This is a genomic window from Streptomyces sp. NPDC008163 (assembly GCF_042956885.1).
In the GTDB taxonomy this organism is placed as follows: Bacteria; Actinomycetota; Actinomycetes; order Streptomycetales; family Streptomycetaceae; genus Streptomyces; species Streptomyces drozdowiczii_A.
Genome location: NZ_JBIBHG010000003.1, coordinates 462,989 through 520,659 on the forward strand (window position 1 = coordinate 462,989; position 57,671 = coordinate 520,659).

The 57,671-nt window shown below is 72.4% G+C and carries 44 protein-coding genes (1 of these 44 cut by a window edge); 18 read left to right on the forward strand and 26 right to left on the reverse strand.

Features of this window, described 5'->3' with window-relative positions; all coding sequences use genetic code 11:
- Positions 1-131: 131 nt before the first annotated feature.
- Positions 132-1,412 (reverse strand): extracellular solute-binding protein, encoded by a 1,281-nt coding sequence (locus tag ACFZAT_RS10000; RefSeq protein ID WP_391262553.1) that lies wholly within the window; start codon positions 1,410-1,412, stop codon positions 132-134.
- 314 nt (positions 1,413-1,726) lie between these two features.
- Here ACFZAT_RS10000 and ACFZAT_RS10005 point away from each other — a divergent pair, with 314 nt between their 5' ends.
- The 4 genes from ACFZAT_RS10005 to ACFZAT_RS10020 all read left to right on the forward strand — a co-directional run bounded on the left by ACFZAT_RS10005 (position 1,727) and on the right by ACFZAT_RS10020 (position 8,200).
- A complete protein-coding gene (locus tag ACFZAT_RS10005) occupies positions 1,727-3,352 on the forward strand; it encodes an endo-1,3-beta-xylanase (protein ID WP_391262555.1) in 1,626 nt (541 codons plus the stop codon).
- A 74-nt stretch (positions 3,353-3,426) separates the two neighbouring features.
- Positions 3,427-4,653 (forward strand): hypothetical protein, encoded by a 1,227-nt coding sequence (locus ACFZAT_RS10010; RefSeq protein ID WP_391262557.1) that lies wholly within the window; start codon positions 3,427-3,429, stop codon positions 4,651-4,653.
- 116 nt (positions 4,654-4,769) lie between these two features.
- Complete coding sequence (locus tag ACFZAT_RS10015; RefSeq protein WP_391262558.1) at positions 4,770-5,963, forward strand: RICIN domain-containing protein; 1,194 nt, start codon at positions 4,770-4,772, stop codon at positions 5,961-5,963.
- On the forward strand, positions 5,960-8,200 hold the full coding sequence (locus tag ACFZAT_RS10020) for a CBM35 domain-containing protein (RefSeq protein WP_391262560.1): 2,241 nt from the start codon (positions 5,960-5,962) through the stop codon (positions 8,198-8,200). Before ACFZAT_RS10015 ends, ACFZAT_RS10020 begins: the two co-directional genes overlap by 4 nt.
- A 57-nt stretch (positions 8,201-8,257) precedes the next feature.
- Here ACFZAT_RS10020 and ACFZAT_RS10025 read toward each other — a convergent pair whose 3' ends face one another.
- Complete coding sequence (locus ACFZAT_RS10025) at positions 8,258-9,601, reverse strand: cellulase family glycosylhydrolase (protein WP_391262562.1); 1,344 nt, start codon at positions 9,599-9,601, stop codon at positions 8,258-8,260.
- Between the two features lie 412 nt (positions 9,602-10,013).
- Between ACFZAT_RS10025 and ACFZAT_RS10030 the strand changes: the two genes are divergently transcribed.
- Both ACFZAT_RS10030 and ACFZAT_RS10035 read left to right on the forward strand, forming a co-directional pair.
- Positions 10,014-12,167 carry a glycosyl hydrolase family 65 protein gene (locus ACFZAT_RS10030; RefSeq protein WP_391262563.1) on the forward strand — a complete coding sequence of 718 codons (2,154 nt, stop codon included), beginning with the start codon at positions 10,014-10,016 and terminating at the stop codon, positions 12,165-12,167.
- A 219-nt stretch (positions 12,168-12,386) separates the two neighbouring features.
- The gene (locus tag ACFZAT_RS10035; RefSeq protein ID WP_391262565.1) at positions 12,387-14,744 is read left to right on the forward strand and encodes a discoidin domain-containing protein; all 2,358 of its coding nucleotides are present in this window, start codon (positions 12,387-12,389) and stop codon (positions 14,742-14,744) included.
- Between the two features lie 77 nt (positions 14,745-14,821).
- Here ACFZAT_RS10035 and ACFZAT_RS10040 read toward each other — a convergent pair whose 3' ends face one another.
- From ACFZAT_RS10040 to ACFZAT_RS10065, 6 genes are all read right to left on the reverse strand, one after another.
- A complete protein-coding gene (locus tag ACFZAT_RS10040; protein WP_391262567.1) occupies positions 14,822-16,072 on the reverse strand; it encodes an ABC transporter substrate-binding protein in 1,251 nt (416 codons plus the stop codon).
- Complete coding sequence (locus ACFZAT_RS10045; RefSeq protein ID WP_391262569.1) at positions 16,069-17,160, reverse strand: branched-chain amino acid ABC transporter permease; 1,092 nt, start codon at positions 17,158-17,160, stop codon at positions 16,069-16,071. The genes ACFZAT_RS10040 and ACFZAT_RS10045 overlap by 4 nt, the downstream gene beginning before the upstream one ends.
- Complete coding sequence (locus tag ACFZAT_RS10050; RefSeq protein ID WP_391262571.1) at positions 17,153-18,043, reverse strand: branched-chain amino acid ABC transporter permease; 891 nt, start codon at positions 18,041-18,043, stop codon at positions 17,153-17,155. Before ACFZAT_RS10050 ends, ACFZAT_RS10045 begins: the two co-directional genes overlap by 8 nt.
- A complete protein-coding gene (locus tag ACFZAT_RS10055; RefSeq protein WP_391262573.1) occupies positions 18,040-18,822 on the reverse strand; it encodes an ATP-binding cassette domain-containing protein in 783 nt (260 codons plus the stop codon). The genes ACFZAT_RS10050 and ACFZAT_RS10055 overlap by 4 nt, the downstream gene beginning before the upstream one ends.
- Complete coding sequence (locus ACFZAT_RS10060; protein ID WP_391262575.1) at positions 18,810-19,610, reverse strand: ATP-binding cassette domain-containing protein; 801 nt, start codon at positions 19,608-19,610, stop codon at positions 18,810-18,812. The genes ACFZAT_RS10055 and ACFZAT_RS10060 overlap by 13 nt, the downstream gene beginning before the upstream one ends.
- Positions 19,611-19,907: 297 nt before the next feature.
- Positions 19,908-21,023: a glycerate kinase gene (locus tag ACFZAT_RS10065; RefSeq protein ID WP_391262577.1), complete on the reverse strand. Its 1,116-nt coding sequence runs from the start codon at positions 21,021-21,023 to the stop codon at positions 19,908-19,910.
- A 125-nt stretch (positions 21,024-21,148) separates the two neighbouring features.
- Between ACFZAT_RS10065 and ACFZAT_RS10070 the strand changes: the two genes are divergently transcribed.
- On the forward strand, positions 21,149-21,640 hold the full coding sequence (locus tag ACFZAT_RS10070) for an NUDIX domain-containing protein (RefSeq protein ID WP_391262579.1): 492 nt from the start codon (positions 21,149-21,151) through the stop codon (positions 21,638-21,640).
- Between the two features lie 14 nt (positions 21,641-21,654).
- Here ACFZAT_RS10070 and ACFZAT_RS10075 read toward each other — a convergent pair whose 3' ends face one another.
- A complete protein-coding gene (locus tag ACFZAT_RS10075; RefSeq protein ID WP_391262581.1) occupies positions 21,655-21,855 on the reverse strand; it encodes a DUF2191 domain-containing protein in 201 nt (66 codons plus the stop codon).
- 39 nt (positions 21,856-21,894) lie between these two features.
- On the opposite strand from ACFZAT_RS10075, the gene ACFZAT_RS10080 reads away from it, so the two are divergent.
- Positions 21,895-22,536, forward strand: coding sequence for a methyltransferase domain-containing protein (locus tag ACFZAT_RS10080; protein ID WP_391262582.1), 642 nt, complete (start codon positions 21,895-21,897; stop codon positions 22,534-22,536).
- Positions 22,537-22,775: 239 nt separating this feature from the next.
- Positions 22,776-23,360 carry a TMEM165/GDT1 family protein gene (locus ACFZAT_RS10085; RefSeq protein ID WP_161210183.1) on the forward strand — a complete coding sequence of 195 codons (585 nt, stop codon included), beginning with the start codon at positions 22,776-22,778 and terminating at the stop codon, positions 23,358-23,360.
- Between the two features lie 67 nt (positions 23,361-23,427).
- On the opposite strand, the gene ACFZAT_RS10090 is transcribed toward ACFZAT_RS10085, so the two are convergent.
- The 7 genes from ACFZAT_RS10090 to ACFZAT_RS10120 all read right to left on the reverse strand — a co-directional run bounded on the left by ACFZAT_RS10090 (position 23,428) and on the right by ACFZAT_RS10120 (position 31,973).
- Positions 23,428-23,928, reverse strand: coding sequence for a methylated-DNA--[protein]-cysteine S-methyltransferase (locus ACFZAT_RS10090; RefSeq protein WP_391262584.1), 501 nt, complete (start codon positions 23,926-23,928; stop codon positions 23,428-23,430).
- On the reverse strand, positions 23,925-25,415 hold the full coding sequence (locus tag ACFZAT_RS10095; protein ID WP_391262585.1) for an AlkA N-terminal domain-containing protein: 1,491 nt from the start codon (positions 25,413-25,415) through the stop codon (positions 23,925-23,927). Before ACFZAT_RS10095 ends, ACFZAT_RS10090 begins: the two co-directional genes overlap by 4 nt.
- Positions 25,416-25,595: 180 nt before the next feature.
- On the reverse strand, positions 25,596-27,308 hold the full coding sequence (locus ACFZAT_RS10100; protein ID WP_391262586.1) for an aldehyde dehydrogenase family protein: 1,713 nt from the start codon (positions 27,306-27,308) through the stop codon (positions 25,596-25,598).
- Positions 27,309-27,345: 37 nt separating this feature from the next.
- Positions 27,346-28,647, reverse strand: a complete 1,302-nt coding sequence (locus ACFZAT_RS10105) for an MFS transporter (protein ID WP_391262587.1) — start codon at positions 28,645-28,647, stop codon at positions 27,346-27,348.
- A 29-nt stretch (positions 28,648-28,676) separates the two neighbouring features.
- On the reverse strand, positions 28,677-29,600 hold the full coding sequence (locus ACFZAT_RS10110) for a TauD/TfdA family dioxygenase (protein ID WP_391262589.1): 924 nt from the start codon (positions 29,598-29,600) through the stop codon (positions 28,677-28,679).
- A gap of 193 nt (positions 29,601-29,793) precedes the next feature.
- Complete coding sequence (locus ACFZAT_RS10115; RefSeq protein WP_391262591.1) at positions 29,794-30,396, reverse strand: TetR/AcrR family transcriptional regulator C-terminal ligand-binding domain-containing protein; 603 nt, start codon at positions 30,394-30,396, stop codon at positions 29,794-29,796.
- Between the two features lie 56 nt (positions 30,397-30,452).
- A complete protein-coding gene (locus ACFZAT_RS10120) occupies positions 30,453-31,973 on the reverse strand; it encodes an AMP-binding protein (RefSeq protein WP_391262592.1) in 1,521 nt (506 codons plus the stop codon).
- A gap of 73 nt (positions 31,974-32,046) precedes the next feature.
- On the opposite strand from ACFZAT_RS10120, the gene ACFZAT_RS10125 reads away from it, so the two are divergent.
- The 4 genes from ACFZAT_RS10125 to ACFZAT_RS10140 all read left to right on the forward strand — a co-directional run bounded on the left by ACFZAT_RS10125 (position 32,047) and on the right by ACFZAT_RS10140 (position 37,644).
- Positions 32,047-32,664 carry a TetR family transcriptional regulator gene (locus tag ACFZAT_RS10125; RefSeq protein ID WP_391262594.1) on the forward strand — a complete coding sequence of 206 codons (618 nt, stop codon included), beginning with the start codon at positions 32,047-32,049 and terminating at the stop codon, positions 32,662-32,664.
- A gap of 24 nt (positions 32,665-32,688) precedes the next feature.
- Positions 32,689-34,347 (forward strand): acyl-CoA dehydrogenase family protein, encoded by a 1,659-nt coding sequence (locus tag ACFZAT_RS10130; RefSeq protein ID WP_391262596.1) that lies wholly within the window; start codon positions 32,689-32,691, stop codon positions 34,345-34,347.
- 499 nt (positions 34,348-34,846) lie between these two features.
- Entirely contained in the window at positions 34,847-35,842 is a 996-nt protein-coding gene (locus tag ACFZAT_RS10135) for an SUMF1/EgtB/PvdO family nonheme iron enzyme (RefSeq protein ID WP_391262598.1), read from the forward strand.
- A 65-nt stretch (positions 35,843-35,907) separates the two neighbouring features.
- On the forward strand, positions 35,908-37,644 hold the full coding sequence (locus ACFZAT_RS10140) for a sulfatase-like hydrolase/transferase (protein WP_391262600.1): 1,737 nt from the start codon (positions 35,908-35,910) through the stop codon (positions 37,642-37,644).
- A gap of 105 nt (positions 37,645-37,749) precedes the next feature.
- On the opposite strand, the gene ACFZAT_RS10145 is transcribed toward ACFZAT_RS10140, so the two are convergent.
- Complete coding sequence (locus ACFZAT_RS10145) at positions 37,750-41,088, reverse strand: AAA family ATPase (protein ID WP_391262601.1); 3,339 nt, start codon at positions 41,086-41,088, stop codon at positions 37,750-37,752.
- Between the two features lie 180 nt (positions 41,089-41,268).
- On the opposite strand from ACFZAT_RS10145, the gene ACFZAT_RS10150 reads away from it, so the two are divergent.
- Both ACFZAT_RS10150 and ACFZAT_RS10155 read left to right on the forward strand, forming a co-directional pair.
- Positions 41,269-42,570: a hypothetical protein gene (locus ACFZAT_RS10150; RefSeq protein ID WP_391262603.1), complete on the forward strand. Its 1,302-nt coding sequence runs from the start codon at positions 41,269-41,271 to the stop codon at positions 42,568-42,570.
- A gap of 16 nt (positions 42,571-42,586) precedes the next feature.
- On the forward strand, positions 42,587-43,606 hold the full coding sequence (locus ACFZAT_RS10155) for a DUF389 domain-containing protein (protein WP_391262605.1): 1,020 nt from the start codon (positions 42,587-42,589) through the stop codon (positions 43,604-43,606).
- A gap of 19 nt (positions 43,607-43,625) precedes the next feature.
- Here the strand turns inward: ACFZAT_RS10155 and ACFZAT_RS10160 are convergent, their stop codons facing one another.
- Positions 43,626-45,062, reverse strand: coding sequence for an FAD-dependent oxidoreductase (locus tag ACFZAT_RS10160; protein ID WP_391262606.1), 1,437 nt, complete (start codon positions 45,060-45,062; stop codon positions 43,626-43,628).
- 126 nt (positions 45,063-45,188) lie between these two features.
- Between ACFZAT_RS10160 and ACFZAT_RS10165 the strand changes: the two genes are divergently transcribed.
- Positions 45,189-45,992 carry a nucleotidyltransferase domain-containing protein gene (locus ACFZAT_RS10165; protein WP_391262783.1) on the forward strand — a complete coding sequence of 268 codons (804 nt, stop codon included), beginning with the start codon at positions 45,189-45,191 and terminating at the stop codon, positions 45,990-45,992.
- 6 nt (positions 45,993-45,998) lie between these two features.
- On the opposite strand, the gene ACFZAT_RS10170 is transcribed toward ACFZAT_RS10165, so the two are convergent.
- Complete coding sequence (locus tag ACFZAT_RS10170; protein ID WP_391262608.1) at positions 45,999-46,430, reverse strand: MarR family transcriptional regulator; 432 nt, start codon at positions 46,428-46,430, stop codon at positions 45,999-46,001.
- 90 nt (positions 46,431-46,520) lie between these two features.
- Between ACFZAT_RS10170 and ACFZAT_RS10175 the strand changes: the two genes are divergently transcribed.
- A complete protein-coding gene (locus ACFZAT_RS10175) occupies positions 46,521-47,366 on the forward strand; it encodes an SDR family NAD(P)-dependent oxidoreductase (protein ID WP_391262610.1) in 846 nt (281 codons plus the stop codon).
- Between the two features lie 11 nt (positions 47,367-47,377).
- On the opposite strand, the gene ACFZAT_RS10180 is transcribed toward ACFZAT_RS10175, so the two are convergent.
- The 6 genes from ACFZAT_RS10180 to ACFZAT_RS10205 form a co-directional block, all read right to left on the reverse strand.
- The gene (locus ACFZAT_RS10180) at positions 47,378-48,205 is read right to left on the reverse strand and encodes an inositol monophosphatase family protein (protein ID WP_391262611.1); all 828 of its coding nucleotides are present in this window, start codon (positions 48,203-48,205) and stop codon (positions 47,378-47,380) included.
- 48 nt (positions 48,206-48,253) lie between these two features.
- Complete coding sequence (locus ACFZAT_RS10185) at positions 48,254-49,534, reverse strand: lectin (RefSeq protein WP_391262613.1); 1,281 nt, start codon at positions 49,532-49,534, stop codon at positions 48,254-48,256.
- Positions 49,535-49,816: 282 nt separating this feature from the next.
- Positions 49,817-51,499, reverse strand: a complete 1,683-nt coding sequence (locus ACFZAT_RS10190; protein ID WP_391262615.1) for an ABC transporter substrate-binding protein — start codon at positions 51,497-51,499, stop codon at positions 49,817-49,819.
- A gap of 69 nt (positions 51,500-51,568) precedes the next feature.
- Positions 51,569-53,650, reverse strand: a complete 2,082-nt coding sequence (locus ACFZAT_RS10195) for a dipeptide ABC transporter ATP-binding protein (protein ID WP_391262617.1) — start codon at positions 53,648-53,650, stop codon at positions 51,569-51,571.
- Positions 53,647-54,576: an ABC transporter permease subunit gene (locus ACFZAT_RS10200; protein WP_391262619.1), complete on the reverse strand. Its 930-nt coding sequence runs from the start codon at positions 54,574-54,576 to the stop codon at positions 53,647-53,649. Before ACFZAT_RS10200 ends, ACFZAT_RS10195 begins: the two co-directional genes overlap by 4 nt.
- A 1-nt stretch (position 54,577) precedes the next feature.
- Positions 54,578-55,561, reverse strand: a complete 984-nt coding sequence (locus ACFZAT_RS10205; protein WP_391262621.1) for an ABC transporter permease subunit — start codon at positions 55,559-55,561, stop codon at positions 54,578-54,580.
- A 245-nt stretch (positions 55,562-55,806) separates the two neighbouring features.
- On the opposite strand from ACFZAT_RS10205, the gene ACFZAT_RS10210 reads away from it, so the two are divergent.
- Entirely contained in the window at positions 55,807-56,871 is a 1,065-nt protein-coding gene (locus ACFZAT_RS10210; RefSeq protein ID WP_391262622.1) for a biotin/lipoate A/B protein ligase family protein, read from the forward strand.
- Positions 56,872-56,999: 128 nt separating this feature from the next.
- On the opposite strand, the gene ACFZAT_RS10215 is transcribed toward ACFZAT_RS10210, so the two are convergent.
- A protein-coding gene (locus ACFZAT_RS10215) for an amidase (RefSeq protein ID WP_391262624.1) crosses the window boundary here: on the reverse strand, positions 57,000-57,671 show its end. The gene runs 798 nt beyond the window's last position; the window shows 672 of its 1,470 coding nt (coding positions 799-1,470); its start codon lies beyond the right edge, outside the window; the stop codon is at positions 57,000-57,002.

Here is a 57,671-nt window from a genome sequence, read left to right on the forward strand (position 1 = left end):
GCCCGGGGGGGGGCGGGGTGGTTGGGGGGGGGGTGGGCCAGGGGGGTTAGCGGGGGTGGGGGGGGGGGTTGGGGGGGGGGGGGCGGGGGGGGGGGGCCGCCCCGGGGGCCGCCCCCGCCGCTCGCGTCAGGTCAGCGGAGGTTCTTCTTCGCCTCTTCGAGCGCCTTGTTCCATGCCTTGTCCGGATCGGCCTTGCCCTGCTCGACGAGCTGGAGGGCGTTGCCGAAGGGGATGCGGGCCTGCTGGTCCTTGGTGCCGCGGTAGTTCGGCTTGAGGCTCTTCGCGGAGGACACGAAGATCTCGCCGGTGGGCGCGTCGCTGAAGTAGGGCTGCTTGGTGCCCTTGATCTCCGGGTCGTCCAGGACGGTGACGAGGGAGGGCAGCGCGCCGACGGGGCCGGTGAAGATCTTCTTCTGGGAGGCGGCCGAGGTCAGGAAGTCGGCCAGGGCGGCGGCCTCCTTCACGTGCTTGCTCTGCTTGGGGACGGTGAGGAAGGAGCCGCCCCAGTTGCCACCGCCGCCGGGCACGGCCGCGATGTCCCACTTGCCGGCGTTGGCGTCACCGGCGGCGGTCTTGATCTGGCCGGTCATCCAGGCGGGGCAGGTCATGGTGGCCATCCGGCCCTGCTTGATGCCCGCGTTCCACTGCTGGCTGAAGGGTTGGAGGTTGGCCGACTGGTGGTCGGCGGTCGCCTTGGCCGTGGCCTCGAAGAACTCGTGCACCTTGGGGTTGGTGTCACCGATGTACTTGTCCTCGGCGTCGAAGAACCCGTACTGGGTCTGGTTCATCATCGCCGTGAAGATGTTGCCCGAGCTGTCGAACCACGCCTTGTCCTTGACCTTCTTCCTGAAGGTCTCGCCGGTGGCGAAGTACGCGTCCCAGGTGGGCCAGAGCTTGGCCACCTCCGCGCGGTCCGTGGGCAGCCCGGCCTGGGCGAACAGGTCCTTGCGGTAGCAGATGGCGAGGGATCCGACGTCGGTGCCGTAGCCCATCACGAAGTCGGTGCCGCCGAGGGTGCCCTGGTCCCACTTCCAGTCCAGGTACTCGCTCTTGCGCTTGTCGGCGCCGTAGTCGGCGAGGTTGGTGAACTTGTCCTTCACCGCGCGGAACTTGGGGAGGTAGCCCTCCTCGATGGCGACGACGTCGGCCGCGCCGCTGCCGGAGGCGATCTGGGTGGACAGCTGGTTGTGGTGCTGGTCGAACTGGGAGATGCGCTCCTTGATGACGACGTCGGGGTGCGCCTTCTCGTACTCCTTGATCAGCGGCTTGTAGCCGAAGTCGCTGAAGGTGGCGACGGTCAGGGTGATCTTTCCGTCGGCGTCCCCGCTGTCCGCGCCGCAGGCGGACAGGGCGACGAGGGAAACGGCGGCGGCGAGCGCGGCGGCGGTTCTGCGGGCACGCGTACGGCCCATGGTGGTCCTCCGGGACAGGTGCGGGATGAAGTCGCACCAAGGTCGCCGCGAAGCGAAACATCTGTCAAGAGTTTCGCGAAAATCTACGGGATCCCTTTTCGGTCACGCGCCTTTCGGTCATTCAAGTCCGCCCATTACGTGCATTGAACGGGCAGAACGGGCGTGCCGATCTTGGCCACTTGGCAAAGTTTCGTAGCGGAGCGGCGCTGACCTGCACCAGTCAACGAAAATTTCGTACGCCCTTGCTCCGCCCGCTCGGGGGCCCCATCATTCGAGCGCTCACCGCACACCCCACCCCCTTGTCTGGAGCCGCCATGAGACACCCGACGCACCGCCGACCACTGCTGCGGGCCGTGGGGACGGGGGCCGTGGCCCTCGCCGCCCTGCTCTCGTTCGCCGGGCTCGGCGCCTTCTCCCCCGCAGCGGCCGCCACCGCGTCCACGCCGTCGGGCCGCGGTGTGCCGGCCGACGGCAAGGTCATGATGGTGATGGGCCAGGACAGCGACACGCTGTCCGACTACCGCACCGACGTCCTCGGCCGTCAGGAGCTGGGCGCACCCGCCCCGGGCGGCGTCACCCTGTACACCAACCTGGTGCTCGGCGGCTCGCCCGCCCCCTTGGCCGGCATGAACGGGCCGGTGAACTGGGGCGCGGGCACCGTCGACTTCGCCCGGACGATGAACGAGTACCCGGATGCGGCCGTGGCGGTCGGGCTGTACCTCTCCGACGCCACCTCCGGCTGCAACAACCAGCCGCTGCGCGCCATCATCGGCCGCAACGACGACGACGTGACCTCGGGCAGCCCGAACCTGATCACCCAGTACCGCGCCAAGGTCGACGAGATGATCAACCGGTTCAAGAGCTACGACCGGGACATCCTGCTGCGCATCGGCTACGAGTTCGACGGGCCGTGGAACTGCTACAGCGCCGACTTCTACAAGGACGCCTTCCGGTACATCAAGGGCCGCATCGACGCGCTCGGCGCCTCGCGGGTCGCGACGGTGTGGCAGAGCGCCGCATGGCCGGTGAACACCAGCACCGACCACCCGGAGTGGGGTTACGTCGTCACCGACCCGAAGCACTTCGACAGCTGGTACCCCGGTGACGCCTACGTGGACTGGGTGGGGCTCTCGGCCTTCTACAACTCCCGTTCCGTGCAGACCCAGTGGGGCTGCGGCTCGCACGACACCGACCCGGTGGGCCTGCAGAACCGGGTGCTGGACTTCGCCCGCTCGCACGGCAAGCCCGCGATGGTCGCCGAGGCCGCGCCGCAGGGTGCCAGGACCGGGGCGGGCAGCGCGAGCTGCATCTTCACCAACAACCCGGCTCCGGCGAGCGGCCAGGCCATCTGGGACGGCTGGCACGCCGGCTACTTCGACTGGGTGAACACCAACAAGGACGTCATCCGCGCGGCGGCGTACATCAACACCAACTGGGACGCCCAGACGCAGTGGCAGTGCTCCCCCGGCGCCCAGGCCGGCGGGCCCGGATGCGCCAACGGCAACTGGGGCGACTCGCGCGTCCAGGCCAACGCGACGGTGCTGAACAACTTCGTCGCCGAGATCAAGAAGCCCCTGTGGTCGACCGGCTCCTCCGGCTCGACGGGCCCGACCGACCCCACGGACCCGACCGACCCCACCGACCCCGGTGACGGCGGCAGCGGTACGGAGCCCACGTACACGCAGTCCGTGGTGACCAGCCCGGCCACCGCCATCCGGTTCACCACGAAGAACTTCGAGGCGAGCTTCGTCACCGTGCAGTACCGCATCAACGGCGGCGCCCCGCAGAACTACTTCCTCACCTACGACCGGTCGTCCGGCCGCTGGGAACTCCCGGTCACCGTCCCGCACGGCGCCACGCTCACGTACTCCTTCAACTACCAGCCCACGACCCAGACCAGCCAGATCACGACCCCGGTCATGACCTGGACCGCCCCCTGACCCTCCTCCGGGGTGCCGTGCCGGTCCCACCGCGCACGGCACCCCGACTCCCCCACCCCGCACCGAGGAGACCCATGCCGCTCACCGCCCCACGCCTCCGCCGCGTCCGGCGCGCCCTCGCCGCCGGGACGGCCACCGTGCTGCTCCTGCTCACCGCCCAGACCGCCACCGCCTCCACGACGGACCCGGCCGCACCGGAACTGCTGCTCGGCCAGTCCACCCGGGGCGCGCTCAACGACTTCAACTCCTTCGCCCAGGGCGCCGACGGCGGCTCCGTCTACTACGAGCTGCGCAGCGGCGACTGGGTCAACGCCGAACACCGCGCGTTCGCCGAGGAGTTGGCTTCGCAGGGCAAGACCGTGCAGGTCGGCATCAGCTGGAAGGACAACCCGCCCGGCTTCGAGGGCGGCGACGAGAACGCCAAGGCCGCCAGGTCCCGCGCGGTCACCGCCGAGATCGCGGCCGGCGGGCACACCGCGCAGCTGGACCGCCTGCTCGCCTTCACCAACTCGCACCCGTCGGCCTCGTTCAAGCTGCGGCTCGACTACGAGGTGAGCAGCTTCTACCACTGCACCGACGCCAGCTGCTCCTCGTACAAGAACGCGTTCAACACGCTCGCCGGATATCTGGACGGGCACTCCACCGCGCACAACCTGTCGTTCGTCTACCACCCGGTGCGCGGTGAGTTCGAGCAGCTGTATCCCGGGGACGCGGCGGTGGACTGGGTCGGGGTCTCGGTCTTCGCGCACGAGCTGTGCCTGCCGATCTACGACCGCGGCTACCTGTACAACGGCACCCCGCCGCAGAACTACGACGTCGGCGCCAACCAGTGCCGCAACGCGTACATCGGGACCGACCAGAACGGCAACCCGGCGGCGGTCTGGCGGAACTTCGACCATGACGCCAACGTCCTGAAGCTGGTCAAGTTCGCCAAGGACCACGGCAAGCCGGTCGTGCTCTCCGAGGCGGGCATGATGAACTTCACCGCCGACAACGGCGCCACGGACGGCATGGAGCAGGTGCAGGGCGACCGCTGGGTGCAGCGGCTGTTCTCGCTGATGAACTACCGGGGGCCGATTCCCAACCTGCCGGGCGAGTACGACCTGCGCGGGGTGATCCGCTCGGTCGTCTACATCAACCTGGACTTCCGCTACGGCTGGGACGGCATCGACGACGGCAGCTTCGACTTCGCCCCCGACACCACCTGGTTCGTGGACGGCCGGCTGTCCCACTACGCGGCCGCGAAGGCCTCCTTCTGCCGGGGTCTCGCCGACAACGGCTTCACCGCACGGTGCCGCTGACAGCGGCACCCCTCTGACCGCGCGGTCCGGTCCGCCGGACCGCGCTCAGGGTTATGGGAGCGCTCCCATCTCCCGCACGTCCCCACCCCCACACCCTCCCCATGAGAGGAACACCCGTGTCCTGTCACGTACTTCACCGTCCGCGAGCGAGAGCCTTACGGCTGTGGGCAGCCGTCCTCGCCCTGCTGGTCTCGTCGCTCGGCGCCGCCCTGGCCACCGCTCCGCAGGCCGCGGCGGCGACCACCCTGTGCGACGCGTACGCCTCGACGAGCATCCAGCAGGGCCGCTACATCGTGCAGAACAACCGCTGGGGCGCGAGCACACGCCAGTGCGTCGAGGCCCGCGACCGCGGTTTCGCGATCACCGCGTCCGACCACAACAACCCGACCAACAGCGTCCCGGCCGGATACCCGTCCGTCTACGCGGGCTGCCACTACGCCAACTGCACCTCGGGCAGTGGTCTGCCGCTGCGGGTCTCCGACTTCGGGAACGTGCGCAGCAGTGTGGCCATGACCCGGCCCGCGTCGGGTGAGTGGAACGCCTCGTACGACCTGTGGTTCGACCCGACGCCCCGCAGCGACGGCCAGAACACCGGGGCGGAGCTGATGATCTGGCTGGATCACCGGGGCCGTCCGCAGCCCATCGGCTCCCGGGTCGCCACCACGACCATCGAGGGCGCGAGCTGGGACGTGTGGGTCGGGAACATCGGCTGGAACGTCATCTCGTACGTCCGCACCTCGGGCACCGGCTCCCTCGACTTCGCCGTGCGGTCCTTCACCGACGACGCCGTCGCCCGCGGGCAGATCCAGCGCTCCTGGTACATGACGAGCGTGCAGGCGGGATTCGAACCCTGGGTCGGCGGGGCCGGGCTCGCCGTCGACGACTTCTCCTTCACCACCAACGGCGGCAGCGGCGGGGGCGGGGCACGTGCGCTCGTCGGCCGGCAGAGCGGGCGCTGCCTCGACGTGTCCGGCGGCAACAGCGCCAACGGCACCCCGGTCATCCTCTGGGACTGCTGGGGCGGCGCCCCGCAGCAGTGGACCGTCGGCTCCGACGGGACCGTACGGGCCTTCGGCAAGTGCCTGGAGGTGACGGGCGGTGCGGCCGCCCGGGACAACGGGGCCGGGATCGGCCTGTGGGACTGCTGGGGCGGCGCCAACCAGCGGTGGACCCTGAACTCCGACGGCACCCTGCGCAACCCCAACTCGGGCCGCTGCCTGGAGGCGGCCGGCCAGGGCACCGCCAACGGCACCCGCATCCAGCTGTGGGACTGCTGGGGCGGCGAGAACATGAAGTGGGACCTCCGGTGAGCCGCCCGGCACAGCGGCGGGCCGTCCGCCCCGCCGCGTCGGCGCTCGTGGTCACGGCGGTCCTGGCCGGATCGCTGATCTCGGCGGGCGGACAGGGCAGCGCGGCGGCCGGTCAGGCCGCCGCTGCGGGCCCCGAAGTGATCACCGTGGACACCGGCCGGCAGTCCGGGCCGCTCACCAAGGCAGGGCTCGGCACGCTGTTCGGGGTGACGACCACGCCGGACACCCCGGCCGCGCTCGCCGACGGGACGCAGGTGCTGCTCGCCCAGCACCAGAGCATGGACGGTGACACCTCCTATCCCAGCTCCACGGAGTCGGTGGCGGCGAAGCTCCGGGGCACCGGGGTCAAGATGGTCGGCCGCTACAACGACCTGATGGGCGGCTGGCCGTACGTCTGGAAGGGGATCGACGACTGGAACGGAAAGGTGGACAGCGCCACCCGGTCGATCCAGAAGTACAAGGACGTGCTGAGCGCGGTGGCCCCGCTGAACGAGCCCGACAACAAGCTGGGCACCCAGCCGGACAGCCCCTTCATGACCGACCCGCGCGTCCCCGGTGCCACCTACGACGCCAAGGTCAACTGGCTGTGGACGCAGACCGTCCGGCGCATCCGGGCCATCGACGGCTCGGTGAAGATCATGGGGCCCAACTACGAGCACTACAACCCGTGGGAGTCGGCCGACCGGCAGCCGCGCATGCGGGACTTCCTGGTCAACGCGAAGAACACCGGCACCCTGCCGGACATCATCGGGTGGCACAGTCTGGGCCCGAGCCCGGGCGATGTGCCCGAGTCCCTGACCCGCTACTACCGGCCGCTGGAGCAGGAGTTGGGGATCTCCCCGCGGCCGGTGATGATCGAGGAGTACGGGCCGGGGAACGGCGAGTTCGAGGGCGTTCCCGGCACCATGGTCAAGCACTGGGCGGAGTTCGCCCGGTACGGCGTGGACTCGGCGGCCATGGGCATCTACACCAACCCGGGGCTGCTCGGGAACACCCTGCGCCGCACCACAGGCGGCCTGAAGCCCAACGGCGGCTGGTACTTCATGAACTGGTTCCGCGAGCTGCGCGGCAACCAGCTCTTCGTCAGCCGCTGGGACACCCGGCACTATCAGGGCTCCGACGCGGTCGCGTCCTGGGACTCCGCGTCCCGGTCCGTCACGGTCCTCGCGGGCGGTGACGACGGCGACATCGACGTCCGGGTCCTGGGCCTCGCGGCGCGCGGCCTCGGCCCGCAGGTGAGGGTCCGGATCGACACGACGGACTGGACGACGGACCCGCTGGCCACCGACCGCAGGGCCGAGCGCGCGGGCGACCCGCAGTCGGGCCCGTACAACGTGTACGACAAGGTGCTCACGCTCGACTCCGGCGGGAACCTCACCGTGCCCATCCGGGGAATGGAGCACCTCGACGGCTACCGGATCGTCGTGGGGCCGGCGGGTCAGGCGGCGTCGTACCCGGGCAAGTACGAGGCGGAGGACGCGGTGCAGTCCGGGACCGTCCCGCACACCGGCAGCGACACGGGCCTCGCCTCGGGGCGGGGGTACATCGGCGGGATCGACGGCGCAGGCAGCTCGGTCTCCTTCACCGTCGACGCCGCGAAGGCCGGTGTGCACCTGCTGCGGGTGCGCTATGCGAACGGCACCGCCGGGACCTCCACCCACCTGGTGCGGGTGAACTCCGAGGCGCAGGGTGCGGTGAGCTATCCGGCCACCGGGGGCTGGGCGAACACCACGATGGGCACGGCGGTGAAACGGATCGCCCTCAAGGCGGGCCGGAACACGGTCACCCTGGCCAAGGGCGCCGGATACGCCGAGCTCGACTCCATCGACGTACGCCCGGACACCCATCGCTACGAGGCGGAGCTCGCCACGGTGAGCGGGTCGGGCATCCGGCACTTCCAGTGGAACGAGTTCCCGGACTACGTCGGCGGCATCGACGGCGCCACCAGTTACGTCGACTTCGCGGTGGACGCGCCCCGGGCGGGGTCGTACCTGGTGGACGTCGGTTACGCGAACGGGCTGGCCGGGACCGCCGGGCACACCGTGACCGTGGACGGGGCGCCCGCCGGGACCATCGCGTACCCCTCCACGGGCGCCTGGCTCAGCGGCCCCCGGCAGGACGCCGACGAGGGCACCGCCACCGTCCGGCTCACCCTGCGCGAGGGGGTGAACCACATCAGGCTGACCAAGGGCGAGGGCTACGCCGAGCTCGACTGGCTGGCGCTGCGCACGGAGTAGCGGTCCGCCGGGGTGCGCCGGGCGGACTCCGCGTCCGTCCGGCGCAGCGTCCGCGCGTCAGCCGGTGCCGTACAGGTCCGTCAAGCTGATGCCGGTCGTGGAGCCGGCACCGCCGAGCGGGACCTCGTGGTCGAGGCCGACGAACGTGCCGTCCTCCTGCCAGAGCGCGGGCTTGAGCAGGGCGTACTTCGCCTCGTCCCAGGTGGCCCAGTCGTAGCCGAGCAGTCCGCCGGTGTCGCCCGAGTTCGGGTTGAGGCACCAGAAGGTCTGGCTGATGCGGTTGTCCACGATGAGGTCGCGCAGGGCCGTCAGCCACTTCTCGTTGGGGCCGTTGTCGAGGAAGCCGCCCCACTCCCCGATGAGCAGGGGTGCGGTGTTGTTCCGGTGCAGATAGAGCCAGTTGGGGCCCCAGACGTCGCGTTCCAGCGTGCTGCGGTCCCAGTCGCCCTGGAACCAGGGCTGCTGGAAGACGAGCGGACCGTAGTCGTGCGGGGAGTAGACGAGCTGGTCCTGCTGGGCGCCGAGGTCCACGGGGTGTTCGGCGGCGCCGCGCAGGTTCCCGCCCCACCAGTCGTAGTGGTAGTCCGCCTCGGCGGTGGAGCTCCAGTCGCTGCCGTCCTTGGGGTAGACCTCGATGCCCTCACAGAGGATGAGGACCTTGGGGTTGATGGCGAGGATGCGCTTGCCGGCGGTCTCGCAGGCGTACTTGAAGTTGTCCTCGTCGGTGGAGTCGTCCCACTTGGCGCGCGGGGACTCGGACTGCTTGCCGTGCGGCTCGTTCTTGATGTCCATCGCGACGAGGGTGTCGTTGTTCTTGTAGCGGTCCGTGACCCATTCCCAGGCCGAGTAGAAGTCCTCGGTGGTGATCGAGCCCTTCCACCAGACGGGGTGGATGTGACCGGAGTTGTCGGCCTCGGCGCTGTGCACATCGAGGAGGACCTTGATGCCGTACTTCTCCGCCGTGTCGAGGAAGGCGTCGAAGACCTCCAGGGTGGTCTTGTCCTTCAGCTCGGGGTTGGCGTACGTGTTGACCGCGCTGGGCACCGCGGCCTGGCCGTTCTTCCACTCCAGGAGCAGCTGGGTGGAGATCGGCACCCGCACGATGTTGATCCCGCGCCGGGCCATCTGCCCGGTGAGCGTGTCCAGGTTGGCGGTCCAGAGCCCGTGGAAGACGCGTTCGGTGGCGTTGAAGCCGAACCAGTTGACGCCGGTGAGCCAGACCTCCTTGCCGTTCTCGTCGACGATCTTGTTCCCGTCGGTGTGCAGCCAGTCCGTCCCGGCGGTGCCCCGCGCGGCGGGGGTGGGGGCCGCCTCGGCGGGGAGCGGTCCGCAGAGGGCCAGCAGGGCGGCGGTGGCCGCGGCGGCGGCCAGTCCGGCGCGCTTCCTTCTGGAGGTCGTCATGGGTGACTTCGCCTTTCGGTGGGGGTCGAATGGTGCCGGTCAACGATGCGGGAGCGCTCCCATATGTGGGGGTGCGCGACCTCCGCGCGCGCCGGGGAGCGCACGGAGGTCACGAGGGTGTCGAGAGCGTCGGGCGCTCCCCGCGAGGGGGGATTCCGGCCGGGCCAGGGGGCGCGGCGAGTCGGCCGGAAGGGCGCCCGCGTCCTGAACCGTGGCATCGGGCTGCACGGCGTGTCAACGCTTTCGTAGTTGTTTCGTGACCCTCACGCGCGGGCGGCACGCCGCCTTGATCCTTCGGCGTCGACGCCCTTGCCCTGTACACGAGTTGAGCTATATAACGTTGTAAAGACGGCCTCGGGGCGCGCCGTCCGGTCTTCCGGACACCGCATTCCATTCAGCCCTGGAGGCCCTGATGACCCCTCATGTCCCCGACCATGTCCCCGGCGCCGCACTCCCCGAGCAGGAGGGGCCGACCGGTCCCGGACGGCGGCGGGTGTGCCGTGACGCCGCGCTGATCGGGCTCGCGGCCGGTGCGCTCGGGCTGCCGGCGGCGGGGGCGGCCGAGGCGGCGCCGGTCGCTTCGCCGAAGCCGGCCGCCCACCGGCCGGTCCGGGTGCCGCTCGACGTGCGGGCGCTGGCCCGGCAGCGGTACGGCTCCGATGCCGACTGGTACGCGGCGAACATCCCGTTCGTCGACCTGCCGGACCGCACGATTCTGGACACGTACTACTACCGGTGGGAAGCCTTCAAGAAGCACCTGCGCTCCACCGCAGACGGGATGCTCGTCACCGAGTTCCTGCCCTCGGTCTCCTGGGAGGGGGCCAACTCGACGATCAGCGCCGCCGTCGGGCACCACATCCACGAGGCGCGCTGGCTGCGCGACCGGACCGTCGTGGAGGACACCCTCGCCTGGTGGCTGGGCGGCGGCGGGAACCTGCGCCAGTACACGTCGTGGATCGGCCAGGCGGTGTGGGCGGATTACGAGGTCAGCGGCGACGGCCGGGTGCCGCTGGCGCACTCCGCCGCGCTGGAGGCGGATCTCGAAGCGTGGGAGTCCCATTACGACGCGGACATGGGGCTCTACTGGATCGCCCCGGTCAACGACGCCACCGAGTTCACCACGAGCGGGCTCGACGTCGGTGACGGCTGGGCGGGCGAGGCGTTCCGGCCGACGCTCAACAGCTACCTCTTCGCCGGGCACCAGGCCGTGGGGCGCATCGCCGCACTGGCCGGGGACAGCGCGAAGGCCGCCGCGCACGCCGAGCGGGCAGAGCGGCTGCGGGCCCGGGTGCAGGAGAAGCTGTGGAGCCCGGAGTTCCGGCACTTCACCGACCGCTTCGGGCCCCAGTACCCGGACCGGCACGGGGCGTTCGTCAGCGGACCGGAGCTGGCCGGTTTCGTGCCCTGGTACTTCGGGCTGCCCGATGCGCGGTACGACGGGGCGTGGCGCAGGCTCACCGATCCGGACGTGTTCGCCGGGCGGCACGGGCTTCGGACGGTCCCGCCCTCGTCGCCGTACTACATGGTGCAGCACCGCACCCCGGGGGCGAGTCCGGGCGAGTGCGAGTGGAACGGGCCGTCCTGGCCGTTCCAGACGAGCCAGGTACTCACCGCCCTGGCCCGTCTCCTCGACGAGCGCCCGCACGCCCCTCTCGGGCGCGACGACTACGTGGGGCTGCTGCGCCAGTACGCCGCCCAGCAGCGCAAGGACCGGCGGCCGTACATCGCGGAGAACCTGGACCCGGACACCGGCGAGTGGATCGCGGACTTCCCGGACCGCAGCGAGCACTACAACCACTCCACCTTCGCGGACCTGGTCCTCACGGGGCTGCTGGGGGTGCGCCCGTCGGCCGGTGACACGCTGCGGATACGCCCGCTCGTGCCGGCCGGGTGGGATCACTTCGCGCTGCAGAACGTCGCGTACCACGGGCGCGAGCTGAGCGTGGTCTACGACCGGGACGGCAGCCACTACCGGCTGGGCGTCCGGGGGTTGTGCGTCTGGGTCGACGGACACCTCGTCACCTCGGGGCGTCCGCTGTCGGGAGCGACGGTGGATCTGCGGCGGGCCCCGGTGCGCAGGCCGGAGGTGCTGGCGAACCGTGCGTTCAACCACAAGGGCGAGGGGTTCCCCCAGGCTTCGGCCTCCTCCAGTGGTGAGGGGACCGGTCCGAAGGCGGCGGTCGACGGGCGCGTCTGGTTCGACCGGACCCCGGTCAACCGCTGGGTGTCGGCGGCGGACGGGGCCCGTTCGGTGGAGTTCACGGTGACGGCGGCGGAGGCGGTCACGGTGGACCGGGCGCGGATCCACTACTACGACGAGGGGCCGGGGTCGGGGGTGCGGGTGCCCGTGGGCCAGCGGCTCCAGTACGCGGACGGGGACCGGTGGCGCGAGGTGCGGATGCGGCCGGGGTCGGGCCGCTCGCCGGGCGCGAACACGGCGACGGAGCTGTGGTTCGCCCCGGTCACCGCGCGGCGCTTCCGGCTCGTGATGACGGCCGCGCAGGGGAGCCGGGTGGCCCTGAGCGACCTCGAACTGCTCGGGCCGCGTGGGGGTCGGGCCGGCTGACGGGCGCGCGCCACCCTCGCAAGTGGCTTGCGCATAAGAGGCGTTGGGTGCGCCGAATCCCCGCCAACCGGCGCACTCAACGCATTCTTCTCAGGTTTGAGTCACAAATTTTAGTTCTGGAAGCAGAATCTTGCGCACCGTCGTGGACTTCCTTGCGACGGTGCTCCTAGCCTGTGGGACGTCCGAAGAGCCCCCACGAGCCGCAAGGACGACTTCGACGTGACTTCCCCACCCCGACGACCGCTGCTCAGGCGGTCGCTGTCCGCTTCGCTCTCGCTGGCCCTCGCCGCGGTCGGCACCGCCGCCGCCGTGGTGCTGACCGGCGCACCGGCCGCCCAGGCCGCCGGTGTTCCCGCCCCCTCGCCGCTCTCCGTGCCCGGGCGCGGCGCGACCGTCCCGTTCAAGGAACAGGAGGCCGAGTACGCGGCCACCAACGGCACCCTGATCGGCCCGAACCGCCTCTACGGCACGCTGCCGTCCGAGGCGTCGGGCCGGCAGGCGGTGACCCTGGACGCGGTCGGTGAGTACGTGGAGTTCACGCTCACCGCCCCCGCCAACGCGATGTCCTTCCGGTACTCGCTGCCGGACAACTCCGCCGGGACGGGCCGGGACGCCTCGATCGACGTACGCGTGAACGGGGCCTCTCCCAAGGCCGTGCCGGTGACCTCCAAGTACGGCTGGTACTACGGGGGTTATCCGTTCAACAACAACCCGGGCGACACCAACCCGCACCACTTCTACGACGAGGCCCGGACCATGTTCGGGTCGACGCTGCCGGCCGGCACCAAGGTGCGGCTCCAGGTGTCCTCCACCGCCGGCTCGCCGTCGTTCACCATCGACCTGGCGGACTTCGAGCAGGTGGGCGCGCCCATCGCCAAGCCCTCGGGCGCGCTGGACGTCGTCTCCGACTTCGGGGCCGACCCGACGGGGGCCGCCGACTCGACCGCCAGGATCCAGGCGGCGGTGGACGCGGGCAGGGCGCAGGGCAAGGAGGTGTACATCCCGCAGGGCACGTTCCAGGTCCGCGACCACATCATCGTGGACAAGGTGACCCTGCGCGGCGCCGGGCCCTGGTACTCGGTGCTGACCGGGCGCGACCCCTCCAACCGGAGCAAGGCCGTCGGCGTCTACGGCAAGTACGCCGGGGACGGCGGCAGCAGCAACGTCACGCTCAAGGACTTCGCCATCATCGGTGACATCCGTGAGCGCGTCGACAACGACCAGGTGAACGCCATCGGCGGCGCCCTGTCCAACTCGACCGTCGACAACGTCTGGATGCAGCACACCAAGTGCGGCGCCTGGATGGACGGTCCGATGGACAACTTCACCATCAAGAACAGCCGCATCCTGGACCAGACCGCCGACGGGGTGAACTTCCACTACGGCGTCACCAACTCGACGGTCACCAACACCTTCGTCCGCAACACCGGTGACGACGGGCTCGCGATGTGGGCGGAGAACGTCCCGAACGTGAAGAACAAGTTCACGTTCAACACGGTGATCCTGCCGATCCTCGCCAACAACATCGTCACCTACGGCGGCAAGGACATCACGCTGTCCGACAACGTCATGGCGGACACCATCACCAACGGCGGCGGCCTGCACATCGCCAACCGCTACCCCGGCGTCAACTCAGGCCAGGGGACCGCTGTCTCAGGCACCACCACGGCCGCCCGCAACACCCTGATCCGGACCGGGAACAGCGACTACAACTGGCACTTCGGGGTCGGTGCGATCTGGTTCAGCGGGCTCAACGAACCGGTCAACGGCAACATCAACATCACCGACAGCGAGGTCCTGGACAGCTCCTACGCCGCGATCCACCTCATCGAGGGCGCGACCAACGGGCTGCACTTCAAGAACATCAAGATCGACGGCGCCGGCACCTACGCGCTCCAGATCCAGTCGCCCGGCACGGCCACCTTCGACAACGTCACGGCGACGCACATCGCGCAGTCGAACCCGATCCACAACTGCGTCGGCAGCGGCTTCCAGATCACCCGGGGCGCCGGCAACTCCGGCTGGTACGCCGACCCTCCGGCCTGCACCGGCGTCTGGCCGGACCCGGTGTGGACCAACGGCGGCGTCCCGGGCGGCGGCACCGGCACGACCGACCCGACCGACCCGCCGACCGACCCGACCGACCCGCCCGAGGAGACCGGTAACCTCGCCCAGGGCCGCCCCGTCACCGAGTCCGGTCACGCCGATGTGTACGGCGTGTCCAACGCGGTCGACGGCAACGCGAACACGTACTGGGAGAGCCGCAACAACGCCTTCCCGCAGACGATCACCGTGGACCTCGGGGCGGCCAAGTCCGTGAAGCGGCTCGTCCTGAAGCTGCCCCCGGCGTCCGCCTGGGCGACCCGTACCCAGACCCTGAGCGTGTCGGGCAGCACCGACAACAACACGTACAACTCCTTGAAGGGCTCTGCGGGTTACACCTTCAACCCGTCGAGCGGCAACCAGGCGACGGTCACCCTGCCGGGCACGTCGGCACGCTATCTGCGGCTGACGTTCACCGCCAACACCGGCTGGCCCGCCGCGCAGCTCTCGGAACTGGAGGCGTACACCAGCTGATCCGGCGACGGACGGGACACCGGCGGGCGGCACGCGCGAAGCGTGCCGCCCGCCGGGCATTTCCCCTGCGGGGAGCGTTACTTGAAGGTGTAGCTCTTGGCGGCCGCCGCGGCCTCGGCCGGCCTGACCACCTTCAGGCCGCCGGGGATCCCGTCGTCCGGCTTCATGATCACGCTCTCCCTGGTGGAGGGCGCCGCAGGGTCGGTGAAGTCGTGCGAGACCCCGAAGTCGGTGCCGAAGCCGGAGATGGTCAGCAGCGCCTTGTCGACGCCCTCGCGGGTGAGGTCCTTGGCGGCGCACGCCTTCTTCAGGGCCTCGCCGTACAGGTCGGCGGCCGTGTAGCCGGCGATGACGCCGTTGTCGAGCCCGTCCTCGGGGTAGGCGGCGGCGTACTCCTTCGCCAGTTTCGCCGGTCCGGCACCCGGGTCGCCGATGGGCAGGGTGGACGCGGCGACGTAGTAGTCCCGCATCAGGGCCGGGCCCGCCTGGGTCTTGAGCAGCTGCGGCGCGTAGGCGGAGTTGTTGCCGATGACCGGGACCTTGAGGCCGGTGGCGGCGGCGACCCCGACGAACGAGGCCGCCTGGCGGGGGCCCGCGCTGATGACGACGGCCTTGACGCCGGCTTGCTTCAGGGCGGCGACCTGGGCGGTCATGTCGTCGTCGGAGGGCTTGATCATCTGCTGGACCACGGTGAGGCCCGCCTGCTTCGCCGCGTACGTGGAACCGGCGAGCGCGTTCTCGCCGTAGTCGCCCTCGAAGTACACATGGCCGACCTTGTCGCCCTTCGCGATGCGCTTCTCCGCGAGCAGGTAGTCGATGGCGTTGATCGTCTCGACGTCGTACGTGGCACCGATGATGCGTACGTACTTGCTGCCGAGCAGATTCGCGGACCACGCCTGCGGCAGGACGAGTCCCTTGTCCAGGCCGTCGATGCGCTGTTCCACCGCCCCGACGAACGGCGAGCCGATGAACTGGACGAAGCCCAGGACCTTCGGTTCCAGCTCGGTGTATCCGGCGACCGCCTTCTGCGGGTCGTAGCCGTGGTCGCGCACGGTCAGCTCGATCCTGCGGTCGCAGATGCCGCCCTCGGCGTTGGTCCGCTTCACCCAGAGCCGCTGGGCCTGGGTGACGCTCTTGCCGAGCGAGGCGTAGACGCCGGTCATGTCGGTGAGCGCGCCGAGTGCGATCACCGAGTCGGTGACGCCCTTGCCGGTCTTCACCCCGCCCCTGGATCCCTCTCCCCCGTCGGAGGACTTGGCCTTCTCGCTGCATCCCGTGAGGGTGAGGGCGAGGGCCGCGCACACGGCCCCGAGCACACGCAGTTTCATTTCTTCTCCCCTGGGTTCTTCCTCGGGCGTGTCAGGCCGCCGGGCAGGAACAGGACCGCCGCGACGACCGCGGCGCCGTACAGGTAGCGCGATGCCTCGCCCGGTGCCAGGCCGCCCGTGCCGGGGGCCGCGACCAGCGGCAGGGCGTCGCTGTAGTGGGTGAGGAGCTGGGGCAGCAGCGAGACGAAGGCCGCGCCGACGACCGCCCCCGCGACGGTGCCGAGCCCGCCGATCACGATCATGGCGAGGTATTCGAGGGACAGGACCATGCCGAAGTACTCGGGCACCGTCCGCTGGAAGACCAGGGCCAGGAGCACCCCGGCCAGTCCGGCGTACATGGAGGACAGGACGAAGACCCCGGCCCGGTAGCGGGCCACCGGGACGCCCATCACACCGGCCGCGATGCGGTGGTCGCGGAGGGCGTTCAGCGCCCGGCCGGGCCGTCCGCGCAGCACCCCGCGCGCGAACAGGCCGCTGAGGAACAGGGCGACCAGCGCCACGTACCAGAGCTTCTCGGAGGACTGGAACGGGACCGCGGCCACCACCGTCCCGGTGTCGTCGAAGGTGAGGCCGAAGAGCGACAGCGGCGGCACCGGGCGGCCGTTGTAACCGCCGGTGAGGGACGAGGCGTTGAACAGCACGTGCTGGCCGATGAAGATCAGTGCCAGGGTGGCGATGCCGAGATAGGCGCCGCGCAGCCGCCCCGCGATCGGGCTGAACAGCCCCCCGGCGGCCCCGGCGAGGAGGACGGCGAGCAGGGCGGCGAGCCAGCTGGGCAGGCCGAGCCCGGACAGCGTGTGCCCGTTCTCCGTACCGCCCTCCCCCGCCAGCACGCAGTAGCCGTACGCGCCCACGGCGAGGAAGAAGGCGTGGCCCATGGACAGCTGCCCGGTCGCCCCGGTCAGCAGGTTGAGCCCGATCGCGCCGATCGCCGCGGCCATCGCGAACAGCCCGGCCTGGAGCCAGAAGCGGTCCAGGTAGAAGGGGAGGGCGAGCAGCAGCACCGATCCCGCCGCCCAGGCCCAGGTACGGGGACGGCGCAGCCGCGCGGTGACGGTGTACGCGAACGGGGTGGCGGTCTCAGACACGGGCCGGCTCCTTCGTGCCGAGGAGTCCGGCGGGGCGTACGAGCAGCACGATCACCATCACCAGATAGGGGGCCAGGTCGCCGATGCCCCGGCCGAGGAACGACAGATCGCTCTGGTAGCCGGTGGCGAGCGATTCGGTGACTCCGACGATGAGGCCGCCGGCGAGGGCCCCGGTCGTGGAGTCGAGGCCGCCGAGGATGGCGGCGGGGAACGCCTTGAGCGCGGCGAGCGAGGTCGCCCGTTCCAGGCCGGGCGTCGGGAAGACGGTGAGGAACAGCGCGGCGACGGCGGCGAGCGCCCCGGCGACCGCCCAGGCGGCGAGCGAGACGCGGCCGAGTCTGATGCCCATCAGCGCGGCCGTCCGCGGGTTCTCGGCGGCGGCGCGCATCGAGACGCCCCAGGAGGTGAAGCGGAAGGCGAGCAGGAAGACGGTGATGAGGAGGGCGGCGGCGACGAACGCGGCGACCCGGGTCTGGGCGAGTGTGATCCCGCCGACGGTGAGGACCCGGTTGCCCCAGGGGTCGCCGAGCGCGAGCACCTCCGTGCCCATGCGCCGGGTGAGTTCGGTGGTCAGGAGGATGTCGACGCCGATGGTGACGATGGCGAGGACGCTGTGGTCGCTCCCCCGGTAGCGGCGCATCACCAGGAAGTCGACGGCCGCGCCGACGACGGCCGCGCCCGCGACGCCGGTCGCGAGGGCGGGCCAGAAGCCGATGTCGTCGTGGAGCACGGCGGTGACGTAACCGCCCGCCAGCAGCAGCGACGCATGGGCGAAGTTGACGACCTCGGTGGCCTTGAAGATGACGACGAAGCCGAGCGCGATCAGGGCGTAGACCGAGCCCATGGACAGGCCGCCGAGGAGAAGTTCGACGAAGGTGGTCATTGCGGTGCTCCCAGATATGCCTGGACGACGGCGGGATCGTTCTGGACCTCGGCGGGGGTGCCGTCGGCGATCCGGCGGCCGAAGTCGAGTACGGTCACGGCGTCCGCGAGCCGCATCACCACCGCCATGTCGTGCTCGACCAGCACGATCGAGATGCCGAGGCCGTCGCGGACCCCGGCCACGACCTCGGCCGTGCGCCGGCGCTCGTCGGCGGTCATGCCCGCGACGGGTTCGTCCAGGAGCAGCACCTGCGGCTCCGCGCACAGCGCCCGGCCGAGCTCGACCAGCTTCTGCTGCCCGTACGGCAGTGCGCTCGCCGACCGGTCCAGCTCCCTCTCCAGGCCGATGAATTCGGCGATCTCGCGGACCCGTTCGCGGTGCGCGCGGGCCTCCCGGGCGGCGGACGGCAGCCGCAGCCCGGCAGCCAGGAACCCCGCCCGGGTGAGCCGGTGCCGGCCGAGCATGAGGGTGTCGGCGACCGTGGCGTACGGGGGCAAAGCGAGGTTCTGGAAGGTCCGGGCCACCCCGAGCGCGGCGATGCGGTGCGGGGCGAGCCCGGTCAGTTCGGTCCCGCCGAGCCGGACGCTGCCGGAGGCCGCCCGGCAGACCCCGGAAAGCACGTTGAAGGTGGTCGACTTGCCGGCGCCGTTGGGCCCGATGACGGCATGCACGCTGCCCGGCTCGACGGTGAACGAGACGCCGTCGAGGGCGGTGAGCCCGGCGAAGCGGACGGTGACGTCGCTGACGGTGAGCTGCGCGGGGGTGGTCACGCGGACCACCTGCGCAGGGTGCGTACGGGGGTGTCCGCCGCCCGGTCCGCGTCGGCGGCGGCCGCCTCGTCCACGAGGCCCAGATAGCGGCGGCGCACCTCGTCGGAGGCGGCCAGCTCGTCGGCGGGCCCGTGCAGGGTGACCTCGCCGACCTCCAGGACGTAGGCCGTGGTGGCGAGGCGCAGGGCGATGGAGGCGTTCTGCTCCACGAGCAGGACGGAGGTGCCGGAGGCGTTGATCTCGCGCACCGTGTCGGCGATGCGCTGCGCCATCAGGGGCGCGAGGCCGAGCGAGGGTTCGTCCAGGAGGAGCAGCCGGGGGCGGGCCATCAGGGCGCGGCCCATGGCCAGCATCTGCTGCTCGCCGCCGGACAGCAGCCCGGCGCTCTGGTGGGCGCGGCGGGCGAGGACGGGGAACAGCTCGTGCACGCGGTCCAGCGCCCGGGCCGTCGCCCTGCGGCCGCCGGGCGCGCCGAGGGCTCCGGCGCGCAGGTTGTCCGCCACGGTCATACGGGCGAACACCTGGCGGCCCTCGGGCACCTGGACGATCCCGGCGGCGACCACCCGGTCGGGCCGGAGCCCGTCCACGGGGCGCCCGTCGAACCGGACGGTGCCGGTGGCGGTGCCGCCGTGGAAGCCGAGGGTCCGCGAGACGGCCCGCAGCAGGGTGGTCTTGCCTGCGCCGTTGCCGCCGAGTACGGCGGTGATCGTGCCGACCGGGACGTCGAGGTCGATGCCGCGCAGTGAGCGTACGGAGCCGTAGGCGGCGGTGAGCGCGCGGATCTCCAGCGTGGGCATGGGGGTGTCCTCCTCCTTCCGCGGTTCCTGTGTTGCCACAGGTCAGCAGGGGGAGGAGGGGGGCGTCCACGGGGGTGGGGGGATGCGGTGCGGGTGCCCCGGCGGGGCGGGGGTGGGGTTGTGCGGGCGCACAGCGCGGGTCGCCTGCGGCGGGCCCTGTCCCCTACCCGCCCCCCCGGAACCGGGGCTCCGCCTCAGACCCCGTGCCTCAGACGCCGGCGAGGCTGGATTTCGCGCCGCCGCACTTTCAGCCCCTCCGGCGATTGCGGAGCGGGGGTCCGGTGCGTAGCCCCCGGCTCAGGCCAGAGAGTCGTGCGCGATCGACTCCGCGACCCGCTCAAGCAACGGCCCCGCCTGCGCCATGCACACCGCCGGATCCGGCTCCAGATCCAGCAGCGCGTACGCCCGCCGGATCCCCGCCCCCTCCAGCGCCTCCGGCGGCAGCGCCAGGCGCCCGCACACCGCCACCACGTCGACCCCCGCGGCCCGCGCCGCAGCCGCGACGCCCGCCGGGGCCTTGCCGTGGAGGGTCTGGGCGTCCAGAGAGCCCTCGCCGGTGATGACGAACGTCGCCCGGTCCAGCGCGGGCGCGAAGCCGAGGACGTCGAGCATGACCTCGATGCCGGGGCGGAAGCGCGCGCCGAGGGCGACGAGCGCGCCGTAGCCGATGCCCCCGGCCGCCCCGGCGCCGGGGAGCCCGGCCTGCTCGGGGCCGAGGAGCGAGGCGTAGTGCGCGAGGGCCGCGTCGAGGGTCGCGATGTCCGCCTCGGTCGCGCCCTTCTGCCGGCCGTAGACCTCCGGCGCGCCCTTCGGGCCGGTCAGCGGGTTGTCGACGTCGCTGGCGAGGATCAGGTCGATGTCCGCGAACCGGGGGTCGAGCCCGGACAGGTCCGCCTCGGCGAGGTCCGCGAGACCGCCGCCCCCCGGCCCGACCGGCTTGCCGTCCGCGTCGAGGAAGCGCGCGCCGAGCGCGGCGAGCATGCCCGCGCCGCCGTCCGTGGTGGCGCTGCCGCCGACGCCGAACACGATGGTCCGGGCCCCCGCGTCGACCGCGGCGCGCAGCAGCTCCCCGGAGCCGTACGTGGTGGCCGTGAGCGGCGCGAAGACGCCGTCCGGCAGGTGCTGGAGGCCGGACGCCTCGGCCATCTCGACCACCGCGGTGGTTCCCCGCACCGCGTAGGCGGCGGTGACGGGGTCGCCCAGGGGCCCGGTCACCCGCGCCTCGCGGCGCTCGAAGCCGGCGGCCACCGCCGCCGCCACCGTGCCGTCGCCGCCGTCGGCGACCGGCAGGGTCTCCACCCGTACGTCCGGGACGACGCGCCGCAGCCCGGCCGTCACCCGCTCCGCGACCTGCACGGCCGTGAGCGAGCCCTTGAACTTGTCCGCCGCGACGAGCACGCGTGCGGTCTCCATCACTGCTCCGTCCGTCACCATGATTCCTTTGCATTCGAACAGGCAGTCGCGCCGCCCCGACCCTATCCGGCGCACCCCCTCCCTGCCCATGGTCTGATCGATCAAAGTGGCCGTACGCTGACCGTATGACCACTACTGACTACGCCACGTATATCGCCGGGCTCCCCAAGGTCCTCGTCGGCGCCGCCTGCGTCTTCAGGGACGCGGGCGGCCGGGTGCTGCTGGTGGAGCCGAACTACCGGGAGGGGTGGGCGCTGCCCGGCGGGACGGTCGAGTCGGCGGACGGGGAGGGGCCGCGCGAGGGTGCGCGCCGTGAGTCGCTGGAGGAGATCGGGCTGGACATCGAGCCGGGCCGGCTCCTCGTCGTGGACTGGGCGCGCGGCAGCGACCGGCCGCCGATCGTCGCGTACGTGTACGACGGCGGGGTCCTGGACGAGGGGCAGCTGAAGGCGATCCGGCTCCAGGAGTCGGAGCTGCTGTCATGGAAGCTGGTCGAGCCGGCGGAGATCGACCGGCACCTGAAGGGTGCGCGCGCCGGGCGGGTGCACACGGCGCTGGAGGCGCTGGAGTCCGGCACGGGCGCGGTGGAGCTGGAGGACGGCCGCCCGGTCGGCTGAGGCGACCCGGCCGGTCAGCCCTGGATCTCCGGCGGCCTGGTCTCGTCGTCGCGCGCGGTCTCCTCACGGGCCGCGACGCGGGCTTCGGTGCGGTGGCCGCGCGCGATGTAGTCGCGTACGACGAGTTCGACGGCGTCCTGCGGATTGCCGACCCCCGCCAGCACCATCACTTCGACCACGAGTTCCGCATCGAGGCTGATCGCTACCTTCGCCATGGCGCGAAGGTAGCACCGCGTCCCGATACGGTCCCGGACATGACTCTTCCCGCCACCCGGGCCTCGTACGACACCGTCGCCGCCGACTACGCCGCGCTTCTCGCGGACGAGCTGGCGGCGAAGCACCTGGACCGGGCGATGCTCGGCGCCTTCGCCGCGTATGTGGGGGCGGCCGGCGGCGGGCCGGTCGCCGATCTCGGCTGCGGGCCGGGGCGGGTCACCGCGCATCTGCGGGATCTCGGCCTCGACGCCTGCGGGGTGGACCTGTCGCCCGGCATGGTCGCCGAGGCCCGGCGGCGCCATCCGGACCTGCGGTTCGAGGTGGGCACGATGAGCGCGCTGGACCTGCCCGAGGGCTCGTTGGGCGGGGCCGTCGCCTGGTACTCGCTCGTGCATACGCCGCCGCGGGAGCTGGGGCCGTACGTGGCCGAGTTCCACCGGGTCCTGGCGCCCGGCGGCCATCTGCTCCTCGCGTTCAAGGCGGGCACGGACGACGGGGTGCGGCTTGAGCACGCGTACGGGCACGCCGTGGACCTGGACGTCTACCGCTTCGACCCGGACCGGGTGGCCGGGCTGCTGGAGGAGGCCGGGTTCGAGGTGCGGGCGCGCCTCACACGGGCGGCGGATCCGCAGGAGCGCACCCCGCAGGCGTTCCTGATCGCGCGGCGGCCGATCGGGTGAGGTAGTGTGGACGGCTGCGAAGGGGAGTAGCCCCGCAAACCGGTCGTCGACACACTGGAACCTCGCGGTTCCCGGTGGCCGGGCTCGTGGATCCTCACGGGTGGGCGAGACCTTCGGTCAGGTATGACACGCCCACGCCCTGTGGGCGGTGCCGTCATGCCGGGCCGAGTGGTCCTCCGAAACGCCGACCGGCACTTCGCGGAGATCCGGGGCCCGGCTCGTACAGAAAGCCACCCGGAATGCATCTCGACCCCCTGGCGATCATCACCGCTTTCGGGCTGATCTTCCTCGCCGAACTCCCGGACAAGACGATGTTCGCGTCGCTCGCCATGGGCACGCGCATGCGCCCGCTCTACGTCTGGTTCGGCACCTCGTCCGCGTTCATCGTGCACGTCGCCATCGCGGTGGGTGCGGGCGGGCTGCTCGGCCTGCTGCCCGACTGGATCGTCAAGCTGGTCTCCGCCTCGCTCTTCGCGTTCGGCGCGTTCATGCTGCTGCGCGGGGGCGGCGGTGACGAGGACGACGACGAGGGCCCGAAGACGGTGACCGGGTTCTGGCCGGTGTACTCGACGGCCTTCATGGCGGTGTTCATCAGCGAGTGGGGCGACCTCACGCAGATCACGACCGCCAACCTGGCGGCGAGCAACGGCACCTGGTCCACCGCGATCGGCTCCGCCGCCGCCCTGATGTCCGTGTCGGCGCTGGCGCTGCTGGCGGGCCGGTTCATCGCGAAGCGCGTACCGCTGAAGACCGTGCAGCGGATCGGCGGGCTGTGCATGCTGGGCCTGGCGATCTGGACGGTGACGGAGATCTTCACCGGCTGAGCCATGTGCATGCCCTACGGCGAAGGGCCCCGCACGAGCGTGTGCGGGGCCCTTCGCCGTACGCGGCTCAGAACAGCGCCGGGGTGCTCGCCTCCGTACCGTTCTCGAACGCCAGCAGCCGCTGTTTGCGGTCCAGCCCGCCCCCGTAGCCCGTGAGGCCGCCGGAGGCTCCGATCACCCGGTGGCAGGGCACGATGATGCCGACCGGGTTCTTCCCGTTGGCCAGGCCCACTGCCCGGGAGGCTCCGCGCTTGCCCAGGTTCTCGGCGAGTTCGCCGTACGAGCGGGTCTCGCCGTACGGGATGAGCCGCAGCTGCTCCCAGACGCTGCGCTGGAACGGGGTGCCGTCCAGGTGCAACGGCAGTTCGAAGTCGCGCAGTTCGCCGGAGAAGTAGGCGTCGAGCTGGTGGATCGCCTCGGCGAAGGGGCGCGGATCGGGCACGCCGAAGGTCTCCTCGGGGGGCCGGTGGCGCTGGCCGGTCATGTAGAGGCCGGCCAGGACCCCGTCGGTGGCGACGAGGGTGAGCGGGCCGTAGGGGCTGTCGGTGACGGTGTGCTGCCGGGTCACGGGGCACTTCCTTCCGCGTCCGGGAGGTGGTTGATCGGGTGGTCGTCGACGGTCCAGAGGTACTGGACGGCGTACGCCCGCCAGGGGCGCCAGCCGGCCGCGCGGGCGGTGAGCGCGGCCGGGGTGGCGGGCAGGCCCAGCTGCTGGGCGGACCTGCGGATGCCGAGGTCGGTCGGGAGGAAGGCGTCCGGGTCGCCGAGGGCGCGCATCGCGATGACCTCGACGGTCCAGGGGCCGAAGCCGGGCAGCGCGGCCAGTTCGGCGCGGGCCCGGTCCCAGTCGGAGTCGGGGCCGAGGCGCAGCGACCCGTCCGCGAGGGCCTGGACGAGGGTGGTGAGCGTGCGGCGGCGGCTGCGCGGGAGGGCCAGCTGCTCGGGGTCGAGCCCGGCCAGCGCCTCCGGGTCCGGGAAGAGATGGGTGAGCCCGCCCTCGGGGTCGTCCACCGGGGTGCCGTGGGCGGTGACCAGGCGGGCGGCGTGGGTGCGGGCCGCGGCGGTGGACACCTGCTGGCCCAGCACGGCGCGGACGGCGAACTCGGCCCCGTCGACGGTCCTCGGCACCCGGCGGCCCGGTGCCTGGTCGACCAGCGGGGCGAGCAGCGGGTCGGTGCGCAGTTGCTCGTCCACGGCGACCGGGTCGGCGTCCAGGTCGAGGAGCCAGCGGCAGCGGCTGATGGCGAGGGTCAGGTCGCGCGGGTCGGTGAGGGAGAGCCGGCAGGCGATGTGGTCGGGGCGCGGGGTGAGGGCGACGATGCCGTGGCCGTGCGGCAGGGCGAGGGTGCGGCGGTACGCGCCGTCGCGCCACTCCTCGACGCCGGGGACGGCGGTCGCCGCGAGGTGGCCGAAGAGGTTGCTGGGGTTGAGCGGGGCGCGGTACGGCAGGCGCAGCGAGATGACGCCGGGGGCGGCGGGCGCGGGTGCGGTGCGGGCGGCCCGGGTGCGCAGTTCGCCGGGGGCGAGGGCGAAGACCTCGCGGACGGTGTCGTTGAAGGTGCGCACCGAGGAGAACCCGGCGGCGAAGGCGATCTCGGCCATGGGTAGCGCGGTGGTCTCGATGAGCACGCGGGCGGTCTGGGCTCGCTGGGCGCGGGCCAGGGCGAGCGGTCCGGCGCCCAGCTCGGCGAGCAGCTGGCGTTCGATCTGGCGGGACGAGTAGCCGAGGCGGGCGGCGAGGCCCGGGACCCCTTCGCGGTCGACGACGCCGTCGCGGATGAGCCGGATCGCGCGGGCCACCGAGTCGGCGCGGGCATTCCACTCGGGGGATCCGGGGCTGGTGTCGGGACGGCACCGCTTGCAGGCCCGGAATCCGGCCTGCTGGCAGGCGGCCGCGCTGGGGTAGAACGTCATGTTCTCGGCCTTGGGCGGCACGACGGGGCAGCTCGGGCGGCAGTAGATCCGGGTGGTCAGGACGGCGGTGAAGAACCAGCCGTCGAAGCGGGCGTCCTTGGATCGGACCGCCCGGACGCAGCGCTCGGTGTCGGTGTGCATGGTTCAAGGATGGGCCACCGGTGGGGCCGGAGGCTGGCGGAAATCCGACATGGGCGCTTCCGGAGAGTCCCGTCGTACGCCCGGCGGATGCCAGGCGTCGCGGGCCGGACGGGACTCTCCGGACGCGCGCCCATGGAGCGTCGGGCTGCCTGGGGCCGCCCGACGCCCGTGCGGGCCTTCTCAGCCCAGGAGCGCGGAGGCGAAGATCCCCGGGAGCCGGGTCGCCTTCGGGTCGGTGGTGTAGGCCGTGAGCCGTTCCATGGTCGTGCGGCCGGTGCGGTTGGTGACGTAGTACGGCGGCCGCAGGGACAGTGACGGCGAGCCGGTGAACAGGCCACGTGGGGCGGGCGCGAAGGGGGCGCGGACGACGGTCTTCTCGACGTGCTCCAGCATGAACGCGTTGTGCACGAAGCCGACACCGCTGCCGATGTCCTGGCGGCTGTGCCCGGGGAAGGCGCCCCAGGGGGTGTAGCCGAGCAGGAAGCCGAACGCCGACCAGCAGTTGACGCCGAGGGTGCCGTAGCGGAGACCGGCGACGGCCTCCTCGACCGCGTGGCGGTGGGCGCGTTCGGTGCGGGGGTGGACCAGCAGGGTCGCACCGAGGGTGCCGGGGAGCCGGTCGTTGGCGAACTCCGTTGCCGCGCGCAGGAATTCCGGGGCGTCGGTGCCGGGCAGCCGTACGACTCCGAGGGCACTGGCGAACACCTCGATGTCGAGCATCGGGTCGCCCTCGTCCGTGATGTCCGGGACCAGGAGGCGGCAGGCGCCGTCGCCGTGGGTCTCGGCGTCCGGATGGGCGCGGACGACCGCGTCGAGGCGGTCGGCGGCGCCGGGGTAGTAGTCGGCGCGGGGCGGCAGTTCGCGCAGCACCCGGCGGATCTCGGCGAGCAGGCGTTCGGTGCCGTCCCACTCGCGGGGGACGACGAGAATCTGGCTGGCGACGCAGTTGTGGCCGGAGTTGTTCATCTTGCTGGTGACGATGTGCTCGGCCTGGAAGCGGAAGTCCGCCGCGCTCCACGGTCCCGGGGTGACGACGCAGGGGCTGACGCCGCCGAGTTCGCTGGTGAACGGCTTGTCGTTGAGCGGGGTGTCCTCGCTCCTGCGCCGCTCGGACTGCTCGTCGGTGCCCCAGACGATCGCGTCGTGGGTGCGTTCGCTGCCGGTGACGTGGATGGTGTCGACGCCGTCGTGGGTGGTGAGGTAGGCGCCGGTCTCGGCACCGCCGTCCACGAAGCGCACCCAGCCCTTCTCGATGAACTCGGCGAAGACCTGCTCGAAGTGCGGGCGCAGGTAGGCGTTGACGGGGTTCATCTTGGCGAGGACGACCTCGCCCTCCGCGTACAGCTTGTGCAGGATGTCCAGCGGGGTGATGGCGGGGACGTTGCCCGCGCCCAGGACCAGGGCGACGGCCGGGCGGCCCTGGCGGCCCCGGTACTCCCCCGCCGCGTCCGCCAGCGCCTGCGTGCGGGTGGTCCCGGGGAGGGTCCACACCTCGGCGGTGAACCCGTTGAGCAGGAGGCGGTCCGATCCGGTGGCGGGGAAGACGTCGACCAGGACCCGCCCCCCGCGTTCGCGGACGGCCGTGCGGTCGACCGGGTCCTGTCCGGCGGCCAGCCTGCGCAGCACGTGGAGGTAGGCGCTCACCGTCTGGGCCAGGGCCCAGGGGGCGGTGACCCAGTCCTCGGCGGCCCAGGCCGAGTCGGCGGCGTACCCCTTCGCGGCGGCGGCGTCGGCGACCATGGCGGGCGCGGTCTCGGCGATGCGCGGGAGCATGCGCTCCAGGAGGGCGACGCGTTCGGGGAGCGGGGTGGCGGTCCAGGCACCGGCCCGGTCGCGGAGTCCGGCGACGGCGAGGTCGAGCGAGCTGGAGTCGAGTGCGGGGGCGGCGCTCACGGGCGGGCTCCTTGGGTGGGTCCGGTGGGGGGGAGGGTCAGGGGGTCGGGCGGGCCGCGTCGCGGGCCGGGTCGATGAGCCAGAAGGATGCCGCAGCCCCCAGCACGAGGAGAAGACCGGAGAGCACGACGGCGTGCTGGTAGCCGCCGGTCCCCTGGGCGTCGACGAGGGCGCCCACGACGGCCGGGGCGGCCAGTCCGGCCATGGTGACCAGGGCGTTCATGACGCCCAGCGCGCCGCCCGCCCTGGTCGGCGGGGCCAGTTCGCTGACGGTGGTCGCCGCGACGGCCGCGTACGAACCGCCGAGCCCGAAGCCGAGGGCGATCAGCACCGTCTTGGCCGTGGCACCGCCCGCGAGCGGGACGGCCAGGCAGCACAGGGCGCCGAGTGCGAGCAGTGTGCCGCCGACCCAGCCCCGGGCCCGGCGGCTGCCGACGCCGCGCCGCATCAGCCGTCCGGTGACACCGGCCTGGGCGAGCAGCACGACGGCGCCGATGGTCCAGGGGGCGACGACGACGGTGCCCGCTTCGCCGGCCGTGTAGCCGAGGGCGTTGCGGAGGTAGGACGGCAGCCAGACCAGCATCAGGGCGACGGTCCAGTAGCTGGTGAAGTAGGCGAAGGTGGCGCCGATCCAGGTGCGGCTGGTGAGGATCGCGCGGTACGGGACCGGGGTGGCGGGCGCTCCCCCGCGTACCGGCGCAGGGGCGGTCTCCACGCGGTGTCCGCCGTCCGCGCCGAACACCTTCCAGACGGCGGCCCAGACGAGGCCCACGCCCGCCAGGACCCACAGCGCCGTGCGCCAGCCGTGGTGCTGGATGACCCAGGACAGGCCGGGCGCGGAGGTGATCACGCCGAGCGTGACGCCGAGGGTGATGAGGGCGCCCGGCAGGTTGCGCCGGTCGTTCGGGAACCAGGCGAGGGTGGCCTGCTGCGCCACCGGGAAGGCCGGGCCCTCCGCCGCGCCGAGGAAGACCCGGGAGGCGACGAGGACGGCGAGGCCGCCGCCGACCGCCGCGGGCACCTGGGCCACGGACCAGAGCAGCGCCATGAGGAGCAGCAGGACCTTCGGCGAGACCCGGTCGGCGGCGAGGCCGACCAGGACGGCGGCGACGGAGAAGAGCAGGAAGAACGCGCCGTTGACGAGGCCGAACTGAGTGGCACTCAGGTGCAGGTCCGCGCGGATCTCGTCGGCGGCCAGGCCGAGGACGGACTTGTCGGCGAAGTTGACCATCATGAAGACCACGAGGAGCACGGTCACCGTCCAGGCCCGGGTGCGGGTGCCGGCGGGTGCCACCGTTTCGGTGGGGTGCTGGGGCCGTTCGATCGGTGCCGCGGTCATGGGATCTCCCGGGAAGAGGGGCTGAGGGGTCAGGAGAGCGGCACGCCGGCGATGGCGATGCGCTCCATGATCCGGCGCTGCGGGAAGTAGTCGTTGATCGCGTAGTGCTGGGTGGCGATGTTGTCCCAGATGGCGATCGAGTCGGCCTCCCAGTGGAAGCGGACCTGGTACTCGGGGATGCGGGCCTGGAGGACCAGGATGTCGAGCAGTTCGCGGCTCTCCGCGTCGGACAGGCCGTTGATGCGGGTGGTGAAGGGCTCGTTGACGTAGAGCGTCCGGCGGCCACTGCGCGGGTGGCGGACGACGACGGGGTGCTCGACCTGGGGCCAGGACTTACGGAACTCCGTCTTCTGCTCGTCGTTCATGAGGGCGCCCCAGCTGGGGGCCCAGTCGTGCACGGCGGTGAGTTCGGCGATGCGGGCCTTCAGGTCCTCGGGCAGATTGTCGTAGGCGGCGGCCATGTCCGCCCACATCGTGTCGCCGCCCGCCGCGGGCACCTCGACGGCGCGCAGGACGGAGCCGAACGCCGGGTTGACCATGAACGAGTGGTCGCTGTGCCAGATGTTCTTGTTGCCGGCGGCCTTGGCGTCCTTGGCGAGGCGCGAGACACCGGCCGTGCCGGTCTTCGGGAAGAACGGGTTGGGCTCCGGAGGACCCCAGACACCGGACAGGGCGAGCTGGTGGTCGGCGGTGAAGCCGGTCTGCTTGCGGAAGAAGATCACCTTCCACTCCAGCAGCGCCTGGCGCAGCTCCTCGGCGAGTTCCTCGGTGATCGGGCGGGTCAGGTCGACTCCGTCGAGCACGGCGCCGAAGTGCGGGGTGAGCGGGCTGATCCCGACCTGCCGGTAGGTGACCGGCTCGGCGCCGGGCGCGAGCCGTTCGAGGGTCCGGCTCCCGTAGTGCATGAGCGGCTTGTCCAGGACCGGCTTCGGGTTCGTCACAGCGGTCTGCATGGGTGTTCCTCCCGGCGGTGCGCTAATTACGTAACGAGCAGTATCGATATAGGCGCGTGACGGGGCAAGGGGTGGGGCGGGTTGATTTACCGGCGGATTCGGTGACGGTCCCGGGGTGGGTTCTGTGACGGTCCGCCCCGGTTCGGGGCATGCCGGAGCGCCCGGCGGCGGGCCGCGTCACGGGCGAAGGGCGTTACGCGGGGGCGGCGACCGCGCGGCTGATCAGGTCCACCACGGAATCGACCAACCGCTGGTCCGGCAGGCGCTGTTCGCCGACCATGCGGAAGACCAGCGAGGCGGCGACGAGCGTCGCGGCGGCGGCGATGTCGACATCGGCCCGGACGTCGCCACGTGCCACACCGCGCTCCAGGAGGTGGCGGGTCTCGCTCATCACGCGGGCCGTGTAGTCGCGGTACGCGCCCGGCTCGGCGCCTGCCTCCGAGGCGGAGCCGATCACCCCGGCGAGCAGCCGCGAGACGCCCGGCTGCCGGTACGCCTCCATGCGCGCCGTCAGCACGGCGCGCAGCTCGGCCCGGAAGTCGCCCGTGTCGGGGACGGTGAGCGGCCCGATCCGGGACTCGGCGGCGGCCAGGACCAGATCCTGCTTGGTGGCCCAACGCCGGTACATGGCAGGTTTGCTGACGCCGGCCCGGGCCGCCACCGCGTCCATGGTCAGCGCGCCCATGCCGTGCTCCGTCACCAGCTCCACGACGGCGTCGAGCACGGCCCGGGTGACGCGCTCCTCGCGGGGTCTGCCGGGGCCCCGCCGGGTCCTGGGCACCTCTTCGTCGGCCATGCCCCGACCCTACGCGGGCCGGGTCCACCCCCTCCCGCAGGGGTGAGGACCCCGGCTCACCGCGCCAGCTCGTCGCGCAGCACGTGCTTGGTGACCTTCCCGGACGGCGTGCGGGGCAGTCCGGCGCGCAGGACGAGCTCGCGGGGCACCTTGTAACGGGCGATCCGGGGCTCCAGCCAGGTGCGGACGCCGTCCAGGTCGAGCGCGGCGCCCTCGCGCGGGACGACGACGGCGACCACGGTCTCGCCCCACTGCGGGTGCGGCCGGCCGACGACGGCGACGTCCAGAATGTCGGGGTGGCCGCGCAGGGCGCCCTCCACCTCCTGCGAGGCGACGTTCTCGCCGCCGGTGATGATCACGTCCTTCATCCGGTCCACGACCGTGACGAACCCGTCCTCGTCCACCCGGCCCAGGTCACCGCTGCGGTACCAGTCGCCCGCGAACACCTCGGCGGTGGCCTTCCCGTCGTCCAGGTAGCCCACCATGCGGGTGTCGGAGCGCAGCCGGATCTCGCCGGTCTCCCCCGCCCCCGCGTCCGAGCCGTCCTGGCGCACCACCCGCAGCTCGACCCCGGGCATGCCGCCCCGGCCGATCGCGCCGGCCTTGGTGACGTGCTCGGCGGGCGAGAGGGCGGCGCCGACGGGGCCCATCTCGCTCATCCCGTACACCTGGTGGAAGTTCTCGGAGCCGTACGCCTTCATGAGACGGCGCGCGGTGTCCGCGTCGAGCGGTCCCGCGCCGTAGATCCAGGCCCGCACGGACGAGAGGTCGTACGAGGCGAAGTCGGCGACCGTCCGCGTCGGCGCGATGAGGGCGATCGGGGCGCCGAACATCGCGGTGACCCGTTCGCGCTGGATGGTCTCCAGCATGCCCCGGGGCTCGTACGCGCGCTGGAGGACCACCGTGCCTCGGGTCAGCAGCGTGCCCATCACCCAGTTGTTGAGCGGGGAAGCGTGCCAGACGGGCATGCAGATCAGGAACCGTTCGTCGCGGCGCAGCGGGATGGCGGCGGCGGTGTAGGCGGCCGTCAGGGTGATGGTCCGGTGGGTGTGGACGCAGCCCTTGGGAGTGCCGGAGGTGCCCGAGGTGTACAGGATCTGCGCGATGTCGCCGTCCGTGCCCGGCTCCCCGGCGAACGGCTCGGCGGCCGCGATCCGGGCCTCGAACGCGTCGGCGGGCAGGGTGTCCGGCTCGGCGTCGGGGTGGCTGACCAGCCAGGTCGTCCCGGCGTCGGCGGCGGTGGCGCGCTCGCCGATCTCCGCGTCGACCACGGCGATCCTGGCCCCGCAATGGGCCAGCTGGCGTGCCACCTCGGCGGTCTGGAGCTTGTGGTTGACCGGGACCAGGGTGGCGCCCGCGTACCAGGCGCCGAACGCGGCGAACAGGAAGGCCGGGGTGTTGTACGTCATCACGGCCAGCCGGTCGCCGGGGCGCAGCCCGGCCTCCCGCAGCACGGTCGCGGCACGACGGGCCGCGTCGGCGAATTCCCGGTAGGACCACCGCCGCCCACGGTAGACGACCGCTTCGTGGTCGCCGGCCGAGCGGACGGCGCTGTCCAGCAGGGTACTGAGGTGCATCACGTTCTCCTGACGAGCATGACCGTGCGAACGGACCATGGCGGGAAACTCTGAATGATGGTTCACTTCTTTCATGGCCTACCGCAAGACCCCAGCCGAAATCAGTCGGCTCGAAGCAGCCAGGGAGCATCTGATCGCCGCCGCGACCTCGGTGGTCACGGAGGTCGGCTGGTCGCAGGCGTCGGTCACCGCCGTCGCCGACTCGGCCGGCATCGCGGCCGGCTCGGTCTACCAGCACTTCTCGTCCAAGGCGGCGCTGGCCGTCGAGGTGTTCCGGCGCGCCGCCGGGCGAGAGGTCGATGTCCTCGGCACGGTGCTGCGCGAGCCCGGGACCCCGGTCGAGCGGCTGGCGCGGGGCGTCGAGGTCTTCGCCCGCCGCGCCCTGGAGAACCGGGGCCTGGCCTATGCGCTGCTCGCCGCCCCGGCCGATCCGGCGGTCGGCGCCGAACGCCTCGACTACCGCCGCCGCTACCGCGCCCTGTTCGCCGAGGTCGTCCACGAGGGCATCGAGGAGGGCCTGCTGCCCGCGCAGAACGGCGAGATCACCGCCGCCGCGCTCACCGGCGCGGTCGGCGAGGTCCTGGTCGATCCGCTCGGCGCCGGCGACGGGGAGACCACCGAGGCGCTGCTCACCGAACTCGTCGCCATGGCCCTGCGCTGTGCGGGCGCCCCGCCCGCACAGCGGCCCTGACACCCCTTCCACCAGGAGGATCCCGTGCCCGAAACCGTCGCCCCGCGCAGCACCCCCGCCGCCGCGACCCACGAAGTGACCAACCAGGCACCGCCACTGACCGGGTACGACGCGGCCGACGACGCGGTGCTCCTGGAGGGCCTGCGCCGCGAGGGCGCCGAGTGGCACACCGAGGAGCTGCACCGGCTCGGCCGTTACGTCGGCAGCGCGCAGGCCCAGGAGTGGGCCGAGCAGGCCAACGTCAACGAGCCCGTGCTGCGCACCCACGACCGGTACGGCCACCGCGTGGACGAGGTGGACTTCCACCCCGCCTACCACCACCTGATGAACGCCTCGGTGGGCGCGGGCCTGGCCGGCGCCGCCTGGGCCGACGAGCGCCCCGGCGCCCATGTGGCCCGCGCGGCCGGCTTCATGGTGATGTCGACGCTGGAGGCGGGCCACCTGTGCCCGGTCTCCATGACGTACGCCGTCGTCCCGGCGCTGCGGCACGCCCCCGACCTGGCGAAGACGTACGAACCGCTGCTGACCGGCCGGGTGTACGAGGCCGGGCTGCGCACCCCCGCCGAGAAGCCGGGGCTGCTCGCCGGGATGGGCATGACGGAGAAGCAGGGCGGCACCGATGTGCGCGCCAACACCACCACGGCCACCGAGGCGGGCGACGGGACCTGGCGGCTGCGCGGGCACAAGTGGTTCACCAGCGCCCCGATGAACGACCTCTTCCTGGTTCTCGCCCAGACGCCGGGCGGCCTCTCCTGCTTCCTCGTGCCGCGCGTCCTGCCGGACGGCAGCCGCAACACCTTCCGCGTCCAGCGGCTCAAGGACAAGCTCGGCAACCGGTCGAACGCCAGCAGCGAGCCCGAGTTCGACGACACGGTCGCCTGGCTCGTCGGCCCGGAGGGCAAGGGCGTGCGCACCATCATCGACATGGTGACGATGACCCGCCTGGACTGCGTCATCGGTTCGGCGGCCGGCATCCGCGCCGCGCTCGCCCAGGCCGCCCACCATGTGCGCCACCGCTCGGTCTTCGGCGCCAAGCTGATCGACCAGCCGCTGATGCGCAATGTGATCGGCGACCTCGCGGTCGAGTCCGAGGCGGCGACCACGCTAGGGCTGCGGCTCGCCGGGGCCGCCGACCGCGCCCAGCGCGGCGACGCGCGGGAGCGCGCGTTCCTGCGGCTGGCCACGGCGGTGTCCAAGTACTGGGTGTGCAAGCGGCAGCCGGTCGCGGTCGCGGAGGCGCTGGAATGCCTCGGCGGCAACGGCTACGTCGAGGACTCGGGCATGCCGCGCATGTACCGGGAGGCCCCGCTCAACGGCATCTGGGAGGGCTCGGGCAATGTGAACGCCCTCGACCTGCTGCGCGCGCTGGCCCGGGAGCCGGAGTCCCTGGACGCCTTCCGCGCCGAGGTCGAGGCCGCCTCGGGGGCGGACCGCCGGCTGGACGCGGCCTGGCGGGACTTGCGCGGCGAGCTGGTCCTCACCGAGGACGCCCCGCTGCGGGCCCGGCGGCTCATCGAGCGCGCGGCGCTGGTCCTCCAGGGCTCGCTGCTCGTCCGGCACGCGCCGACGGCGGTCGCCGACGCGTTCTGCGCCTCGCGGCTGGCCGGGGACCGGGGGCTCGCCTTCGGCACCCTGGCCCCGGACACCGACTTCGCGGGGCTGCTGGAGCGGCTGCCCGTGTAGCACGTCGCCGGGATGCTGTGAGCGCGGATCACAGCATCCCGGCCGACTTCACCCCGTGCGACGCCCGCCCGTCGACGGCACGGGGCGATCTCATCAGCCGGACGCGGCATTGAACGTCCGGCCGCTCCGTGGTGTCATCTCTCCTATGTGGAGTGCCCGTTCAGCCCGCACGGTACTGCTGGACGCGTTCTGGCCCAGCCGTCGCGTCGACCACTTCGACCAGTTCTGTCGCTGAGCACTCCCCCCTTCGCAGCTGCCGCCCCGATCCGACGGGGCCGTTCCTGAGCTGCCCGCCCGAGTCCGCGCGTTCCGCGGAACGCGTGACGTCACGTCCCCGGCCTCCGCGCCGCCCCTCGCGCACGGTCTTCTGCCGCGTCCGCGCTGACGCCCCTCGGTGATCCGACGCCCCTCGGTGATCTCCGGCTGTGCGCCGTGCGGCTCCCAGCCCTGCCTCCGCGCGCGGATACGCACCTCCACCAGCCCTGACAGGAGCCCAGCGATGTCCTGCTGCACCCCGGCCTCCGGGAGCCGTGACGTCTGCCATGCGTCCGGATCCCCCGCCCTGCTCACCATCGGACCGCACGGCCCGTACCGCCCCACTCCGCAGAGGCGCGAAACCCGGGGCCAAGTCCCCCTGCCCGGAGCAACGTTCGCCATGGGCGACGGGTTCGGTGAGGGATACGCGGCCGATGGCGAGGGCCCGGTGCACCCGGTCCGGCTCGACCCGTACCTGATGGACGTCACCACGGTGACCAACGCCGCCTTCGCCAGGTTCGTCAAGGACACCGGCTACGAGACCGAGGCCGAACAGCTCGGCGTGTCCGCCGTGTTCCACCTGGCCGTGCGGGCGGAGCCCTCCGACATCGTCGGGGAGGCGGCCGGAACACCCTGGTGGCTCGTGGTACGAGGCGCATCGTGGCGCCACCCGGCCGGACCGCTCTCGTCGGTCGGTGCACTGCGGAACCACCCGGTGGTCCAGGTGAGCTGGAACGACGCACAGGCCTACTGCGCCTGGGCGGGCAAACGCCTGCCCACCGAGGCCGAGTGGGAGTTCGCGGCACGCGGCGGCCTGGCGGGCCGGCGTTTCCCCTGGGGCGACGAGCTCAAGCCGCGCGGAAGGTGGAACTGCAACATCTGGCAGGGCACCTTCCCGACCCGGAACACCGCCGAGGACGGGCACGAGAACACCGCTCCCGCGAAGTCGTACCGGCCCAACGGCTACGGCCTGTGGAACATGGCCGGCAACGTCTGGGAGTGGTGTGCGGACACCTTCGCCGCCGACGCGTACGCCGCTCGCGCCGGCGACCTGCCCGTACACGACCCGCGCGGGCCCTCGCACGACCCGGACCCGGACGCCCGCCGGGTCATGCGGGGCGGCTCCTTCCTCTGTCATGACTCGTACTGCTACCGCTACCGGGTCGCCGCCCGGTCGGGCAACACCGCCCGGTCGGCGGCTGCGAACGTCGGCTTCCGCTGCGCCAACGACGCCGCGTGACAGCACGTCCGCCCCACGCTCCGCCCCCTCACCGTCCCGTACCGGCCCCTTCGAGGAGAGATGTCATGCCCAGGAAAAATGCGCGGCTGATCGGTCTGCTCAGCCTTCCGCTGATACTCACCCTGCCCACCCTCGGCGCCCCTGCCTCCGCCACACCGGCCCACCCACAGCCGAGGACCGGCGCAGCGGCCACGCCCGCGCCGAACATCGTGTACGTCCTGGCCGACGACTTCGGCTGGACGGACGTCAGCACGGGCCGGACCAACGCCGGCCACCCCAGTGATTACTACGAGACGCCCACCCTGGACCGGATCGCGCGCGAGGGGGTCGCCTTCGACAACGGCTACACCTCGGTGAACTGCACACCGACCCGTGCCGCGCTGCTCACCGGCCTGTACGCCCCGAGGCCCCAGAACAACATCTATCTGGTCGGCGATCTCAACCGGGGCGGCGACGACACCCTGTTGAAGGGGCCCGTCCAGGGGCGCGCGGACGGAGCGACCGCCCTGCCGGACGACGCACGTACCATCGGCGAACGCCTGCAGGACGTCGGCTACCACACCGGGTACTTCGGCAAGTTCCACGTCAGCCGGTCGGGTGCGGACATCGTGACGCAGCACGGCTTCGACGAGAACTTCGGCGGGACCAACGCGGGCGACCCCGGCGCCTATCACGCCGTGGACGGACACTTCCACGCCAAGATCGGCCCCGCGCTGGACGCCTATGCCGCCGACTACACACAGGAGTACGTCGACCGGAACATCAGGCCGTACAGCCAGGGTGTGAGCTCCGCCGCCCTGGACGCGCTGGTCGGCACGGACAAGCACGTCACCGACGCGCTGGCCGACGCCGAGCTGGGCTTCATCGACCGCAACAAGAAGGACCCGTTCTTCGCGTTCGTCGGTTCCTATGCCGTCCACACCCCGGTCGGCGAGAAGCAGGCCCGTGCCGACCTGCTGGCCAAGTACCGTGCGAAGGCACCGGGCCACAGCACCTCGAACCCGTCGTACGGGGCGCTGATCGAGGGGCTGGATCAGAACGTGGCCCGCCTCGTCGACCGGCTGCGGACCACCTCCGACCCGCGCAATCCGGGACACGTCCTCGCCGACAACACCGTCCTGCTCTTCAGCGGGGACAACGGCGGTGTGGAACGGTTCACCGACAACGGGCCGCTGCGCGGCCAGAAGGGCGAGCTGCGGGAGGGCGGCATCCGGGTCCCGCAGATCGCCTGGAGCACCAACCCCCAGCTGGTACGCGGAGACCGGGTCGACCACACCCCCGTGTACGTCGCCGACCACACGGCGACGATCGCCGCGCTCGCGGGGGTTCCGGCGGCCGACCGCGGACAGCTCGACGGCGCCGACCTGAGGGGACGGCTCAACGGCTCGGCCCCGCTGGAGCGTGACGCGCTGTACTGGCATCTGCCCGGCTACCTGATCGAAGGCGGCCGCGACCAGCGTCCGCAGTCGGTGATCCGTTCCGGCAAGTGGAAGCTCGTCTACTCCTACGAGGACCGCTCCTGGGAGCTGTACGACCTGGCGAACGACATCGGTGAGGCCCATGACCTGGCCACCGAACAGCCGACGGTCGTCACGGACCTGGGCACGAAGCTGATCCGCTGGCTGGACGAGGTCGACGCCCCGCTGGCGACCCTGCGTGCGGGGAAGGCACCCCTCACGTTCACCGTCACCGGGAGCACGTACGCCGACGACAAGACCGTACAGCGCCACAACGAGACCGTCGTCGTCCGGCCGGGCGAGGAAGTACCGGTGGTGCTGCAGGTTCCCGCGGCGGCCCGCTGACGTCGGCAGCCGCACCACGCGCCGGGCCCCGAACCCGGCGGCTCCGGACGGGCCCGGCGACCCGGGCGCGGAAGGGAAGGCCCTGGGCCGGAACCGGACGCCCCGCTACCGGGCGTCCGGTTCCGTTTCCATGAGCGCCCGCACCTCGGCCGTATGGACCGCGCCCGCCGGGTAGGGCAGGACGCGGGCCAGGTCGTCGGCACGTGTCAACGCCTCCCGGGCCGCCTCCTCGTCACCGAGCCGGTACAGGGCCAGGGCCAGAACCGTCCGCGCGTCCGCCTCGGCGAGCCGTTCGCCGGTGCGCCCGGCCCGGGCCACCTCGTCGCCCGCGAGGCGCCGCGCCGCCTCCGGCCGGCCGGAGTGCAGCTCGGCCCAGGCGGCGAACACCGGCACGTCCCGCTCATGGCCGGCCAGCGCGCGCAGCGCCTCGTCCCGGCCCCCCGTCCGCAGGGCCAGCTCGGCGCGGGCGGCCCGGACCTCGTGGCCCGCCTGCCGGTCCACCAGGCCCGGCGACGACTCCGCGCGGTCCAGCAGGGCGGCGGCGTCCCGGGTGTCCCCGGTGCGCATCCGGACGAGGGCGAGGGCGGCGAGGGTGTACGGCAGACACCACGCCTCGTCCTCCTCGGCACCCGCGACCGCCGCCTCGGCGAGGATGCGAGCGGTGTCGAAGTCTTCGAGGAGCAGATGGAGTTCGGCGAGGTTGGCCCGCTCGAAGGCGGCGCTCGCAGGGTCGCCGGACTGCTCGGCGAGGTCGAGGGCGCGCTGTCCGGTGGCGACGGCCTCCCGGAGCCGGCCGCCCCGCCGTTCGTTCTCCCGCAGCGTCGAGAGCACCGAGCCCAGCAGGGTCGGATCGCCGTACTCCTCGGCCGGGGGAAGCGCGAGGTCGGCCGCCGCACGGGCCTCGTCCAGCCGGCCGCTCAGACCGAGGACGCTGGCGCGCAGCGAGTACGTGCGGGCGATGAGGCCCTGCCCCGGCCTTCCGGTGACCCGTCGCGCGGCGGCCAGGGCCTGTTCGGCGACCCGGCAGGCGTCCTCGTACCGCCCCTGGATGCGGCACAGCAGGCCCTCGGCCAGGTAGTGGCCGGCGGCGGGCTCGGGTGCCGTGTCCGAGGTCACCGGGTGCGCGGCGAGCACCTGGCGGCCGGCGTCGGGCAGGCCGGTGCGCCCGAGGGTGTCGGCGAGCCAGGCCGCCGCGAGCACGATGTCCTCGTGATCGCCGCGTCCGACGAACTCGTCGAGGGCGAGGCGCAGCACCTCGGCGGCCTGGGCGAAGTTCCCCATGCGGCGCAGGACCTGGCTGTGGGCGAGGCGGGCGCGCGCGGCGTCCGCGTCGAGCCGGGCGACCAGGTCGCGGTAGTAGCGGTCGGCGGTGTCGTTGGCGAAGAGGGCGGCGGCGCGCGCGGCGGCCCGGCGCAGGTAATCGGCGGCGCGCGGGTCGTCGGCCCGGGTGAAGTGGGAGGCCAGGGTGTCGACGGCGTCGGGGCGGCTGCGGAGCACCGCCTGCGCGAAGGCGCCGTGCAGCTGCCTGCGGCGGATGGCGGAGAGCTTCTCGTAGCAGGTGAGCCGCACCAGCGGGTGGCGGAACGTCAGCCCCGCCTCGTGCCGGCCGCCGACCAGGATGTCCCGCTCCTCGATGAGGCCCATGGCCCGCTCCAGCGCGTCGGCCGCCGCGCCCCCGGTGACGGCGGGGTGGAGGCCGTGCGCGGCGACATCGAGCAGCTCTGACAACGATGTCTCGGGTCCGGCCACGGACAGCGCCTCGACGATCCTCCGGGCGTCGGGGTCGAGCCGGGCGAGCCGGTCCGCGACGAGCTGGCGGATTCCGTCCGGGGCGACGGTCCCGGCGCCGTCGGCCATGCCGTGGGCCAGCTCGACGGCGAACAGCGGGTTGCCGAGGGAGAGTTCCCAGACCCGGTCCGGGGTGCCGGAGACGGGGGCGGCCTTCAGCCCGACCGTGTCGCGTACGACGGCGAGGCACGCCTCATGGTCCAGGCGCGGCACCTCCTCACGGACGGCGAGCCCCTGGCGGGCCAGCGAGGCGAGGCCGGCGGAGCGCGGGTCGCCGTCGGGCATCTCCTCCTCCCGGTACGTCACGAGGAACCGCCAGCCCTCGGTCTGCGCCGCTCGCCGGGCCAGGTGGCTGAGCAGCTGGAAGGAGCCCAGGTCCGCCGCGTGCAGGTCGTCCAGCACGACCAGCACCGGCTGGACGGCGGCCAGTTCGCCGAGCAGGCCGGCGGTGGCGCGGAAGAGGCGGTCGCGCTCCTCCTCGGGGCTGCGCTCGGAGTCGGCGCGGACCCGGCCGAGGGCCGGCAGGAAGGCGGCCAGTTCGGGGTACTCGCCGCCGACGCGGGCACGTTCCGCCTCGTCGCGTTCGGCCAGCCAGCCGTCCAGGGCCTCGGCGAAGGCGCCGTACGGGGTGTGCCCCTCCGCGTCGTGTCCGCCGCCCCACAGGACGGCGGTGCCGGAGGCGGCGGCCTGCCGGGCCGCCTCGCCGGCCAGCCGGGTCTTGCCGACGCCGGGCTCGCCGGTGAGCACGGTGACGACGGCGGGCCCGTCCGTCGCGAGCAGCCGCCCGAGCACGGCCGCCCGTCCGCGCAGCGGGGTGGCGGCGGGCACCCGGAGCGAGGCGGGCAGGGAGGGCACGGAGGGCGGTCCCGCTGGCTCCGCCGCGAGCGCGGCGCGGTGCAGGCGCTCGGTCCCGGGGCCGGGCCGTACGCCCAGTTCGGCGTCGAGGGCCGCGCGGCAGACGTGGTATTGCCGCACCGCGCGGCGGCGCAGCCCGAGCCGGGTGTAGGCGTCGATGAGGAGGCCGTGGGCGGCCTCCTCGACGGGGTTGTCGTCCAGGAGCCGTTCCGCGAGAGCGACCGCCTCCTGGGGCTCGCCGGCCCGGAGGTGGGCATCACCGAGGGCGAGCAGCAGGCGCTCCTTGAGGGCGGCGAGCTGCGAGCGGCGGCCCTCGACCCAGTCGGCGTAGCGGTCCTCGGGGAGGAGTTCGCCGGAGTGACGGTCCAGGGCTCGCCGGAGGGCGTTCACGCCGCCGGTGGCGAGCGCGGTCCTGGCCTCCTCCTCGGCGCGGTCGGCGTCGATGCGGACGCGGGCGGGGTCGAGGTAGAGCAGTCCGCCTTCCGAGAGGAGGTAGGACGAGGTGGCACGGGAGGCGAGCTCGGGTTCCAGGGCCCGGCGGGCGGCGTGCAGGGCGACGCGCAGGCTGCCATGAGCGGCCGTGGGGTCCGCGTCGGGCCAGCAGACGTCGATGACCTGTTCGCGGTGGAGCCGGTGTCCGGGTACGACGGCGAGCAGCTTCACCAGGGACTGAGCGGTCTGTCTCGGCCAGCGCTCGGCCAGGGCCGGTCCGCCGTCGCGAGTCACCCGGAATCCACCGAAAAGGCGTATGTGCACCAGGGGTGGGGCCTGGTCCGTGCTGTGTGTGTGCCGCTCGTTCATGAGGGCGCCCACTCTAACCGGGCGTGCGGTGGCCCCATCCGGCGAGTGCCGGGGTGGCTTCCCGGGGCGTTGCCGGTGAGCCCGCCGCGTGGATGTGTCCGTTCGGCGCAACCCCGCTCGCGCGCGCCCGCCGGTCGCCGTTGCCTGGACAGTCAGGGAATCCGGAGCCCGGGAGGCGCGGTGGACGAGGGCGGCGCGGCGGCGAGTGACGGCTCCTCAGCGGCGGAGGTCGAGGCCCTGCGGGACCGGGTCGCCGCGCTGGAGGAGGCGCGCGCCCGGCCGCCCCGGCACCGCGGCCGGTCCTTCCTCGCCGCCGTCCTCATCGTCCTCGGCTGTCTGCTGGCCCCGCTGTCCGTCGTCGCCTCCTGGGCGTCCGATCAGGTCGGGGACACCGACCGCTACGTGGCCACGGTCGCCCCGCTCGCCTCCGACCCGGCCGTCCAGGACGCCGTGGCCGACCGGGCGACCGATGCGCTGATGACCCGGATCGACCTGTCGGCGCTGCTGTCCGGGGTGTCGCCGGACGACCGGCCCCGGCTGGAGAAGGCGCTCGGGCGGCTCGGCGGTTCGCTGGAGGACGCGGTCCGCAGCCTGGTCCGCGAACGGGCGCGCGCGGTCGCCGCTTCGGACGCCTTCGAGAAGGTGTGGACCGAGGGGAACCGGCGGGCGCACCGGGCCGTGGACAGGGCGCTGACCGGGAAGGGCGGCGGCGCGGTGGAGCTGACCGACGACGCCGTCACGCTGGACCTGGCCCCCGTGATCGACCGCGTCAAGCAGCAGTTGGTGGACCGGGGCATGGCGGTGGCCGGGCACATCCCGGAGATCCACACCGACATCACGCTCATCAGGTCCGAGGACATCGGCAGGGTCAGGACGTACGTACGGGTCCTGCAGTTCCTGGGCGACTGGCTCGCGGTGGTCGCCGTCCTGCTGATCGCCGGGGGCGTGCTGTTCTCGGTGCGGCGGCGCCGGTCGCTCGTGGCGGGGGCCCTGGGCGCCGCCGTCGCCGTGGGGCTGCTCGGCATCGGGCTGCGGATCTTCCGGGCGGTCTATCTGGACGCGCTGCCGGCCGGGGTGTCGCCGGGGGCGGCGGGCGCGGTCTATGACGCGATGACCCGGTTCCTGGGGACGACGGTACGGATGGTGGTGGCCCTGGGGGTCGTGGTCGCGCTGGCGGCCTGGCTCACCGGTCCGGGGCGGCGTGCCACGACCGTCCGGGGGCTGTGGACGTCCGGGATCGGCGCGGCGCGGGCCACGGCGGACGGCGCCGGTCTGCGGACCGGTCCGGTCGGCCCGTTCGTACGCCGGTTCCGCCCCTGGTTCACCTGGCTGCCGGTGGCCGGGGCGCTGGTGGTCTACCTGTTCTGGGCGCATCCGACGGGGTGGGTCGTCGTCGGGATCGCGCTCTGTCTGCTGTTCCTGCTGGCGGTGGTGGAGTTCCTGGCGGCCGGGGACCGGGAGCCGGGCGGCGCGCCCGCCTGAGAGAGGAGCGAGGAAGATGGCGGGAGCCGACGCCGAGGCCGTCCGGAGGATGACCGGCGCGCTGTTCATCGAGCGCGGTCTGCGCAGTCCCGGCTCGACCCGGTTCTGGGGGCTGCTCGTGCTGGCCGCGGTCATCGCGAGTGCGGGGGTCGTCGGTGACTCCACGGCCACGGTGATCGGGGCGATGATCGTCGCGCCGCTGATGACGCCGATCCTCGGCTGCGCGCTGGCACTTGTGCTGGCCCGCCGGCGTCAGGTGGTGCGCTGTCTGCTGCTGGTGACCGGGGGTGCGCTGGCGGTGGTGGCGATCGGCATGCTGCTCGGCTGGATCGCCGCTCCGCCGGACGCCTTCGCCTCCAACAGCCAGGTCTCCTCGCGGATCAGTCCGCGCCTGATCGATCTGCTCGCCGCGCTGGCCACCGGCACGGTCGGCGCGTTCGCCCTGGTGCGCGCCGACATCTCGGACACGCTGCCGGGCGTGGCCATCGCCATCTCGCTCGTGCCGCCGCTGGCCGTGACGGGGCTGCTCCTGACGGTGCACCGGTACCACGACGCCGGGGAGTCCGCGCTCCTGTTCGCGACCAACGTGGCCGCGATCGTGGCCACCGGGACCGTGGTCTTCCTCCTTTACGGAGTCCGGGCGGGTGCCGAGCGGGCGGAGATGCGGGTGGGGCAGTTCCGGGGATGGACGCTCGTGGCGGTGGCCTGTGTCGTCGTGCTCGTCGCCGCCCCGCTCACCACCGGCACGATCAGCGTCGCCCGGGACCGTTCGCTGGCCGCCGACGCGCGGCCGGTCGCGGAGCGGTGGGCGGCGACCGGGAAGTGGCAGATCGCGTCCGTGGAGGCGCGCAACGGGATCGTCGTCATCGGCGTGCTCGGGCTGCCACCGCAGCCGGCACCGACGGCGCTGCGCAAGGCGCTGGACGACCACGGCATGCGCGACGCCGACCTCGAACTCCACCTCGTCGGCGGGCGTACGCACTGGTGCCCGGCGGACACGGACACCTGCACCGTACGGGAGGGCGGGCGCAGCTGATCCAGAGGAACGACACCCCCTAGCGGCGGCGCCCCGGCTCCGCCGACGCGCGCAGTCGCCGCCAGACCGCCTTCGCCGCGTGGTGGCCGGACATGCCGTGCACCCCGGGCCCGGGCGGGGTCGCCGAGGAGCAGAGGAAGACCGCCGGGTGCGCGGTGGCGTACGGGACGCGGGCGAGTTTGGGGCGGATGACGGTCTGGAGGCCGGCGAAGGCGCCGCAGGCGATGTCCCCGTCCACGTAGTTCGCGTTGCGCCGGGCGATGCCGGGCGGGCCGGCCACCGAGCGGGCGAGGACCAGGTCGCGGAAGCCGGGGGCGAACCGCTCCAGCTGCCGTTCGATGACCTCGGTCGCGTCGCCCTGCCAGCCCGCCGGGACATGGCCGTACACCCAGAAGACGTGCTTGCCCTCGGGGGCGCGGGAGGGGTCGACCAGGCTGGACTGCGCGGTGATCAGGAAGGGGGCGCGGGGGTCCCGGCCGTCGACCGCCCGGTGCAGGGCGTCGTCGATCTCGCCGGCGGTGGGGCCGATGTGCACGGTGCCGGCCCGGCGGGGCTCCTCGGCCGTCCAGGGCACGGGGCCCGACAGCGCGTAGTCGATCTTGAAGCAGGAGGCGCCGTAGCGGTACCCCTGGTAGGCGCGGCCGAGGCCGGCGATCCGGGCGAGGGCGGCCGGTGAGGTGTCGAAGACATAGGCGCGGGCGGGAGGCAGTTCGTCCAGGCGCTTGACCTCCGTACCGGTCGTGATGGCGCCGCCCAGTTCCCGCAGATATGAGGCGAGGGCGTCGGAGATGGCCTGGGAGCCGCCGCGCGGAATGGGCCAGCCGCGTTCGTGGGCGGCGAGCGCGAAGAGCAGGGCGATGCCGCCGGTGGCGATGCCGTTGGTGGGCGCGATGGCGTGCGCGGCGAGGCCGGCGAACAGACCGCGCGCCTTCTCGCCGCGGAAGCGGCGGGAGAGCAGCGTCGCGGGCTGGATCGCGTCGAACCCGAAGCGCGCCCAGCGGTACGGGTCGCGGGGCAGCCCGTCCCACGGGGTGCGCAGGAAGTCCCGGGCGAGGGAGTCCCAGTGGCCGAGGTAGGGGGCGAGGAGCCGGCGGTAGGCGCCCGCGTCCTCGGGGCCGAGCGACATCGCGGTCTCCCCCACCGAGCCGGTGAGCACGGCGGCGGTGCCGTCGGGAAAGGGGTGGGCGAGGGCCAGGTCGGGCTGGATCCATTCCAGGCCGTGCCGGTCGAGGGGCATCGCGTCGAAGGCCGGGGAGCCTATGGCCAGGGGGTGCACCGCCGAGCAGGGGTCGTGCCGGAAGCCGGGGAGCGTCAGCTCCTCCGTGCGTGCGCCGCCGCCGACCGCGGGCCCGGCCTCGAAGACCTGGACGGCGAAGCCCCGGCGGGCCAGTTCGACTGCGGCGGTCAGTCCGTTGGGGCCCGCGCCCACCACGACCGCATCGAGCATCGACGGCACCTTCGGACTCCTTTGTCAGCCGACGGTCGGAGCATCCAGCTTATTCGCAGGCGCCGACAGCCGGGGGCCGGGTAGTGTCCTCGCCCGATGACCTCAGAGAACTTCACGGCGCCCGCCGATTCCGCGATGACCGCCAGGATCGGCGACATGGCCGCCCGGCTCACCCAAGTGCCCGGCGTCCGGGCCGTCCTGCTCGGCGGCAGCCGCGCCCGGGGCGCCCACCGCCCGGACTCCGACTGGGACCTGGGCGTGTACTACCGCGGCACGCCGGACGCCGACGCCCTGTCCGCACTGGCCGCCGCCTTCCAGGGCTCCCCGGTCGAGGTGACCGGCCCCGGCGGCTGGGGGCCCTGGGTGAACGCGGGCGGCTGGCTGACGGTGGACGGCGTCCCGGTCGACTGGATCCTGCGCGACCTGGACCGGGTCGAGGCGGTCTGGGCCGACTGCCGGGAGGGCCGCTATGAGGTGGGCATCCAGCCGGGCCATCCGCTGGGCTTCTGGTCGCCCACCTATCCGGGCGAGGTCGCCCTCGGGCGCGTACTCGCCGACCCCGGAGGGGAGTTGACGGCCCTCAAGCAGGAGACCTCGGTCTATCCGGAGCCGCTGCGCACGGCGCTGGCCGGTGCGGCCTGGGAGGCGGAGTTCTCCGTCGTGGGGGCCCGCAAGTCGGCCCCCTCGGGCGACCGGCTGCACGTCTCGCTCTCGCTGTCCCGCGCCTTCGGCATCCTGGCCCAGTCGCTCCACGCCCACCACCGCACCTGGTGCCTCAACGAGAAGGGCGCCGTCGCGGCGAGCTCCGCCCTGCCCGCGACCCCGGCGGGCTTCGCGGACCGGGTGGACGCGGCACTGCGCGGCCTGGACGCGGCGGCGGTGGAGACGGCGGCGGAGCTGGTGCGCGAGGTGCGCGAGGTGCTGGCCGCAGCTTCCTGAGCGGGCTCAGTCCGCGCGGATCGCGGTGACGCTGCGGGCCAGCAGGTCGCGGAGCGTGTCGCGTTCCTCGGGGGTGAGGGCGTCCGCGATGCGGCGTTCGATGCGGACCGCTCGTTCGTCGGCGCGGCGCAGGGTGTCCGTGCCGGCCTCGGTCAGCCGGGTCTCCAGCATCTTCTGGTGGTAGGGGTGGGCGGACCTGGCGATCAGGCCGCGCTCCTCCAGGTGCTTGAGCACCCCCGCCATCGCCTGGGGCGTGACCAGGCACTCCCGTGCGAGGGCCGCGCCGGAGATCCCGGGGTTGCCGGAGAGCGCGAGCAGCGCCGCGTACTGCGCGACCGTGAGGCCGACGTCCTTGAGCGCGGCGCTCTTGGCTGCCATGAGGGCCTGCTCGGCGCGCTTGATGTCCAGGCCGAGGCGTTCACCGGCGGTCATTCCCATGGTCGCGAGCGTACAGCGCCGGACATACGGCAGGGATCGAACATGAGACAAGCATGGAATGTTCATCAAGTCCTTGATATAACTCAAGACATGGATACCTATCTGGCACCCGAGCTCTTCGACCGCACCGTCCTCATCACCGGCGCCACCCAGGGCCTCGGCCTCCACCTCGCCCGCGACCTGGCCGGGCGCGGCGCGACACTGCTCCTGCACGGCCGCGACCGCACCCGGCTCGACCGGGCGGCCGCCGAGGCGCGGGAACTGTCGGCCGGCCGGGCCGAGGTCCGTACGTATCTCGCGGATCTCTCCGACCTCGACCAGGTCCGGGCCATGGCGGCCGCCGTCCGCGCGGCCGAATCCCGGCTCGACGTGCTCGTCAACAACGCGGTGGCGGGCGGCGGCAGCGAACCGCTGCGCCGCGAATTCGGCGCACAGGGCCACGAACTGCGTTTCACCGTCAACTATTTGACGCCGTATCTGCTCACCAGGGAGCTGCTGCCGCTGCTGTCGTCGTCCGCGCCCGCGCGAGTGGTTCAGGTGGCCTCGATGGGCCAGGCACCCGTCGATCTGGCCGACGTCATGATGGAGCGCGGTTACGAGGGGCTTGAGGCGTACTGCCGGAGCAAGCTCGCGATGATCATGTCGACGTTCGACCTGGCCGAGGAGGAGACGGCGCGCACCGGCGTCACCGTCAACGCGCTGCACCCGGCCCACCTGATGGACACCGAGGGCGTGCGCGCGTACGGGCTGACGCCGGCGGTCTCCGTCGAGGAGGGCGTGCGCCCGACGGTGCGGCTGATCACCGACCCGGCGCTCACCAAGGTCACCGGCCGCTACTTCGACCGGTTCACCGACGCCCGGGCGCACGACCAGGCGTACGACACGGAGGCCCGCAAGCGGCTCACCGCGTTGACCCGGGAGCTGCTGGACCTCTGACCGGCCCGCCGTCAGGCGCCCGTCCGCAGCGCCGCCAGGACGCGGTCGGCGGTCGCGCGGTCGCGGGCCGCGGTGAAGGGGAGGGCGTTGCCCCCGGCGATACGGAACGGCTCGCCGGACAGCGTGGACTGGGTGCCGCCCGCCTCGGAGACCAGGAGGAGCCCCGCCGCGTGGTCCCACGCGTACTCCCAGTTGAAAGCCACGGCATCGCCCTCGCCGCGGGCCACGGCGAGGTATTCGAGACCCGCCGAGCCGCAGGGGCGGGCGGCGAAGCCCTCGGCGCGCAGGCCGAGCAGGGCCGCCTTCTGCTCGTCGGTGGTGTAGTCGGGGTGGGACATCGCCACGCGCAGTACCGCGTCGGGCGCGGGCGACCCGGCGTGGATCGGGGTGCCGTCGACCCGCGCGCCCCGGCCTCGTACGGCGACGGCCATCTCGTCCAGGGCGGGGGCGTACGTCCAGGAGGCCAGCAGCTCGCCCCGGTGGGCGAGGGCGACCAGGGTGCAGAAGCCGGGCTCGCCCCGGACGAACTGGCGGGTGCCGTCGACCGGGTCCACGATCCAGACGGGCGCGTCGCCGCCCAGTGCCTCGTAGACCTTCGGGTCGGCGTGGACGGCCTCCTCGCCGACGACGACCGAGCCGGGCAGGAGGCGCCCGAGCGAGGCGGTGAGGTGTTCCTCGGCGCGCCGGTCCGCGACGGTGACCAGGTCGTGCGGGCCGTTCTTCTCGACCACCTCGTGGGCGGCGAGCTGCCGGTAGCGGGGCATGATCTCGGCGGCGGCCGCTGCGCGGACCGCCGCCTCGATGTCGGTCAGGTCACCGGCGAGGAAGGCATCGATCATGCCCCCAGCCAATCATGGGCGCCCGGGGCGCCGGAGGGCCGGGCCGGGTCAGCCGTTGACCGTCCACTTCTGGTTGGCCGTGCCCGCGCAGGTCCAGATCTGCAGCCGGGTGCCGTTGGCCGAGTTGTTGCCCGTGACGTCCAGGCACTTGTTGGCCTGGGGGTTCACGATGTCGCGGGCCCCGCTGACCGCCCACTTCTGCGCGGCCGAGCCGTTGCAGTCCCAGAGCTGGACCTTGGTGCCGTCCGCCGTGCCGCCGGAGGCCACGTCGAGGCACTTGCCGAGCGCCCGGATCGTGCCGTCGGAGCCCACGGTCCACTTCTGCGCGTCCGTGCCGTTGCAGTCGTAGAGCTGGACCGGGGTGCCGTTCGCGGTGGCGGCGGCGGCGACGTCCACACACTTGCCGCCGAGCCCGGTGATCCGGCCGCCCGTGGCGGGAGGCTGGCTGTCGTTGGTCGTGACGCGCACGTGGTCGACCACGAGTTGGTTGGGGAAAGCGGTGCTGCCGTCGGGGTCGCCGGGCCAGTAGCCGCCGACCGCCAGGTTCAGGATGAGGAAGAAGGGCTTGTTGAAGGCCCAGGCGTTGCCGTTGGTGTCGGCGGGGGTGCGGCGCTGGTAGACGTTTCCGTCCACCGACCAGGTGATGGAGTTGGGCGCCCAGTCCACCGCGAAGGTGTGGAACGCGTCCGCGAACGCCTGGCCGTTCGGCAGGGTGTAGCCGGCTCCGATGCCGCCTGAGCCGGAGTACCCCGGCCCGTGCAGGGTGCCGTGGACGGTGGAGGGTTCGAAGCCGACGTTCTCCATGATGTCGATCTCACCCGAGTTGGGCCAGCCGACCTGTCCGATGTCGCTGCCGAGCATCCAGAAGGCGGGCCACATGCCCTGGCCGCGCGGGATCTTCATGCGCGCCTCGACATGCCCGTACGCCTGCGTGAACTTGCCGGAGGTGTTCAGCCGCGCCGAGGTGTACTGACAGGTGCCGTACCAGCACTGGTAGTTGGACGGGTTCTCCTTGCGGGCGGTGATGACCAGGTGGCCCTGGCCGTCCAGCGCGGCGTTCTTGTTGCCGGAGGTGTAGTACTGCCGCTCGTGGTTGTTGACGTTGTCGCCGGTCTCGATCTGCCACTTGCTGCCGTCCACGGCCGAACCGGCCGCACCGTCGAACTCGTCGGAGAACGACGTCGAGGCGGTCGCCGCGGCCTGCGACATCGGCGCGGCATCCGCCGAGGAGGGCCCGCCGGTGCCGGCCAGCCCTGCGGTGGCCAGGGCGAGAGCGAGTGCCGGGAGTACGGAGCGCAGCAGGCGCCGCGAAAGGCGTGGGGAGTCCATGACTCTCCCTTCCGGTGTGTATGGGGAGGGAAGGGGAACCCCGCCGTGCACATATAGGGCATGCGCATGACAGGTCGAGCACACACAGTGGAGCGGACACGGTGGAGCGAGCATGGGGCACTTGGTTCGCTACGTGATTTAAGAAGTGAAGAAAGGCGGTGTCAATAGTTTGGTACGGACCACAGGAGTCGAAGCGAGGGACGGGCCCGCACACGCCGGTGGCCCTCGGACAGGGCGAACATGTCCGAGGGCCGCCGGTTCACCGCCCCGAGGGGCCGGACGTCACTTCTGCCAGCCGACCGTCTCCGGCAGCGGGGTGTAGAAGATCGTCGCGCCGACGTTGGCGAGCCCCTTCCTCACTCCGTACGTGGAGGGCCCGCTGAACAGGGGCAGGAAGGCGTAGTCCTGAAGCGCCTTCTTCTCCACCTTGTTCACCGCCGCCGTCTGCTCGTCCAGGTCGGCGATCTCCATGGTGGCGCGGATCTCCTTGTCCAGGGCCGGGTTGCCGGAGCCGGTGATGTTGGAGTCGCGGTCCGAGCAGTAGAAGTCGCACAGGTAGCGGGCGCCGAACGGGTCCATGGAGCGGTTGCCCGACAGGAACAGGTCGAACCTGCGCTCGCTGATGGTCTTGGCGAAGTCCGCGTCGTCGCCCTTCCGGATGTCGAGGTGGATACCGGCCGGCTTCAGCATCGCGGCGAGGGCCCCGGCGGTCGCCTTGCCCAGCGGGTCGTCGCCCAGGAGGGTGTAACCCACGTCGAGCTTCTTGCCGTTCTTGACCCGGACTCCGTCGGAGCCGGCCTTCCAGCCCGCCGCGTCGAGCGTCTTCTTGGCCTCGGTCGGGTCGTACGTCAGGACCGCCGAGAGGTTGTCCTCGTACCCCTTCTGGAAGCTGTAGAGCACGGCCGAACCGGGCAGCGGCTCCTTGTAGTCGAGCCCCTGGAACTGGATCTTCGCGATCTGGGCGCGGTCGACGCTCTGCTGGATCGCTTTGCGGACGGCCTTCTCGGAGAGCACCGCCGACTTGCTGTTGAAGTACAGGGAGTACTCGAAGGGGCTGCCGCCGCTGCGGATCTCGGTGCCCTTGAGGCCCTTGACCTGCTTCAGGCTCTCCGCGTCGACGGCGGAGGTGTAGTCCAGCTGGCCGTTCTTGAAGGCGTTGACGCCCGCCGTGGACTCCAGGTTGACGTACACCCGCTTGTCCAGCTTGCCCTTCCTCCCCCACCACTTGGGATTGCGGACGAAGGTGATGTTGCCCGAGTGGGTGTCCCACTTCCCGACCGTGTACGGGCCCGCGCCCCACTCGGGGTGGGCCTTCTTCACGTACGCCTTGTTGAAGTTCTCGACCGACGCCGCCTCGGGGTGCAGGAAGGTCGCGAACAGGGTGGACCAGGAGGAGTTGACGCCCTTGAAGGTGATGACGGCCTCCTTGGCGTCCTTACCCTTCGCGACGGACGTGATCTGGTCGTAGCCGTCCGTGGAGGAGGCCGCGAACTCCTTGTCCGAGCCGTTGTTGGCCTTCCAGGTGGCCTCGATGGCACGCCAGTCGACGGGCGTGCCGTCGTTGAAGGCGGCCTTCGGGTTGATCGTCAGGACGACCTTCTGGTTCCCGCCGTCGACGCTCACCTGCACATCGCTGTAGTAGTCCTTGTTGTACTGCACCTCACCGGTCGGCGAGTACGTGATCGCGTCGGCGTTGTACCAGCCCCAGACCCGGGACGCGGTCAGTGTGGCGTTGACGTTGAAGGGATTGCCCTGGTCGTCGAAGGTGCCGACGGTGGTGTACGTGCCGCCGTCCTTGATGTTCTCGTACGGCTGCGGGTTGTAGTCGACGGCGGCCGACGCGGCCTTGGGCGCGTTCTTGCCGCCCCCGTCGGAGTCGTCGGTCCCGCCGGAGGACTGGCACGCGGTGGCGGCGACGGAGACGGCGGCGATCAGGGCGAGGGGCATGGCCAGTCTTGCGCGCATGGCGGAGTGTTCCTTCTGGTTCGAGGAGTGGGGCAGCGGGCGGGGAAGCGGGTGCGGAAGGGAGATGCCTCAGACGGCGTGACAGGCGTACGTGTGGCCGGGCTGCCCCGCCACCGGGGAGGCCGCGGGCCGTTCCGTCCGACAGCGCTCGCGCACCTCCTCGCCGGCCAGCCGGTACAGCGGGCAGCGGTCCACGAAGACGCAGCCGGAGGGCAGCCGGGCGGCGCTCGGCTGCTCGCCCTCCAGCACCACGCGTTCGCGGGTGCGCTCGCGCTTCGGGTCCGGGACCGGGATCGCGGACAACAGAGCCTTGGTGTAAGGGTGCTTGGGGTCGGCGAACAGCGACTCGGTGTCCCCGGTCTCCACGATGTGGCCGAGATACATGACCGCGATCCGGTCGGAGACGTACCGGACGACCGCCAGGTCGTGGGCCACCACCAGGTAGGCCAGGCCGAGTTCGCGCTTGAGCCGGGCCAGCAGGTTGATCACGCCCGCCTGCACGGAGACGTCCAGGGCGGAGAGCGGTTCGTCCAGCACGAGGAGTTTGGGCTCGGTCGCGAGGGCCCGGGCGATCCCGATGCGCTGGCGCTGCCCGCCGGAGAGCGCGGCCGGGAAGCGATCGCTCACCGCCTCGTCCAGGCCGACCAGGGCGAGGAGTTCACGGACCCGGGCCCGGGTGGAGGCGCGGTCCCGGCCGATCGCGCGCAGGGGTTCGGCGAGCAGTTCGGAGACGGGCAGCCGCGGGTCGAGGGCGCCCATCGGGTCCTGCATCACGATCTGGACGTCCCGGCGCAACTCCCGCAGCCGGGGGCCGGATGCGGCCGAGCCGACCTCGGTACCGGCGATCTCGATCCGGCCGCCCTCGGGCCGCCTCAGCCGCAGGATCTCCAGGAGGGTGGTGGTCTTGCCGCTGCCGGACTCACCCACGAGGCCCAGGGTCTCCCCGGACCGCAGTTCGAAGCCGACCCCGTTGACCGCGCGCAGCGTGCCGACGCGGCGTTTGAGGACAGCCCCCTTGGTGACCGGGAAGGTCTTCACCAGGTCCTCGACCCGGAGCACCACGTCCCCGGCGGCCGCGTCGGTCCCGGGGGACTCCCCCGCCGCCGCGCCGCCCGTCGGATCCAGTGACCCGGCGGCGATCTCGTCCGCGCGCAGGCAGGCCACGTCGCCGTGGCCGGTGACCGCGCGCAGGGCGGGCTCGTCCGTGCGGCAGTCGTCGAGCGCCACGGCGCACCGGCTCGCGAAGGGGCAGCCGGCCGGGAGGTCCACCAGGGCGGGCGGTTCGCCGCCGATCGGGACGAGGGGGCGGCGTACCCCGCTGTCCACCGTGGGCACGGCGGCGAGCAGGCGCGCGGTGTACGGCATCACGGGCCGCGCGAACAGCTCGTCCACGCCCGCCCGCTCCACGAACCGGCCCGCGTACATGACGGCCACGTCGTCCGCGTGGCCCGCGACGACCCCGAGGTCGTGGGTGATGAGGACGAGCCCGGCGCCGGTCTCCTTCTGCGCCAGCCGGAGCACGTCCAGGACCTGGGCCTGCACGGTGACGTCGAGCGCGGTGGTCGGTTCGTCGGCGACCAGGACGGACGGCCTGTTGGCGATGGCCATCGCGATGACGACGCGCTGGCGCATGCCGCCGGAGAACTCGTGCGGGAAGGAGGCGGCGCGGGCGCGCGGGTCCGGGATGCCGACGAGGTCGAGGAGTTCCACGGCCCGTTCCCGGGCGGCCCGCTTGGTCAGGTTCTGGTGGACGCGCAGGGCGTCGGAGAGCAGCCGGCCCACGGTGAAGATCGGGGTGAGCGCGGAGAGCGGGTCCTGGAAGACCATGCCGATGGAGTTGCCGCGGATCGCGGACAGCTCCTTGTCGGTGAGGCCGAGCAGGTCCCGGCCGCCCAGGAGCACCTGCCCGCTCGTCGCGGCGGTGGGCGGGAGGAGGCCCATGATGCCCATGGCGGTGGCGGATTTGCCGGAGCCGGACTCGCCGACGATGCCCAGGGTGCGGCCGGGCAGCAGGTCGAAGCCGATGCCGCGCACCGCCTCAACGGGGCCCGCCTCGGACGGGAAGGTGATGTGCAGGTCGCGCACCGAGAGGACCGGGGTGTCGGCGTCTGCGGGCGGCGGGGTGGTGGGCAGGGTCGTCGCGAGGGTCATCGTCGGCCTCCTGCCGCGCCGGTCGTGGATGTGGGGTCGAGGGCGTCGCGCAGCCCGTCGCCGACGAAGGTCATCGAGACGGTGAGCAGGACGACCAGACCCGCGGGGAAGGCGAAGAGCCAGGGCGCGCTGGTGACGGTGTTCGCCCCGTCGGCGAGCATCGTGCCGAGCGAGACGTCCGGGGTCTGGACGCCGAAGCCGAGGAACGACAGTGCGGTCTCGCTGAGCACGGTCGCCACGACGCCCAGGGTCAGGTTGACGATGAGCAGCGAGCCGAGGTTCGGGATGATGTGGCGCAGGATGATGCGGGCCGGGCTCACTCCCATGAATTCGGCGGCCGTGATGAAGTCCCGCTCCCGCAGCGAGGTCGAGACGGACCAGATGACCCGTGCGGTGGACATCCAGCCGAACACCGTCAGGACGACGATGAGCACCCGCCAGTCACCGGCGAGCCGGTGGGACACCAGGGCGAGGATGAGGAAGGAGGGCACGACCAGCAGGAAGTGGATGACGGCGAGGGTCGCCTTCTCCACCCGGCCGCCGAAGTACGCGGCACTGGAGCCGATGACCGCGGCGACGACGACGGTCAGGACGGAGACGCTGACCGCGATCACCAGGGAGCGCCGCAGACCGTGCACGGCGGAGGCGTAGATGTCGTTGCCGCCCTGGTTGGTGCCGAACCAGTGCGTGCCGCTCGGCGGTTGGGTGAGCGCTGCGAAGTCGGCGTCCGAGTAGGCGTACGGGGTGAGGAGTCCGCCGAACACGCTGAACAGCACCAGGAGGACGAAGATCGCCACACCGGCGACGGCGAGCCGGTTGCGCAGGAATCGCCGCGCGTAGAGCCGGGCGAGACCGGTGCCGGTGTGCCGGGGCGGCGCTGCCGGGGCGGACTCGGCGAGTTCCGTCGGTGGTACGGGGACGGCCATGTCAGCTCACCCTCACACGCGGGTCGAGGAAGACGGTGGCGATGTCCGCGAGGATCGCGCCGACGGCGGTCAGCGCGGCGGCGAAGGCGGCCGTGGCGACGGTGCCGTGGATGTCGTTCTTGCTGATGGTCTGGATGAAGTAGCGGCCCATGCCGTTCCAGCCGAAGATCGTCTCGGTGATGACGGCACCCGTGAAGATCGCCGGGATGCTGAACGCCACGGAGGTCGCGGTGGGGATGAGCGCGGTGCGCAGGGCGTGCCGGCGGATCGCCTGGGCGCGGGTGAGTCCGGTGGCCCGGGCGGTGCGGACGTAATCGGCGTTGAGGGTGTCGAGCAGCAGCGAACGCTGGGTCAGGTGGTAGCCCACGTAGCCCATCAGGGTCAGGGTGAGGGTGGGCAGGATCAGGTGGAGCACCCGGTCGCCGAGGGTGGGGAGCAGCCCTTCGACGTTCGGCGAGTTCTCGCCGGCGACGTAGAGGAAGTGCAGCCCGGCGTGCTGGTTGAGCCAGATCGCGACGAAGACCACGGCGAGCGCGGCGACCGAGGTGGGCACGTTGAACACGGCGATCGAGACGGCCTGGGTGACCCGGTCCGCCCAGCCGTACTGCCGGGACGCCGTCCAGACGCCCAGGGTGACGCCGATGAGGACGGAGAGGAGCGTCGCCATGACGACCAGTTCGGCGCTGACGAGCGAGCGGTAGCCGATCTCGCCGTTGACCGAGACACCGGTGGGCGACATGCCCCAGTCGAAGCGGGTGACGACTCCGGTGAGCCAGTCCCACCACCGCTGCACGAGCGGCACCGAGGGGTCCAGGTGGTACGGCGCGAGCGCCCGGTCGATCTGGGCCTCGGTGCGGACGGGCCGCAGTTCCTTGAAGTTCGACCGGGGGTCCAGAAACCAACTGGCCAGGAAATAAGTGGCGTTGGTCGCCACCACGATCATCAGGAGCCAGCCCGCCGCCTTGCGCGTCACATGGCGCAGCACGGGTGGCACCTCCTCGCGCACAAGGGAAGCGCCGTGGGGGCGCAGGGTCTGGGGGGCGTATGCATGCGCGGTGGTGCCTTCTGGGGGTCGGGAAAACGTTGCACAGATGTGCGAAGGTCAGTCTGGTGGGGGCTCCGGGGCCGGCACCAGAGCGCGAGCCCTCCCGCCACGACCTCGCAATACCGCTGTAGCAAACGGGCCGGACAGATCATGTTTTGTACGTAGGCGGAAGTGGAGGCAGGGCTGTGCACGGTGAGTACAAGATCCCCGGTGGCAAGCTGGTCGTGGTGGACCTGGAGGTCGAGGGCGGCGCACTGCGGGATGTGCGGGTGGCCGGTGACTTCTTCCTGGAGCCTGACGAGGCGATCCTCGCGATCGACGCGGCCCTGGAGGGCGCCCCGGCGACCACCGGCACGGTGGCGCTGGCGGCCCGGATCGACGCGGCGCTGCCGGAGTCGACGGTGATGCTCGGCCTCACGTCGGAGGGTGTCGCCGTCGCCGTACGCCGGGCGCTGGCGCAGGCCACGGAGTGGAGCGACTACGACTGGCAGCTCATCCACGACGCCCCGCAGTCCCCGGCCCTGCACATGGCCCTGGACGAGGTCATCACGACGGAGGTGGCTGCGGGCAGGCGGCCGCCGACCCTTCGGGTGTGGGAGTGGGACGCCCCGGCGGTGATCATCGGCAGCTTCCAGTCACTGCGCAACGAGGTGGACGCCGAGGGGGTCGAGCGCCACGGCGTCACGGTCGTGCGGCGGATCTCCGGGGGCGGCGCGATGTTCGCGGAGCCGAGCAGCACCATCACGTACTCGCTCGCGGTGCCGCAGTCCCTGGTCTCCGGGCTCTCCTTCGCGGACAGCTACGCGTATCTGGACGACTGGGTGCTCGAAGCGCTCGGGGACATGGGCATCAAGGCGTGGTATCAGCCGCTCAACGACATCGCCACGGAGGTCGGGAAGATCGCCGGCGCCGCGCAGAAGCGCGTGGTCGGCCCGGACGGCGGCCCGGGCGCGGTGCTGCACCACGTGACCATGTCGTACGACATCGACGCCGACAAGATGCTGGAGGTGCTGCGCATCGGCAAGGAGAAGATGTCGGACAAGGGCACGAAGAGCGCCAAGAAGCGCGTGGACCCGCTCCGCCGGCAGACCGGCCTGCCGCGCCGGGCCGTCATCGAACGCATGATCGAGTCCTTCCGCAACCGGCACGGGCTGACCCGGGGCGAGGTGACCACGGAGGAGCTGGCCCGGGCGGAGGAACTGGTCCGCACGAAGTTCGCGAACGACGAGTGGACCGCCCGGGTGCCCTGAAAGGGGTCCTGTCCTAGGGGGTGTCGTCGGATTCCCGTCTGCCGGGCGACGCCATGCACGCACTCTCGCCGCACCTGACGCCGCCCGGCCCGCCCTCCGGGCGGACGACGGCAATGTGACGACGGGGCCTAGAAGACCGGCCGGTGGTCCTGCCAGCGCAGGGCCGTCTCCAGCTGGGCCGCCAGCGAGAGGAGCCGTTCCTCGCTGCGCGAAGGGCCGAGGAGCTGCGCGCCGACCGGGAGGCCGTCCGGGGTGAAGCCCGCCGGGACGTTGACGCCGGGCCAGCCCAGCACGTTCCACGGCCAGGCGTACGGGCACGCCTCGGTCATCGCCACATCGGTGCGCCAGGCGCTCAGCCCGTCGAACCGGCCGATCCTGGGCGGCGGCATCGCGGTCGTCGGGGTCAGCAGCACATCGAAGCCGGCGCCGCCGCGTCCATGGTGGAACAGCGCCCCGATCCGCCGGTGCTGGTGCACCTCGCGCGCCCGCGCCGCCCGCACCACCCTGCCGCCCAGCCGGGTGCCGGTGCGCAGGGCGCTGCGGGTGCGCGCGTCCAGGAGCGCCGGTTCGGGGTGCAGGGCGGCGAGCTCGGCGATGCCCGCGGTGGCACGGGGCACGAAGCCGAGGCCGATGAGCCCGTAGCGCGGCCGGGCCTCCACCACGTCGTGGCCGAGCCGGGCCAGCGTCTCCGCGAGCGCGGTGACCGCGCGGCGCACGTCGGGGTGGGGTGCCGTGCCGGTGAGAGTGAGCGGGGGCCGCCAGGCGAGCGCGATGCGCAGCCGCCCCGGGTCGCGGCGGGC

Excerpts from the sequence above, each read along its gene's own strand:
- ACFZAT_RS10000 (WP_391262553.1), bottom strand. The coding sequence starts at position 1,412 with ATGGGCCGTACGCGTGCCCGCAGAACCGCCGCCGCGCTCGCCGCCGCC.
- ACFZAT_RS10005 (WP_391262555.1), top strand. The coding sequence starts at position 1,727 with ATGAGACACCCGACGCACCGCCGACCACTGCTGCGGGCCGTGGGGACG.
- ACFZAT_RS10010 (WP_391262557.1), top strand. The coding sequence starts at position 3,427 with ATGCCGCTCACCGCCCCACGCCTCCGCCGCGTCCGGCGCGCCCTCGCC.
- ACFZAT_RS10025 (WP_391262562.1), bottom strand. The coding sequence starts at position 9,601 with ATGACGACCTCCAGAAGGAAGCGCGCCGGACTGGCCGCCGCCGCGGCC.
- ACFZAT_RS10030 (WP_391262563.1), top strand. The coding sequence starts at position 10,014 with ATGACCCCTCATGTCCCCGACCATGTCCCCGGCGCCGCACTCCCCGAG.
- ACFZAT_RS10040 (WP_391262567.1), bottom strand. The coding sequence starts at position 16,072 with ATGAAACTGCGTGTGCTCGGGGCCGTGTGCGCGGCCCTCGCCCTCACC.
- ACFZAT_RS10050 (WP_391262571.1), bottom strand. The coding sequence starts at position 18,043 with ATGACCACCTTCGTCGAACTTCTCCTCGGCGGCCTGTCCATGGGCTCG.
- ACFZAT_RS10060 (WP_391262575.1), bottom strand. The coding sequence starts at position 19,610 with ATGCCCACGCTGGAGATCCGCGCGCTCACCGCCGCCTACGGCTCCGTA.
- ACFZAT_RS10065 (WP_391262577.1), bottom strand. The coding sequence starts at position 21,023 with ATGGAGACCGCACGCGTGCTCGTCGCGGCGGACAAGTTCAAGGGCTCG.
- ACFZAT_RS10070 (WP_391262579.1), top strand. The coding sequence starts at position 21,149 with ATGACCACTACTGACTACGCCACGTATATCGCCGGGCTCCCCAAGGTC.
- ACFZAT_RS10075 (WP_391262581.1), bottom strand. The coding sequence starts at position 21,855 with ATGGCGAAGGTAGCGATCAGCCTCGATGCGGAACTCGTGGTCGAAGTG.
- ACFZAT_RS10080 (WP_391262582.1), top strand. The coding sequence starts at position 21,895 with ATGACTCTTCCCGCCACCCGGGCCTCGTACGACACCGTCGCCGCCGAC.
- ACFZAT_RS10085 (WP_161210183.1), top strand. The coding sequence starts at position 22,776 with ATGCATCTCGACCCCCTGGCGATCATCACCGCTTTCGGGCTGATCTTC.
- ACFZAT_RS10095 (WP_391262585.1), bottom strand. The coding sequence starts at position 25,415 with ATGCACACCGACACCGAGCGCTGCGTCCGGGCGGTCCGATCCAAGGAC.
- ACFZAT_RS10105 (WP_391262587.1), bottom strand. The coding sequence starts at position 28,647 with ATGACCGCGGCACCGATCGAACGGCCCCAGCACCCCACCGAAACGGTG.
- ACFZAT_RS10110 (WP_391262589.1), bottom strand. The coding sequence starts at position 29,600 with ATGCAGACCGCTGTGACGAACCCGAAGCCGGTCCTGGACAAGCCGCTC.
- ACFZAT_RS10115 (WP_391262591.1), bottom strand. The coding sequence starts at position 30,396 with ATGGCCGACGAAGAGGTGCCCAGGACCCGGCGGGGCCCCGGCAGACCC.
- ACFZAT_RS10120 (WP_391262592.1), bottom strand. The coding sequence starts at position 31,973 with ATGCACCTCAGTACCCTGCTGGACAGCGCCGTCCGCTCGGCCGGCGAC.
- ACFZAT_RS10125 (WP_391262594.1), top strand. The coding sequence starts at position 32,047 with ATGGCCTACCGCAAGACCCCAGCCGAAATCAGTCGGCTCGAAGCAGCC.
- ACFZAT_RS10135 (WP_391262598.1), top strand. The coding sequence starts at position 34,847 with ATGTCCTGCTGCACCCCGGCCTCCGGGAGCCGTGACGTCTGCCATGCG.
- ACFZAT_RS10140 (WP_391262600.1), top strand. The coding sequence starts at position 35,908 with ATGCCCAGGAAAAATGCGCGGCTGATCGGTCTGCTCAGCCTTCCGCTG.
- ACFZAT_RS10145 (WP_391262601.1), bottom strand. The coding sequence starts at position 41,088 with ATGAACGAGCGGCACACACACAGCACGGACCAGGCCCCACCCCTGGTG.
- ACFZAT_RS10155 (WP_391262605.1), top strand. The coding sequence starts at position 42,587 with ATGGCGGGAGCCGACGCCGAGGCCGTCCGGAGGATGACCGGCGCGCTG.
- ACFZAT_RS10165 (WP_391262783.1), top strand. The coding sequence starts at position 45,189 with ATGACCGCCAGGATCGGCGACATGGCCGCCCGGCTCACCCAAGTGCCC.
- ACFZAT_RS10170 (WP_391262608.1), bottom strand. The coding sequence starts at position 46,430 with ATGGGAATGACCGCCGGTGAACGCCTCGGCCTGGACATCAAGCGCGCC.
- ACFZAT_RS10175 (WP_391262610.1), top strand. The coding sequence starts at position 46,521 with ATGGATACCTATCTGGCACCCGAGCTCTTCGACCGCACCGTCCTCATC.
- ACFZAT_RS10180 (WP_391262611.1), bottom strand. The coding sequence starts at position 48,205 with ATGATCGATGCCTTCCTCGCCGGTGACCTGACCGACATCGAGGCGGCG.
- ACFZAT_RS10185 (WP_391262613.1), bottom strand. The coding sequence starts at position 49,534 with ATGGACTCCCCACGCCTTTCGCGGCGCCTGCTGCGCTCCGTACTCCCG.
- ACFZAT_RS10190 (WP_391262615.1), bottom strand. The coding sequence starts at position 51,499 with ATGCGCGCAAGACTGGCCATGCCCCTCGCCCTGATCGCCGCCGTCTCC.
- ACFZAT_RS10195 (WP_391262617.1), bottom strand. The coding sequence starts at position 53,650 with ATGACCCTCGCGACGACCCTGCCCACCACCCCGCCGCCCGCAGACGCC.
- ACFZAT_RS10200 (WP_391262619.1), bottom strand. The coding sequence starts at position 54,576 with ATGGCCGTCCCCGTACCACCGACGGAACTCGCCGAGTCCGCCCCGGCA.